The following is a 57,671-nucleotide window of genomic DNA, read 5'->3' on the forward strand; positions in this document are numbered from 1 at the left end:
CGAATGGTTCAATCTTGGCGTCAAGCCGCGCGATGGAAACACCGGCTTCGGCCAGCTCAAGGCCGATCTTGTTTTGCCACAGGGACGTCTTGGACCTGCCTTCATCGCTTACCCCAATTTCAAAATTTATCTCGAGTGGAATAAGTCGTTTATCTACACGACCTCGGCGGCATATTTTGCAACGCGCCTCTCTGGCGCGCCCCCTTACCTTAAGGGAACCCCGGAGCAAGGCCTGACCATCGAACAGATGAAAGACCTACAGACGAAACTCGACAAGCTCGGACACAATGTCGGTGAGATCGACGGCATTTTGGGCTCCGGCACGCGAGTTGCCATTCAAGAGCAGCAAAAGCGTCTCGGAATGCCGGCCGATGGCTGGGCAACGCCTGCTCTCCTGGAAGCTTTGAGCAAATAGGGCAAGACAATCCGATAAAGCAAAGGCCGGTTCCATGGGAACCGGCCTTTTCCTATTGCCCAGACGATCAGCAAGCGACGCGATTCTTAAGGTCCTTGCACTTATGCCATTCAGGCTGCAGCGCCAGAACGCTCCTCACGCCTCTGCAAGCCAAGATTTTCAAGGACCTTTGAGACAAGCGGGGAGCGGTTCATCGTATAGAAGTGGAACTCGTCGATGCCGCGACGGATAAGATCCTCCACCTGCTCGGCCGCGACTTCCGCTGCGACCTTTGCCCGCTCTTCTGGCTTATCATCATATCCCGCGAAGCGCCGATCAAGGAACGACGGAATGACGGCCCCGCAAGCGCCGGCAAATCGCTTCAACTGGGTCAGGTTCTGGATCGGCATAATTCCAGGAACAATCGGAATTGTGACACCGACTGACCGGACCTTCTCGAGGTAACGCTCGAAATTGTCGTTGTCGAAAAAGAACTGCGTCAAAGCGCGATCGGCGCCGTTGTCGGCCTTGCGCTTCAACATGGCGATATCTGCGTCGACATCCGCGCTTTCGGGATGTTTTTCCGGATAGGCCGAAACAGAAATCTCGAAGTCTCCCAGGCTGCGCAGACCTGCCACAAGTTCCGAGGCATTCGCATAGCCGCCTGGGAACGGCGTGTAAGGAGCACCGACGCCGCCAGGTGCATCGCCACGCAAGGCAACGAAATGCTTCACGCCGATACTGCGAAAGCTCTCAACGACGCTATGCGTTTCAGCCTTCGTTGCTCCCACACATGTCAAATGCGACGCAGTCTTCAAAGGCGTATCCGCAATGAAACGGCCAACGGTTGCGAGCGTTGGAGCCTTCGTCGTGCCACCGGCACCATAGGTGACGGAAACAAAGTCAGGATCCCATTCCTGGAGCTTGTCAACCGCAGTCCATAGTTGCGCATCCATATCTTCCGATTTGGGCGGAAAGAATTCGAAGGAGATACCGATTTTGTGACGACCGGACCGGTTAGAAGCCATGTTACACCCTCCCCGCGAGTAAAGTCTGCGGCGCGTCCTCGGATGCCGCTGCTATAAGAAGTCTGGGATCTCTCGCCAGCCATATCGTAACTGTCAGTCCTGGCTCACCCGTGTGGCTCGGATGAAGATCCAGCACCTTTTCCACATCGAGCCCGGCGCGCATCAATGTCTCGCTCAGGAACTGATGCGAAAAACCAAGGCGGACATGGGCATGATCTTCGCGCAGATAATCAAGCGCATGCGGCGCAAGATCGATGATCATCAACCGCCCGCCTGGCCTTAGCATCCGAGCAGCCTCGCGAACCGCAAACTCAGGCTCGTCGAAGAAATGCAGTACCTGGTGAATGGTGACCAGATCAAAATCCTGCCCGTCGAAAGGCAAATTCAAGATGTCGCCATGTCTGACAGAAGCTTTGCTGATCCCGGCGCGATCAAGATTGGCACGCGCCACAGCAAGCATATCTCGGCTAGCATCGACACCGATCGCGCGGCGGTAAAGTGCGGATAACAATTCCAGGATCCGGCCAGTTCCCGTCCCCAGATCAAGCAAGGCATCTATCGACCGGCCACCCAATAGATCGACGATTGCGGCATCGACATTATCGTCGGCAGCGTGCAGCCGCCGCAGTTCGTCCCATTCAGCCGCGTTGCGACTGAAATATGCTTGGGCGCGCTCCGCGCGTTGGCGCTTGACCGCAGCAAGTCGCTCTCCGTCCCGAATCATAATGGAATCGGTCTTAGAGACATGCCGAAGCAGGTCGCGAATGAGAGCCGGAGCCTCGCCTTCCTGACGAAGTCGGAAAAAGGCCCAAGCACCTTCTTGATAGCGATCAATAAGGCCTGCCTCTCCCAGTAATTTGAGATGGCGCGAGATACGCGGCTGCGACTGCCCCAAAATATCCGTGAGATCGGTTACTGTTAGATCGCTGGCCGCAAGAAGCGCAATAAGACGAAGACGCGTAGGCTCACCGCCTGCCTTCATAACGTCCACCGCCGACTGCAACCCTAGCCTCACAATGCCTCGCATCACTTTCCAATCAAGATATAAAGATATCTTTATGTGATGGCAGCAGCCGTGGCAAGGGAGAAATAAGTCTCGGGGCGAAATTTGCGGGTCTTTTTACGACGGCTTTTAAGGCGAAGCGAATTTCGCAAGGTGCAGAAAATAAAAGCCGCGTGCTTTCGAGAAAGAGCACGCGGCGCATTATACGGTTGGGCAATTCGATCCAGGCACGTCCACAATCAGCCTGAAAGCCAAATGACTTTCAGCCTAATTCAAAACCTGCCGGGCGTCAGCGTGTTAGCCGCTTATATGTAACGCGCTTCGGATTGACCGAGTCCGCGCCGAGACGACGGATCTTATCGGCTTCGTAATCGGCAAAGTTGCCCTCGAACCACTCAACATGGCTGTCGCCTTCGAAAGCGAGGATATGTGTTGCAAGCCGGTCCAGGAACATGCGGTCGTGGCTGATGATAACCGCACAACCCGCAAAGTTTTCCAGCGCATCCTCCAAAGCCGAAAGTGTTTCAGTATCGAGGTCGTTGGTCGGTTCGTCGAGCAGGATAACATTTCCGCCTGCCTTCAGCATCTTGGCAAGGTGGACACGGTTTCGCTGGCCGCCTGAAAGCGTACCGACCTTCTGCTGCTGATCACCGCCTTTGAAATTAAAGGCGCCGCAGTAAGCGCGAGAATTGACCTCGTGCTTGCCAAGCTTGATGATGTCGTTACCACCAGAGATTTCCTCCCAAACGGTCTTGTTGCCGTTAAGGGAGTCGCGGCTTTGATCGACATAGCCGAGTTCGACCGTCTCGCCGATACGAACATCGCCGCTATCGGGCTTTTCCTGACCAGTAATCATGCGAAACAGCGTTGTTTTACCGGCACCGTTAGGGCCAATCACACCCACAATCCCACCTGGGGGCAGTTTGAACGTGAGGTTTTGGAACAGTAATCGGTCGCCATAGGACTTCGAGATATTATCTGCTTCGATGACCACCTGCCCAAGACGCTCGCCGACGGGAATAACAATCTGCGCATCGCCAGGGCGACGATCCTCAGCGGCCTGCACCAATTCGTCATAGGCTCGAATACGAGCTTTCGATTTTGCCTGACGGGCCTTCGGACTGGATGCGATCCACTCCTGCTCTCTGGAAAGAGCCTTCTGCCGGCTGGCCTCTTCACGGCCTTCCTGGGCCATGCGCTTCGCCTTGGCCTGGAGATAAGCGGAATAGTTGCCTTCGTAAGGAATGCCGCGTCCCCGATCCAGCTCAAGAATCCAGCCGGTCACGTTGTCGAGGAAGTAGCGATCGTGGGTAACCATCATGACGGCGCCGGGATACTCGCGCAGGTGCTTTTCAAGCCATGCAATAGTCTCAGCATCGAGGTGGTTGGTCGGCTCATCGAGCAGCAGAAGGTCAGGCTGCGACAAAAGCAACCGGCAGAGGGCAACACGACGTTTTTCACCGCCCGAAAGATTGGTTACGTCAGCATCGCCTGGTGGGCAGCGCAACGCATCCATCGCCATCTCAACCTGTGACTCGAGATCCCAAAGATTTTGGCTGTCGATGATATCCTGAAGCTTTGCGCCCTCCTCCGCGGTTTCGTCGGAGTAGTTCATCATCAACTCGTTATAGCGATCAAGGATGGCCTTCTTCGAGGCAACACCTTCCATGACGTTTTCAAGAACAGTCTTGGATTCGTCGAGTTGTGGTTCCTGCGCCAGATAGCCAAGCGTTGCGCCCTCTGCAAGCCAGGCCTCGCCGGTGTATTCCTTATCCAGGCCCGCCATGATCTTGAGGACCGTCGACTTACCCGCGCCGTTCGGACCCAAAATACCGATCTTGGCATCCGGATAGAAGGAAAGGTGGATGTTCTCCAATACCTTCTTATTGCCATAGGCCTTGTTGAGCCCGGCCATATGATAAATGAATTGACGTGCCATGGATACGATCTCCGAGGGAGGAATTCAGCTTTTGCCGCTATGTAGGCGAATTCTCCGCCCGGGGCAACGCCGCCCGGCCCAAGCAGCCATCATTCCTCGCTCACGCCCTCGCGGGCGATGGGCAAGAACGAAAGAACCGTATCACTAAAAGTTTCAGAAACCTGCTGGATCGACAATGCCTTGATCGCAACCGAAACTGGTTCGCCCGGCACCTTGAATGAGATCGCGCAGGCTCTCCTGCCCGCTCGTTGCCGCGGCGGAAAGGCCGATCGTCAGTTCGCTGATCAGACGGCGATCGCCCACCTTTCTGCAGCTCATTTTGACGCGATTGCTGGCGCCCTCACCAAAGCTCTTGTCGAAGGCGGTCTTGATTTGATCGGCAGTCAATGTCTTGCCGATGTTGGCTGCGAAAAGAGCCTGAACCTCGGATTTGTTCAGCTCTCCGATCAGTCGAGCCGAGGTGGTGAAATACTGATCAGCACTTATTCCCGTGCAGCTTCCATGCTTTGTCCATTCATGCCGCTCAAGGCCGGACTGAGTTCCAGGCATCACCTTTGAGAGCGACGCTTTTGTCTCGTCGGAAAGCTGAACACTGGGCAAGGCAGACCAGTCCCCTTTTTTATCGGCAGCCTGATCCGCCGATGTAACGCCGCAATATTGCTGACGCATGGGCCACAAACCATGCAGTGAAAAGTTTACGGTATCAGGCCGATCGGAGGTCTGGCTTCGGCACTCGGCCTTCTTCTGATTGCCTTGGCAGAAAGCGGGCTGCCAACTGGCTGCAAGGATAAAGCTTGTTTTCCCATGTCTCTCTTGTGCGGAGGACTCACCTGCGCCGGAAACGCCGGCAAGAGCCAAAATCAAGGCGCTAAAAACAAACTTCTTCATTCCTCAGACCCCACAGAACAATCCATGAACAAATTAAGCATAGCTTGCCATCTGCAGCAAGTGTTATTGCTTGGCATAGAGGGTGCGGGCTGAATGGTTTCAATCCCATAGAAGAAAAAATGTTAAGGCTGCTGGGTTGAATGCGGCCAGAGGGAGGATAAACATGTTTGACCAAACGCACTGGCTGCAGCGTCCTGAAGGGCGAACCGCTTTCCATTATCTTCCCGCAACAGGCACGGCTCGAGGCATTCTTCTGATTGCTCACGGCTTGGCCGAGCACTCGAAACGATATGCTGCTTTTGCAGATTATATGTCGTCGCGCGGCTATCATGTCTATGCATTTGATCATCGAGGCCATGGCGAAACAAAAGCCCCTGATGCGCCTTTGGGGCAATTTGCCCGCAAGGATGGATTCAAAGTCGTTATTGACGATGTCGCGGCGATGCGAACGCATGCGGCAGAAGCCAATCCATATCTTCCAATCGTTCTTTTCGGACAGTCCATGGGCGGCCTTATCACAATGAACTGCGCCGTCAGCCATCCAGGCCACTATGACGCCATCGCCATCTTCAACTCAAATCTGCGCCTTGGTATTGCAGGAACTGGTGCAAAGGCTCTTCTTTGGATGGAGCGAGCCTTGAAGGGTTCTGACGTTCCAAGCGCACTCCTTCCAAAATTAACCTTTTCGGCATGGGGGCGATCTATCAAAGGACACCGCACTGATTTTGATTGGCTATCGCGCGACGAGTCAGAAGTAGACCGTTATATCTCGGACCCACTTTGCGGCTTCGATGCGTCTGTCTCCATGTGGCTCGATATCGTGGAAATGAGTTCTCGTCCTTTGCGCCAGCAAAGCCTTGCAGCCTTGGCAAAAGATAAGCCGATCTATCTCGTTGGTGGAGGCGCCGATCCAGCCACCGACCATGCCAAGGCAATTACCTCGCTTGCAGATTATCTGCGCGGACGTGGCTTCTCAAAGGTGACCACGCGCATCTATGAAGACATGCGCCATGAAACGTTGAAAGAATTTGGACGCGAAGGCGCAATGGCTGAGTTCGCAGACTGGTGCGACACGAGCTTGAAGTCTTGAAAAGCCCGACGCATACCGCTTCGAACTGCTTTAATCGACCAGACCCATCGTTTTTCCAATAGCGACAGACATATCCATGACACGCTCCGCAAACGCTGCTGGCTCCAGCCAAGTAGGCACCGGCATCATTCTGATGTTGCTTTCGGTGATCCTATCGCCCCTCATCGACATATTTTCAAAACTTGCCGTGGAGACCGTCTCAGCCGGACAAATTACCGCTGGCCGTTTTGTAGTCCAGGCCGCCTGTATGCTGCCTTTCGTGGTGGCCAGGCGTAGACATTTGACCCTGTTTACTCGGCAGACATTCTATCATGCTATCCGCGGCGGGCTGATCGCCATTTCGATGATAAGTTTCGTCACCACGTTAAAGTACATGGCGGTTGCAGATGCCATCGCAATCTTCTTCGTCGAACCGATCTTTTTGACGATCCTCAGCAGTATCTTCCTGAAAGAAACGATTGGGTGGCGCCGCTATACCGCGTGTGCGATCGGCTTTGGTGGGGCGCTCCTCATTATACAGCCAAGTTTCCAGGAGGTCGGAGCGGTCGCCATTCTGCCGGTGATAACTGCGCTCGTCATTGCCATTTATGCGATGATGACGCGTGCGCTGTCCAAGCGCGAAGACCCCTGGATCATGCAGTTTCAGACCGCAATCTGGGGCTTGGCCATTGTTGTCGTCATGCTGTTCATGGCGCGCGACAGCGGAAACGACATTTTGACTACGATCATGCCAGAGGGCAAATCGCTGCTTTATATGGCCGGTGTTGGGGCCATGGCAGCATTGGCCGGTATTCTTGGCGTCTATGCGTACCGGGCCGCACCGGCAGCAACGCTCGCACCCCTGCAGTATTTTGAAATTGTGTCTGCGACAGCTGTCGCGTGGTGGGTATTTGGGGACTTTCCTGACGCTCTGAAATGGGCTGGAATTGCTATTATCATGGCATCAGGATTTTACATCATCTGGCGCGAACGCCGTTTGAACTCCAGGCCCGTTTCAGATGTACCTCAAGCCTCTGCCGCACCATAGCGCCATTGCTGCTCGTCAGTTTTAATAAGACCGGCCGCGCCTTTTGCCGCATTAGAAATGCATTCAACAGAACGCGACTCACGAACATGGAGCTTCAGCCGGTCTCTCTATCTCGTTTCAGCGGAGCGCCGCTTGTTAGTCGAGCGCAGCCGTTACGATGAATTCAACCTTGTATTTGGGAGCTGCGAGCTTCGCTTCGCTAGTCGCCCGTGCCGGCGTATTGGCCGGATCGACCCAGGCTTCCCACGCTGCGTTCATCTCAGCGAAGTAAGCGATGTCAGAGAGATAGATGATGGTCTGCAGAATCTTCGACTTGCTGGAGCCGACTTCAGCAAGAAGTCGGTCGACCTCTGCAAGGGCAGATTTGCACTGATCCGTAACGCTTTCGCCTTCGCCAACCTGACCTGCAAGATAAACAGTGTTGCCATGGACGACGGCACCGCTCATGCGCGGGCCTACATCGATACGCTTGATGGACATTGTACTCTCCTTTTTACAACAAAAGACGCAGCCATCGAGCTGCGTCGTGATGATTTCTAATCGAGTGGTTAGCCGCGAATATGCCGTGTCTTCTCATAGACAGCTGTCGAGCGTGCGCCTGAACGGCAATAACCGAGCATGGGACGAGGAAACTCATCAAGAGCATCCACCATACCTTTCACTGCTTCTTCCGTAACGCCCATCCGACCAACCGGCACATGCGCAGTTTCGATACCAAGCTCTTTGGCTCTGGTGGCAATGTCGGCAAAGGACGTTTGATCCGGGCTTTCATCATCCGGGCGATGGCACACGATCGATTTGAAGCCTAAAGCTTTGATCTCGTCGAGATCGTCAACACTGATCTGGCCAGAGACCGAATATTCATCGTCAATTTGCCTGATATCCATCGTCGCTATCTCCTCATAAGGTGAAGAATGACTACGTTGGCGAGGCAGCAGCGTCAACCGGTAGCGGGAAATTCAGCTGAAGGCGAAGCTCAAACCAAATTGCCGGCTTTCGCCCGGAGCAAGCCAATCAAACTCGCCGGCCGCCTCAAGTTCCCCCCGATCCACCCATCGATGCGACACTGGCTCGATACCGATGACATCGACCGGTGTCTTCTGGTTGCGCCAGATCTGGAGGAACGGCAAAGTCTTGGCAGGAACATGGACGGAGAGCGTGGCGCCCACTGGAGAAGCCAAGGGGCCAAGACGAACTTCATATTGCCCGTCATTTTCCGCTTCGGCAGGCACACAAAAGACGCCGCCTGGCTCCGGCCCAAAGCGCCAGTGAGCCCCACCCTGCTGCAGCATCGCCCCTTCAAGACGGGTCTCACCTCCCAGGAAGCGCCCGCCCACGTTCATGTGGTACATCCAGAAAATCGGCCAAGATTCTGATCCGGTATTGATAATTTCGTCGTGCAAATAAACTTTGCCCGTCGTGTTTTCAATCCGCCAGACCCGGTTCAGTTGCGCGTGGCCTCCTGTGACGGTTTCAATATCAGCCTGCGCGACGCATTCGGCGCCTTGAAGGTTTTTCGTGCTGTAGATGATCCGAGCAGGATGTCCGCTTGCAGAGCCGTGCAAAGGGTACATCTGGTCGTTGCGGTCCCCGCCGATCGGCCAGGGATGACGAATATGATCCGGCCCACAAGAGAATAAAAAGCCCTGAACAGCACGAAAAATTCTTGGATCACCGTCGTCCGGCACACGCTCTCCGGGGGAGATATCGATACCGTTGACGGAGCATGACCCGATATCAAGAAGCGAAGCCTCATCAAGCTCAAGTCTTGGGCCCTTGTCGGCAGCTAACTCAATCATTTCGCCTCCCGAAGAATATGTTGCCACAACCTATGCCGCACAACAGGAACCGTTTCCAAGACTCGAACGTTGAAAACGGCCGCTCACAAAAGTTTTTTTATGATTTCATTCAGCATGACTTTAGAAATCCACACTAGGGTCAAGATTCAGTAATGAGTGTCGGCTTGATCACTACGAGGAAAGCGAATCGTGAACCGCTTACTGAAAACTGGCTTTATGGCAGCCGCAGCCATCGTGACTTGGGCAACCTTTGCTTCTGTTTCGGATGCCCAGCAGGTCTATGGCCAGCAGAGGTCCCCAACGGTCTTCGTGACCCCCGACGGGCGAATGCTCGATTATATTCCGCCAAATGCCGATCTTGTCTATGCAAGAGACCAGCGCGGAAATCGCGTCTTGGTCGATCGCTACGGGAATGTCGTGGCGACCGAGATGCACGATAGGAATTACTATCCGCAGCGCCCTCGTCGCAACGCCGGTTACGGCGATGATCCCTATAATGCGGAAGATGGCTATGGGGATAACCGCTATGGAGACACGCGCTATCGGGAACCCGGTGAGGTGACGGGCGGCATCCCGCAGGATGCGCCGATCGAAAGCGCGCCGCTTGACCAAGCCTATCCGCAGTCTGACGATCAGTACCCGGCGCGACGCAATGGAGACTTTGCCTCCATCGATCCCAATGCCGGCACGCCTTCATCCGAGCGTGGATTGAAGCAGCCGACCGAGCCCGTCATCACCCTCAAGAACAAATCGAAGATGGAAATCGTCGCGCTTCAGGTATTTCTGGATCGCGAGGGCGCTTCGCCGGGCGCGATAGACGGACATATGGGCGCAAATGTCACCAAGGCGATCGGCGCCTATCAACAAATCAGCGGACAGACGCTGGATCCGAACAACTCCGAGGATATTCTGACCCGGCTCGGCATGTCAGGCGGTTTGCCCATCATCAATTACACGATCACGCCGTCGGATGCGGCAGGCCCTTATGTAGCTGAAATTCCCGAAGATTACAGCCAGAAAGCCTCGATGACGTCCCTCGGTTACACCTCCGTCACCGAAATGCTTGCCGAGCGGTTTCATATGGATGAGGGTTTCCTGAAGGAAATCAATCCAGGCGTCGATTTCACGGTTCCGGGCACGATTGTCAAAGTGGTCAATCTCGGCCAACGCAGAAGCGGCGATGTGGCGCGCATTCTTGCCGACAAGGGTAAGAAGCAGATTTTTGCCTATGATAATGGCGGAAACCTCGTTGCTGCCTATCCTGCCTCTATCGGTTCGGCCGACACGCCGTCGCCTTCGGGAACGGTAACGGTTGAAAGGGTCGCCTTCAATCCGGGCTACACCTACAACCCGAAGATCAACTTCAAGCAGGGCGCGAACGATAAGGTCCTCAACATTCCGCCCGGGCCGAATGGTCCTGTCGGCACTGTCTGGATCGCGCTTTCAAAGCCCACCTACGGCATCCACGGGACACCGGAGCCGTCGAAGATAGGCAAAACGCAAAGCCATGGCTGTGTGCGTCTCACCAACTGGGATGCCACCGCACTGGCGAAGATGGTCAAGCCGGGAACCGTCGTGGAATTCATCGATTGATAGCCGAGATGTCCGACGTTGCTAGATCGACGAAGACTAGCTGCGAGGCGGTAAGATTGGAAACACAGCCTCGTTGAACTGGACAATCCTCGATCCCATGAAAAAGGCTCCGATCGCTGTCGGAGCCCTTTCTCATTATACCAAAGCTTTGATCGATTAAGCCGCAGAGAGCAGTGAGCGTCCTTGATTGACCATCGGCATCGGCAAGCGCACTGGAACTTTGCGCATGATCTCTTCGGCGAAACAGAGAGCGTTTTCGCGCGCTTTATCGAGATTGCTGACGCGCGTCGGATCCATTGTATGCAATGTGCCGCCGCAATCGAAAATATCTCGGAAGGCCGATCGCTCAATGATGGCTGTATCGAGAACGGGCACGTTGCGCTGGGCGAGCAGGCCCTTAACGATCAAAAGCGCTCTGGTCGTCACCATTGAATTGACTCGCGTCAAGACAACGGAGTGAGGAATAACGATCTTCGCCTTTTCTTCCAGATATTGCAGCATTTCCAACACGTGGGCTCCACCACGCGCATCCATGGCGCAACCTTGCACCGGGATCAGCACATGATCCGATAGACCGATTGCACTTGCAAGAACGGGGCTGCGGATGCCTGGAAGATCTACGATAAAATAATCCGTATTATGCTTGTTTTCGGCAATATGCTGAGGAAGCGATGTCGTCGTCACGAAGTCGATGACATTAAGGTTAGGAACCGTGCCAGAAATTTCATGCCAGTGAGAAATCCAGTGTTGTGGATCGGCGTCGAGAACTGTGACGCGATAACCCTTGCGGGCGAGCTCAGTCGAGAGAAGAAGCACGGCCGTCGTCTTGCCTGCGCCGCCCTTGGTATTTGCGAAAGTAATAACCGGCATATACGTATCCTGGATGTTGTGAGCTTGCCACCGCTCCTACCCGCACCCCCATCGATCATCGTGCGGTAAAGCCATCCTTTACGAACATGGTTAACAGATCCTAAATATTCGACCCCAAATTAGTGCCCATTCTTTCTACTTTTCCGCGAACCTGAAAGCTTCGCCCCGAAAGTCGTTTCCAACCTTCAGGGCGAAAATCTACTGATAGAGCGACGTCGTCTGCGAGCCGCGTTGTCAGGCGAAACAATCCGCGAAAAGCGCCTTGGTGTTTTCCAGGGTCATCGCAACGGGATTGCCGCCCGCGCTTGGATCTTCAATTGCCATGGCAGAAAGCTCGTCGATGCGGTCAGGCTTTATGTCCATTGCGGCCAGATTATCGGGGATGCCGAGCTCACGCTTGAGGCTCAACACATATTCGTAAAACCCATCAAACCCACCCGAAATTCCGAGATAGGCAGCAGCACGAGCGATTTTCTCTTCAATTGCAGACCGGTTGAACCTTAAGACGGCAGGCATAACGACACCGTTTGTCGTGCCATGATGCGTGTTGTAGACCGCACCGATCGGATGCGACAAGGCATGGATCGCGCCGAGGCCCTTCTGGAACGCGACGGCGCCCATGGCGGCCGCTGTCATCATGTTGGTGCGTGCCTCGATGTCACTGCCATCGGCATAAGCGCGCGGCAGAAATTCCTTCACAAGTCGCATACCCTCAAGCGCGATACCTTGGCTCATTGGATGATAGAACGGCGAAGAATACGCTTCGAGGCAGTGCGCAAACGCATCCATGCCTGTCCCTGCGGTAATGGATTTCGGCATACCGACAGTCAACTCCGGATCCGCAATGACGACGCCGGGCAGAAACTTGGGATGGAAGATAATCTTCTTCACATGCGTGTGCGAATTGGTGATGACGCTGGCACGCCCAACTTCAGACCCGGTACCCGCAGTGGTCGGTACCGCAACGATCGGCGCGATCGCGTCGCTATTGGCTCTTGTCCACCAGTCGCCGATATCTTCGAAGTCCCAGACGGGACGTGTTTGACCAGACATGAATGCAACGCACTTGCCAAGGTCTAGTCCGGAGCCGCCGCCAAAAGCGACGACGCCGTCGTGGCCGCCGCTGCGAAATGCCTTAACGCCTGCGTCCAGATTGACGTCGGTGGGATTTGGATCGACATCTGAGAAGATGGCGCGGCCCAGCCCCGCCTCTTCCAGAATATCGAGCGCCCGCGCGGTGATCGGCATCGAGGCGAGGCCGCGATCCGTGACGAGGAGAGGCTTTTTGATGCCAAGGTTCTTGCAGGCCTCCGCCAGTTCCTTGATGCGCCCTGCCCCGAGCTTGAATGCGTTGGGATAGCTCCAATTGGCGGTGATCGTCATGCCGTTACTTTCTTCAGATGGTAGGATTTTGGTCTGGTCAGGTTCTGGAAGCCGATGATGGACAAGGAGCCGCCACGGCCTGTTTCTTTGACGCCGGTCCAGCATAGAGCGGGATCGAGATAATCCGCACGGTTCATAAAGACTGTCCCCGTTTCGATTTCGCGTCCGAGGCGCGCTGCGCGCTGCGGGTCTTTCGTCCAAAGAGAAACGGTAAGACCATACTTGCTGTCGTTCATCAGCGACAAAGCTTCATCATCGCTTTTCACCTTCATGATGCCGACCGCAGGTCCGAAGGTTTCCTCGCGCATGAAATCCATCGAATGGTCGACATCGACGAGAATTTGCGGCGCGACATAGGCAGTTTGGCCATCATCCGCCGGAAAGAGCTTCGTGTTGACCAATGGCTTGGCGCCCTTTGCAACGGCATCGGCAATTTGCTCGCGCACCACTTTGGCAAAGCGCTGATGTGCCATCGGTCCAAGGCTTGTTTCAGTATCCAGCGGATTGCCGAGTTTGTAGTTCGACACCCAGGCGACTGACTTTTCAACGAAAGAATCGAAGAGGCTCTCATGAACGTAGATGCGCTCGATACCGCAGCAGCACTGGCCGGAATTGAACGTCGCCCCGTCCATGAGGGTGTCGACTGCCGCGTCAAGGTCGGCATCTTCCATGACATAGCCGGGATCCTTGCCGCCGAGCTCGAGTCCCAAACCAGTGAAAGTTCCTGCCGCGGCCCGTTCGACAGCGCGTCCGCCTGCAACCGAACCGGTGAAATTGATGAAGTCGAAACTGCCGCTCGCTATAAGGCTCTCGGCCGTGGAATGATCCAGGAATATATTCTGAAAGACGTCTTGCGGAACGCCGGCTTCAACGAAGGCCTGCACCAGCCGCTCACCCACCAAAAGCGTCTGTGCGGCATGTTTGAGAATGATGGTGTTACCGGCCATCAGAGCGGGCGCGATCGTGTTGATCGCCGTCATGTAGGGATAGTTCCATGGCGCAATGACGAACACAACGCCATGAGCTTCCCGCTCGATCCGCCGCTCGAAGCGCTCGCTCTCTTCGACAACCAACGGCGCTAACGCCTCGGCAGCGATGGAGGCGACGTAGTTCGAACGCTCGTTGAAGCCACGATACTCGCCGCCGTATTTGATAGGTCTGCCCATTTGCCAGGCAAGCTCAGGTACGACCACATCCGACATCTCGTTGAGCCGCGCAACGCCCGCAAGCACGAGCTTCACTCGTTCATCGAGAGGACGCCTTGCCCAGTGCTTCTGTGAAGCTTTCGCGCGCGCAACAGCCTGATGCGCAGCCTCGAGTGTCAGCGCAGGTCTTTCGGCATAAAGAGAGCCGTCGACCGGTGAAATACATTCAATCATCGTCATCTTCATTCTCCTACGCGGCCGCCTGCGTTGTCCGCCGATGCCCTTTGAACCGCCGAATAGCCGCCAATCTATGACAGTGCGATACCTGCATTTTCGATCTTTTCAAGACGCCTGCTTGAAGAGACGCCTTCGGAACGACGGCAGAAGGCCAAACTGTGCCTTGGTCAGGCCCTTTCGAAACCGCGTGCAACTTCCCAGTCCGTGACGCGGCGATCATATTCTTCCTGTTCCCATTCCGCTGCCCGAACATAATGGTCGATCACATCATCTCCAAATGCAGCACGCAGCATCTTAGAGCGCTCGAGCGTGGTGGTCGCAGCACGCAATGTACGTGGAATTTCCCGGAGCCGGCGCGCACCGTAAGCGTCTCCGACAAAAGGATCTTCCAAAGAGAGCTTTTTCTCGATTCCATCGATCCCTGCCGCAATCAGCGCAGCACAGGCAAGATAAGGATTGAGGTCGGCACCGCCGATGCGGCACTCGATACGAACCGCTTTACTGTCTTCGCCGCAAAGTCGAAAGCCAGCCGTTCGATTGTCTTTCGACCAGATTGCCTTTGTGGGAGCGAAAGTTCCAGCGGCAAATCGTTTGTAGGAATTGATATAAGGAGCCAGGAAATAGGTGATTTCCGACGCATGCGCCAGGAGACCTGCCGTATATTGCTCCATGAGCTGAGACATCCCGTACCGTCCCTGCTTGTCATAAAACAAAGGGGTCTTGCCGTCCGCGCTCCACAGGGATTGGTGGATATGCGATGAGCTGCCCGCCGCGGTATAGTTCCACTTTGCCAGGAAGGTGATGGCCTTGCCTTTAGCCCAGGCAATCTCCTTGCAGCCGTTTTTGATGATGGAATGGCGGTCAGCCATTGTCATGGCATCGCCATAGCGGACATTGATCTCTTCCTGACCGGCGGAGGCCTCTCCCTTAGAGTTTTCGACGGGTATCCCAGCTCCCTGGAGCCCGGTGCGAATAGCCCGCATGACCTCCTCTTCCTTGGTCGTCTGAAATATGTGGTAATCTTCGTTATAAGCGCTGACGAGCTTCAGGTTGCGATAGCCGCTGGCATGGGCGCTTTCATAAGTCTGGTCGAAAAGAAAGAATTCGAGCTCGGATGCCATGAAGGCCCGCAGGCCCATCGCCTCAAGCCGCGCCACCTGTTTCTTCAAGATTGCGCGAGGCGAATGAGGCACTTCCTCATGCGTATGGTGGTCGAGCAGATCGCACAGCACAAGCGCAGTGCCTTCAAGCCAGGGAATACGCCGCAGCGTGGAAAGATCCGGCTTCATGGTATAGTCGCCGTAACCTTTTTCCCAGCTCGCCGATTTGTATCCGGAGACTGTCTCCATTTCCATATCGGTTGCCACAACATAGTTGCAGCAATGCGTTTCTCTGTAAGCGCTCTCCAGGAAATATTCCGCCTGGAAGCGCTTGCCCATGAGACGCCCTTGCATATCCACCTGACATGCAAGAACGGTGTCGATGCGCCCTTCGGCAACATCCTGCTTAAGCGCTTCAAGCGTGTAGCTGGTCGTCATGATCCCTATCCGATAACTGTCGATGTTTGGTCTACGCGATTAAATCGGGAGGCGCCTGTTCAGACGCCTCCCTTGAGAAGCTCATCTTTCGCCGATCGCAGCTTCCGCAGCAGCGATCTCGGCCTTACGGCGAGCAACTTCCTCACCAATCGGCGGCCCTTTAAACCTGCGGTTCTCAAAGGCGACCCAAACAATGCCGGTCAAGATGAGGAAGCCGACCGTGATATAGAGTGCCCACTGGTTCGGAGGCTGAACCCCAATCACGAAGATGACGATCATCGACAAGATCACCAAGCCCGCAACGACCCGATATAATCCTGCACCCATGTCCCATGGCCCCATCTTCGGCCATTTCGCCGTGCCGATCGCGCTGATGCCAAGAGCAATTGGAATAGCGAAGGAAAGAAACAAGAAGATGACCGTGCAGGACACGACGATCGTGTAGGCTGAAGACCCGGCGATGGTGACGAGAGACGCACCCCACACGAAAAGCACGGAGGCTACCGAGCCCACCCAGATCGCGATGGAAGGCGTTCGGTAACGGCGGCTGACGCTTGCCAGAAGCTTTGATGCCGGCAGCCCGCCGTCGCGCGAAAAGGCAAAGATCATGCGTGAGACCGACGTTACCGTCGCCAGTCCGCAGAGGAACTGCGAAACAAAGATCGCAACGTAAAGAAGCTTGACGATGAATGGATTGCCCACGCTGTCGAGCGTCCAGAAGAACACGTTCCAGCCCTGCTTAGCCGCATCATCCATGTTCGGAATGGCAAGCACAAAGGCAACCAGCATCAGATAGCCGAAAAACGCCGACCATATCACGGAGGAGACCATTCCACGCGGCACCGAATGGGCTGCCTTGACGGTTTCCTCAGAGGTATGGGCCGAGGCATCATAACCGGTAATCGTGTAGATCGGCAGAAGAAGCCCGAGCGCAAAGATATACCACATGTCCTCCGTATGCGGCCAAACAGGGGCATCTCCCTGCGGCAGACCGGAGTAATTGGTAAAGGTCCAGAGCCTGCTGATTTCCCAAGATGATGCACCGAAGAGGCACACAAGTGTCAAAGCAATAGCGGTAGCGAAGATAAGGTAGCCGGAAAAGTCCGTCAGCTTTGCCGTAAGTTTGATCCCGAGATGATTGATCAGAGCCTGAACAGCAGTAATCATTGCGACGAAGATGATCTGGTTGGCAAAGCCCGCCGAGGTGGTGGTGTCAACGTTGATGCCGAACCAGCCGGCAATCGACCCGGAGAAGAACCCCCAGGTGCCGGCATTGATGGCACCCAACACCGTCACCAGGCCGAGAAGGTTGAACCATGCGGTCAGCCAGCCGGTGAAGCGATTGCCGAGAATTGACCCCCAATGATAAAGGCCGCCAGCGGTTGGATAAGCCGAAGCGATCTGGGCCATGCCAAGCGCGAACACGCCGGAAATGAGGCAGCCGAGCGGCCAACCGATCCCAATGGCCGCGCCACCTGCCCCAGCCGTTGCTTGTGCAAGAGAGTTGATCCCGCCTGACAGAATGCAGATGATGGAAAAGGAAATGGCAAAGTTCGAAAACGAACTCATTCGCCTTTCAAGTTCCTGGGCGTAGCCCATGGAATGCAAAACCTGCAAATCCTGATGTTTGTCATTCTCCGTATAATCCGACATGACGTTCCCCTGATTAACGGCCGGCTGCCTCATTGCAGCCGAACCACGCCACCGCGCCCGCTATTGTTATTGTGCAGACTCTCGCAGTTAGCTGTTCCCTGGTCCTATTTCCCTCAGGTCTCCAAACTTTGTTCGATAAGAGCCCCGAGATAGCCGGTTACGACCTTTTGGCCGGCTTCATCTTGAAGAAGGTCGTTTCTGACCTCGATCATTACATTGCGCAGCCCCTGCGCGATCCCATGCAAAATGAGAGAATGGGTGACCCCATCTTCTGGTCCATAAGGCTCGTTTCGTTCCGTGCGAAAGCCTGCCACACCCTCTGCAGCATGCAACATCGCATCGGCAAAACGACTATCCGTATCGTGCAGAATACCGATCTCGACCGCCCGCTGCCGCCCGTAGTAGACGGGGGTAAAGCTATGAATAGTGACGATGACAGTTTCGCGCTTCCTTGCTTTGCGCAAGGCGATCTCGCGACTGACGGCGGCATGAAAGGGAATGTAAAGCGCCTCCGTCCGGGCTATGCGTTCACTCTCCGCTATATTTTCATTGCCTGGAATGTCATAGATTTCGCTGCGCGCAGGCATGGCGCCTGCAGCATCCGGCGGCCTGTTGCAATCGTAGATGAGCCGGGAATAGGTCTGATGAATGAGGGTCGCATCGAGGGCAACCGAAAGACCGCGCGCAACGGCAAGAGCACCCGGATCCCAAGCAATATGACTGGCAAGCGCCTCCCTCGAAAGGCCCAGGTCGCCAAAGCCTCTTGGCAAGCGAGGCGAGGCATGTTCGCAGATCAAAAGGACGGCGCTGCGTGCGCTGGGGCGTTCAACGCAAACGCAATCCTGCGCCGCTTCACGTAGGCCTTCTGCCTCAGCCACCAAGACGTCCCCCATCGCAACATCTCAATAAAGATTTAAGAAAAGAATTCTTCAGACTAGCCGCCCTGTCAAGCGGAAGCTGAAATTATCTTTTCACATAGGCGATTGACAGAGCTCGGTTCTGCGTTGTTAATTCTTCATTAGAAGATGGCGTTAGACCATCTGGGGAGCAATCGTGTGACCGCTGCGTCGAAAACAGTTTCGGACGTTATCCATGCGCATTTTGCCGCGCTGACGCGCGCCGAGAAACAGTTGGCGGAAAGCCTTCTGGAGAACTACCCGATGTCCGGTCTCGGCAGCATAACGACGGTTGCTGAAAATGCCGGCGTATCGACCCCGACCGTCGCGCGCATGGTTCAAAAGCTGGGTTACAAAGGCTATCCGGATTTCCAAGCTCACCTGCATCACGAAGTCGAAGCGACAATCTCGAACCCGATTGCCAAGCATGATCGCTGGGCCCAAAACGCCCCTGGAACACACATTCTCAACCGTTTTGCAGACGCCATCATCGGCAATCTGAGACAGAGCCTGGCCGACCTTCCGACCGCGACATTCGACGAAGTTGCAGCACTTCTTTCAGATCACAAACGCGGAATCTACTTCGTCGGCGGCCGGATCACGGGCGCAATCGCGGAATACTTCTTCACACATATGCAGGTGATCAGGCCCAACACGACGTTGATGCCGCCTTATTCAAGCGCCTGGCCGCAATATTTGCTGAACATGAATGCCGGCGATGTCTTGGTGATTTTCGATATCCGCCGCTACGAACAGGAAATCGTCAGCCTTGCCTCCGCCGCCAGTCGGCGCAAGGCAAACATTATCCTGTTCACGGACCAATGGGCGTCGCCTGCAGCACGCCATGCGAAACATAGTTTTCGCGTTCAAATCGAAGCTCCGTCGGCTTGGGACTCTTCAGTTGTCACACTCTTCATCGTCGAGGCTCTGATCGAAGCCGTGCAAAGCGCGACATGGGACAACACCCGCGAACGTATGAAAACTCTCGAAGGTCTGTTCGAGCAAACGCAGCTCTTTCGCAAGATCGGCTGAAGAAAGGAGAATTGAAACGGCAACGAGATAGGAGATGTACATGCCGATACAAGTAAAATTAAGTCGTTCTTATAGAGCTGAGCCGACAAGCAAGAAACCGTCACGCAACCTTCATAGAAGGCCAGTACAGCGCTGCTGGAAATAAACCCCAAGGAGAAATTAAGTGATCTCGAAGCTTTCCCGATTGCTCGCGCTTTCGACCGCAATTGCCGTATCTTCGTCGGCTATTGCTGCTGCTGAACCGAGCGCCGACCTGATCGCTGCCGCCAAAAAGGAAGGCACGCTCACGACCATTGCTCTGCCGCATGACTGGTGCGGATATGGCGACGTTATTGCTGGCTTTAAGGCGAAGTACGGCCTCAAGGTCAACGAGCTGAACCCCGACGCCGGCTCTGGCGACGAAATTGAAGCCATCAAGGCCAACAAGGGCAACACCGGCGACCAGGCACCCGATGTCATCGACGTTGGCCTTTCCTTTGGTCCTACCGCCAAGAAAGACGGCCTGATCCAGCCTTATAAGGTCTCGACCTGGGATTCGATCCCGGACACCGCCAAGGATGCTGAAGGCTATTGGTATGGCGATTATTACGGCGTCCTGTCTTTCGTTGTAAACAAGGACATCATCAAGGACGCGCCGAAGGACTGGGCTGACTTGAAGAAGTCGGACTTTGCAAATGCCGTTGCACTCGCCGGCGATCCGCGCGCCTCCAACCAGGCTGTGCAGGCCGTCTACGCCGCTGGCGTTGCTGCCGGTGAAAAGGATGCAACCAAGATCGGCGATGCAGGTCTGAAATACTTCGCTGAACTCAACAAGGCCGGCAACCTTGTTCCTGTTATCGGTAAGTCTGCGTCCCTCGCGCAGGGTGCAACGCCAATCGTCGTCGCTTGGGACTATAACGGCCTCAGCTGGCGCGACACGCTGAAGGGCAATCCGCCGGTCGACGTCGTCGTTCCTGCCTCGGGCGTACTGGCTGGTGTCTATGTCCAGGCAATTTCAGCCTTCGCTCCGCATCCGAATGCCGCGAAGCTTTGGATGGAATATCTTTATTCCGACGAAGGTCAGCTCGGCTGGCTCAAGGGCTACTGCCACCCGATCCGCTTCAACGATCTGTCGAAGAACGGGAAGATCCCTCAGGACTTGCTTGCCAAGATGCCGCCCGCTGCAGCCTATGAAAAGGCTGTGTTCCCGACGCTCGAAGAGCAGGATGCAGGCAAGGCCGAGATCACCAAGAACTGGGACACCGTCGTCGGCGCCAACGTGAAGTAATCACAACTGTCCTCCCGCTTCCGAGCGGGAGGACATTGCCGGCTTATCGTTGGGTGGCCAAAAGAGCGAAATACTCTTTAAAATCGCCCACAGGCAAAGCCGCGCAAGAACTTATGAGACGTATACGTAGGAAATTGAAAGGAAGCTTCAGCGCATGGCGAGCATTTCTACAACGGCGCGACCTCCTTCAATGGCCATCAGTGGAAAACGCTTCATCGATTGGCTGGGCGTGCTTCCATTTATGTTATTTGCGGCTCTCTTCCTCATCATTCCGACGCTGTATTTGATCGTTGGCGCCTTCTTGACGCCCGATGGCAGGTTCACATTGCAGAATATCGTCGATCTTTTCACCCCGACCATCCTGTCTGCCTACTGGATATCGATCCGTGTCTCGGTTGCCTCCGCACTCGGCGGCGCCTTGATCGGCTTCTTTCTGGCCTGGGCCGTTGTGTTGGGTGGCCTGCCGCCCTGGGTGCGCTCGACCCTGATGACTTTTTCGGGGGTTGCGTCCAATTTCGCTGGCGTGCCACTTGCCTTCGCCTTCATCGCAACGCTGGGCCGAACAGGCCTCGTAACGATATTTTTGCGCGAGTGGTTTGGCTTCAACCTCTACTCGACAGGCTTCAATCTCTTGTCCTTCTTCGGGCTCACCATAACCTACATGTATTTCCAGATTCCGCTGATGGTGCTCATCCTGACGCCCGCCCTGGACGGCATCAAAAAAGAGTGGCGCGAGGCAGCATCGATCCTTGGCGCGAGCAACGCACAATACTGGCGCATGGTCGCCTTCCCGATTCTTTGGCCGAGCCTGCTTGGAACGACCTTGCTGTTGTTTGCCAACGCATTTGGCGCCATTGCTACCGCCTATGCATTGACGGGCAGTTCGCTCAACATCGTCCCAATTCTACTTTACGCGCAGATCCGCGGCGATGTGCTTCACAACGCCAATCTGGGTTACGCCCTCGCACTCGGCATGATTGTGATCACTGGCCTTTCGAACTTCCTCTACTTGGTGCTGCGCATGCGCGCTGAAAGGTGGCAGAAATGAAGGGGTCGAGAATTGGGGCGTGGCTGGCCGTTCTTATCGGGGCCACTTATTTCGTGGTTCCGCTCATTGGTACGTTTGAATTTTCCATGCGTATGCGGCGCAACGCCTATAGCTTCGACGCATATGCTTCGGTGTTTTCGGAAGAGCAGTTCAGATCCACGTTTAGTTATTCCATGCTTATGGCTCTGCTGACGATTATCTTCGGCATGCTGCTTGTCGTTCCAACAGCCTACTGGGTGCGTTTGCGGCTGCCACAGATACGGCCATTGGTCGAATTCATTACCCTCCTTCCGCTGGTCATACCCGCGATCGTCATCGTCTTCGGCTATCTGAGAATGTACAACTCCTCGTCATGGCTGCCCCTGACAGGTTCCTCCACCGGGACAAACGTTCTCCTGGTGATTTCCTACATCACGCTGTCCCTGCCTTACATGTATCGCGCCGTCGACACAGCTATGCGCGCCATTGATGTTCGAACGCTGACCGAAGCGGCCGAGAGCTTGGGCGCCGGTTGGCCCACCATCCTCTTCCGCTGCATTTTCCCGAACGTCATGAGCGGCGTTCTATCCGGTGCGTTCATCACGCTTGCGATCGTCATGGGCGAATTTACGATGGCTGCACTTTTGAACCGGCCGGCTTTTGGGCCTTATCTTCAGCTTGTCGGTGCGAACCGCGCCTATGAACCCTCAGCTCTTGCGGTCATCGCTTTCGCAATCACTTGGCTCTCGATGGGGCTTTTGAACCTTATAACCCGTATCAGCCGCCTTGCGCCGGCCAAAGCATAATCAGGATAATCAAGCCATGGCCTTTCTCGAACTTCTTGGCATCAAGAAATCCTTCGGCGCCACGCAAGTCGTCCATGACTTCAACATGCGGATTGAAAAGGGAGAGTTCGTTTCGTTTCTCGGCCCTTCAGGCTGCGGCAAGACAACCATCCTTCGCATGATTGCCGGCTTTGAGACACCAAGCGACGGGTCGATCCTGATTGGTGGCAAAGAGCAGGCGAACCTGAAACCTAACAAACGGAACATCGGCATGGTGTTTCAGGCCTACGCGTTGTTTCCGAACATGACTGTTGCAGAGAACGTTGCGTTTGGCCTCAAGGTTGCCGGTGCGTCAAAAGCCGATACCGATGCCCGGGTGAAGGAAATGTTATCCCTCATCCGTCTCGACCATCTGGCGGAGCGATATCCCTACCAAATGTCGGGCGGCCAGCAGCAGCGTGTTGCGCTTGCCCGGGCACTTGCCCCGAAACCGCAAGTCCTACTGCTCGACGAGCCTCTGTCAGCTCTCGACGCGAAAATCCGTGTTTCGCTACGTGAGGAAATCAGGGCAATCCAGCGTAAACTCGGCATCACCACCGTTTTCGTCACACATGACCAGGAAGAGGCTTTGTCGATCTCCGATCGCATCGTGGTGATGAATGCAGGCCGCGCCGATCAGATCGGCACGCCTTCCGAGATTTATAATGCGCCGGCAACACGCTTTGTCGCATCCTTCGTCGGAACACTGAACATGATCGAAGCCGTCGTCGACGATCCGGCTCAAAACAAAGTTAGGATCGGCGATCAGCGCGTTACGCTGGCTCAGTCTCTGGCGCCCTTTAAGGCGAACGATCCGATATCCCTCGCATTGCGCCCTGAAGCGGGATCACTGTCCGAGACTGCGCGGAGCGATGCCGCCTTGCATGGGACAGTGACATCCGCGCATTTCCTTGGCTCCGTCATCCGTACGCGGATGGACGTTGGAGGAAATGTCATATCTTTCGACATGTTCAACAGCCCTGGCGTTGCACCGCCGGCTGTCGGCGATGACGTCACGCTGCGCTTCATGGCGTCGGACCTGCTGGTCATCAGGGATTGATGATGGTCCGCAAGCCACTAAACGACAATGGACGTATGGTACTCCGGCAGTTCCGGCACTTCGCAGCGTAAATTCGGTGACCATTATTAGAAAGCGCTTGAAGTCGTGCTGGTGATGCTGCACCAGATTCTAGGAGTACATCGGAGCGAACATACGAAGCTTGTTCGGATCTTCCGATAATCGGTCGTGAGAATAAGTGTGGTCTTCCTTCATCCCTGCGAAGGGACCGCGCTCCTTGTTTGTTTGGAAAAGTAGCAGCATGTCACCAGTTTCGGCACCGACGGCGGCTCCGCGCCGTCTTACATCGCAGGATTTTCGCACATTGGGCCTTTCGGCTCTGGGTGGCGCGTTGGAGTTCTACGATTTCATTATCTTCGTGTTCTTCGCCACCGTCATTGGAAAACTCTTTTTCCCGCCTGATATTCCGGATTGGACGGCAACCATTCAAACCTTCGGCGTCTTCGCTGCGGGGTACCTGATCAGGCCATTGGGCGGCCTCGTTCTCGCGCATTTTGGTGACCGTTTTGGGCGCAAGCGCGTCTTTGCCTTTTCGATTATGTTGATGGCACTGTCGACACTCGGCATGGCGGCTTTGCCGACCTATGCGTCGATCGGCGTTGCGGCCCCTGTCCTGCTGATCGTTCTGCGTCTCCTTCAAGGGATCGCCATCGGCGGCGAAGTTCCAGGTGCATGGACTTTTGTGGCTGAACACGTCCCGTTCAGAAAAGTCGGGTTTGCCTGCGGCTTCCTCTGCTCTGGACTGACGCTCGGCATCCTTCTCGGATCAGGTATCGCTGCCGCGATTAACACCGTCTTTTCCCCTGAAGAAGTTGCGGGCTATGCATGGCGTCTACCGTTCCTGCTTGGCGGCGTATTCGGGCTGATTGCCGTCTTCCTGAGACGTTGGCTGCAGGAAACGCCGATCTTCATGGAGATGAAGCAAAGCCGTTCGCTGATCACGGAAGTGCCTCTCGTAAGCGTACTGCGCGATCACGTTCGCGGTGTCATCGTTTCAATGGTGATGACCTGGATCCTGTCGGCGGGCATTGTGGTGACCACCCTGATGACCGCAACGTTCCTGCAGAAGCTCTATGGTTATTCTGCACAGCAATCGCTCGCGGCCACCAGTTTCGGTACCCTGTTTCTGATTTTCGGAACGGCTGCGGCCGGCGCAATTGTCGACAAGGTTGGCTCAGGGCGCTTCTTCACGGTTTCCAGCATTTTCTTTGCCGTGGCGACGTTCGCTTTTTACACTTATGCCGCAACGTCGATGACCGTTCTTCTGGTTCTTTACGCCATTATGGGCTTGTCGGTCGGCCTGGTCGGCGCAGTCCCTTATGTGATGGTGCGCGCTTTTCCGGCTCGTGTTCGCTTTTCAGGACTTTCGTTCGCCTATAACGTTTCTTACGCGATATTTGGCGGCCTGACGCCCTTCGTCGTGAGCTCAATGCTCCCTATCAACCCGATGGCGCACGCCTACTACCTTCTCTTCATTGCCGCTTTGACGTTCGGTGTCGGCATCTATCTGATGCTGCATGGAGACAGTGTCGAGGCAGAAGTCGGGATCGAAGAACTGACGAACAGGCTCTCGACAGCAAAATAGCGATCCTCGGAAATGACAAGGCTGAGGACTAAAGCCTAAGCCTTGTTATCTATCCTCGCTTATCAAGCCGTTTCGGCTTTCGCCATCGGACCCATTGTGGTTTGAATGAAGCATCGAGCGCTCGATTCAGCCGGCGACATATTCCACGAGCCTGTGGTCAAGACCCGCCAATTCCTCATCAATAATCAGGCTGATCAGGTTCCAATCGCCACCTGCCAGACCTGCTCCGATCTTCGGATAACCAATTTTCGCATTTGGATATTCCTTGGCGAGCGAACGCATAATCCTACGAACGGCATCGTAATCGACCTTCACGCCGCGTCCGCGCCAGTCAAATTGGGTATATGCATTGATGATCGTGAAGCGCGCATCTCCGCGCTCCACGAGGGCGCTGCTGTACGATCCCAATTTTTCACGACTGCCCTTCTCCGTTGCCTGATCGGCAGCATAGGCCTCGGGAAAATGCTGCTTGATAGACAGAGCGATCCCTTTGCCCATCGTACAAAAGCAATTGCATCCGTGCAGAATAAGATCGAATTGGCCGGCGAGCGCAAGCTTGAGCAGATCGCCTTGCACTATCTCCACGACGGCTCTCCTACATGGTTCGTAACGAGCGGGATTCGTTTCGGGGCTACCGCCTTGATCCTTAGGCGGCGTCCTCAATAGCGGCCGCAGGTTTGGATGGCACATAGTTCAGCACCGGCCCAAGCCAACGCTCGACCTCTATGATGGGCATGCCCTTGCGGGCTGCGTAGTCCTCGACCTGGTCTCGCTCTACCTTGGCCACACCGAAGTAATAAGAATCCGGATGGCCGATATAAAGACCTGAAACGGACGATCCGGGCCACATCGCGTAGCTTTCCGTCAGGCTCACACCGGTGGCCTGCTCGGCGTCAAGAAGACGGAATAACGTCACTTTTTCCGTGTGATCAGGCTGTGCAGGATAACCGGGAGCTGGACGAATTCCCGCATATCCCTCGCCGATCAGGTCTTCGTTTGAAAGGGCTTCGTCTTTCGCATAGCCCCAGAATTCCTTACGCACCCGCTGATGCATACGCTCGGCAAAAGCTTCGGCAAAACGATCTGCCAACGCCTTGACCAGAATTGATGAATAGTCGTCATTGGCGCGCTCGAAACGCTCGGCGATTGCCACTTCCTCGATGCCTGCCGTTACAACGAAACCGCCCACGTAATCCGCAAGGCCGCTCTCGAGTGGAGCGACAAAATCGGAAAGGGCGACGTTCGGTCGGCCATCGCGTTTCGAAAGCTGTTGCCTCAGTGTGAAGAAAGTCGCCAATTCGCCCTGGCGACTATCATCGGCAAACAGCTTGATGTCGTCGCCGACAGATGCTGCCGGCCAGAAGCCGATGACGGCTCTCGGGCGAAACCATTTTTCTGCAATGATCTTGCCAAGCATTGCCTGTGCATCGTTCCAAAGCTGACGGGCCGCCTCGCCCTGCTTCTCATCGTCGAGAATGGCAGGATAACGGCCCCGCAGTTCCCAGGTCTGGAAGAATGGCGTCCAGTCGATGTAATCGACAAGCTCCTCCAAAGAATAGTCGTCGAAGACGCGCGTACCGAGGAAGTTCGGTTTCGTCGGCTTGTAGCTCGACCAGTCGATCTTTACCGCGTTTTCCCGTGCGCGCTGCAAAGGAAGGCGAACCTTTTCCGCCTCGCTCCGCGCATGCGCCTCGGCGACCTTGGCATATTCAGTGCGAATGCCGGCAATGTAGTTCTGACGCGAGTCCGGTGAAAGCAGCGAGGAAACTACGCTGACTGCGCGGCTCGCATCGGTCACATAGACGGCTTGGCCTTTGTTATAGCCGGGATGGATCTTCACGGCCGTATGGACACGGCTTGTCGTTGCGCCTCCGATCAGAAGCGGAATGTCAAAGCCTTGCCGCTCCATTTCCGAGGCAACATGGACCATTTCATCGAGAGATGGCGTAATGAGGCCCGACAAGCCGATCACATCGACCTTCTCGGCAACGGCTGTTTCGAGGATCTTCGTCGCCGGCACCATGACGCCAAGATCGATGATCTCGTAGTTGTTGCAGGCGAGCACGACGCCAACGATATTCTTGCCGATATCGTGCACGTCGCCCTTGACGGTCGCCATCAGGATCTTGCCCGCGGACTGGCGTCCCTCACCGCCATTGAGGCGCTTTTCTTCTTCCATGTAGGGAAGAAGAACGGCAACAGCCTGCTTCATGACACGCGCGGACTTCACGACCTGCGGCAGAAACATCTTACCGGAACCGAAGAGGTCACCGACAACATTCATGCCGGCCATCAACGGTCCTTCGATGACGTCAAGTGGACGCGCAGCCTTCTGTCTCGCCTCCTCGGTATCGGCATCGATGTATTCGGTGATGCCGTTCACCAATGCATGTTCCAGACGCTTTTCAACCGTCCATTCACGCCAGGTGAGATCTTGGGTTTTCGCTTCCTTCCCGCCCTGCCCACGATACCGTTCCGCCACCTCTAGGAGACGCTCGGTCGCGTCGGGGCTACGGTTCAAGACGACGTCTTCGCAAGCCTCCTTCAGGTCGGGATCGATCTGATCATAAACCGCAAGCTGGCCGGCATTGACGATGCCCATGTCCATGCCCGCCTGAATGGCGTGGTAGAGGAACACGGCATGCATTGCTTCGCGGACCGGTTCATTGCCGCGGAACGAGAAGGACAGGTTCGATACCCCGCCCGAGATATGAACAAGCGGCATTTCCTGGCGTATGGTCCGGGCGGCCTCGATAAAGTCGACGCCATAATTGTTATGCTCTTCGATACCCGTTGCCACCGCAAATACGTTCGGGTCGAAGATGATATCTTCCGGTGCAATGCCAGCCTCTTCCGTCAGCAGCTTGTAAGCACGCCGGCAAATCTCGACCTTGCGCTCATAGCTGTCGGCCTGCCCTGTTTCGTCGAAAGCCATCACGACGACGGCTGCGCCATAGTTGCGCAGAAGACGCGCCTGCTTCAGGAAGCTTTCTTCACCTTCCTTGAGCGAGATCGAATTGACGATGGGCTTGCCTTGAACGCACTTCAGACCTGCCTCGATGATCTGGAACTTGGATGAGTCGATCATCACAGGCACACGGGCAATATCGGGCTCCGCGGCAATAAGGTTCAGAAACTCGACCATGGCCTTTTCGGAATCGATCAGGCCTTCATCCATGTTGATGTCGATAATCTGCGCGCCGTTTTCAACTTGATCGCGCGCAACATCAAGCGCGGCATTGTAGTCAGCATTGGTAACCAGCTTACGAAACCGCGCAGAGCCGGTCACATTGGTGCGCTCGCCGACATTGACGAACGGAATGTCCTTCGTGAGCTCGAAGGGCTCGAGCCCCGAGAGCGACATGAAGGGACGATGTTCCACCGGCTTACGCGGTTGATAAGGCGCAACAGCTTCGGCGATTGCCTTGATGTGCTCTGGGGTCGAGCCGCAGCAACCGCCGACGACATTCACGAGCCCGTCTTTGGCAAAGCCCTCCACCTGAGCAGCCATCATATCGGGCGTCTCGTCATATTGGCCGAACTCGTTCGGCAAACCAGCATTCGGATAAGCGCAGATGAAGGTGTCGGAAACGCCCGACAGCTCCTGCAAATGCGGTCGCATTGCATTGGCACCGAGCGCGCAGTTCAGGCCGATGGTGAAAGGCTCGGCATGACGAACCGAGTTCCAGAACGCCGTCGGCGTCTGGCCGGACAGCGTGCGGCCCGACAGATCGGTGATCGTTCCCGAAATCATAACCGGCAGATGAATGCCCTTGGCGGCAAAGCGCTCTTCGCAGGCAAAGATCGCCGCTTTCGCGTTCAACGTATCGAAGATCGTTTCGATCAGAATGATATCAGCGCCGCCATCAATCAATCCGTCGATCTGCTCGGCATAAGCAAGCCGCAAATCATCAAAACTGACGGCACGATAGCCCGGATTATTGACATCGGGGGAAATCGACGCGGTACGGTTGGTTGGACCGATGGCGCCCGCAACGAAACGGCGGCGCCCATCCTCCCGCTCAGCGCGAAGGGCAGCGCGTCGAACGACCGCCGCACCCTCCTTGTTGAGGTCGTAGACCTCGCTTTCCATCTGGTAATCGGCCTGGGCGATGCGCGTCGACGAAAACGTGTTCGTTTCCAGAATGTCCGCACCGGCTTTGGCGTATTTGTAGTGGATTTCCTCAAGAGCATCAGGCTGGGTGAGAATCAAAAGGTCGTTGTTTCCCTTTTGATGGCAAGCGCAGCCGATAAACCTCGAACCACGAAAATCGTCTTCATCGAGACCGAGCTGCTGGATCTGCGTTCCCATCGCGCCATCCAGGATGAGGATACGTTCGCTAGCAGCTTTCTTCAGCGCTTCGAAAATGCCGCGATCGCCGCGCTTGTCGCTGTCGGAACCAAAAAGATTGTCAAACACGCGCGCACTCCTCGTTCGATATATCGCCCTAGATCACATAAAGATATCTTTATGTCAACATATAGCGGCGTCCCACAATGTCCGCACCTTGCCGGGTGACAGAGCTTTTTCCTCTCTATATAGCGATTTGGTAAGCACAGTCTGTATGAAACGGGAGGCACTATGACATCTGCAACGCTCGGCCCCTGGACCAGCCGAACCTACCATCGCCAATGGCTGCTGAAGCAGGCCGATGGCCTTTTCGATTTCTTCCAGAACAACTCGGTCAATCCGAAGGGCGGGTTCTTCGATCTCGATGACAGTGGTAAACCGCTTGATACCGAAGGACAGGTTCGTCCCGTTCACATTGCGGCGCGCGACGTACACTGCTTTTCGATTGGCACTTTGGTTGGACGCCCCGGTGCTGCCGATCTTGTCGATCATGGCATGCAATATATCTGGAACCATCATCGCGATCAAAAAAATGGGGGCTATTTCTGGTCGTTGAACAATGACGGGCCCGTTGACTCGACCAAGCAGGGATACGGCCACGCCTTCGTTCTCCTGGCCGGCTCATCGGCCAAGACCATTGGTCACCCACTGGCCGATGCCATGATTGCTGATGTCACGGACGTGCTGGAAAAGCATTTCTGGGAAGCCGAACACGGCGCAATCGCAGAAGAGTTTCAGGCCGACTGGTCGCCGATCGATGGTGGAAGTTACCGCGGCCAGAATTCCAACATGCACCTGACGGAAGCGTTGATGGCTGCCTATGAGGCGACGGGAGACAGCGACTATCTTGATAAGGCCGTTAGCATCACCGATTTGATCATCCGGCGCTCGGCCGGCTCCGTCGGCTGGCGCGTTGCCGAACACTTCAATGCCTCATGGCAGCTGGACAAAAATTATCGTGGCAACGAAATGTTTCGCCCATCTGGTACGACGCCAGGCCACGCGCTGGAATGGACACGGCTTGTCCTTCAATTGTGGTCGCTCTCCGGTCGACGTCACGACTGGATGCCCGATGCGGCCAAGAACCTGTTCAAGGAGGCCATGTCACTGGGGTGGGACAAGCAAAAGGGAGGCTTCTTCTATACACTCGACTGGGAAAACCGCCCAGCCCGTCGCGAAAAGCTTTGGTGGCCGGCTTGCGAAGCGGCTGCGGCAGCCCATTATCTGAACGAGCATTTCCCAAGCGATTTCTATGAGGAGAGCTACCGCAAGATCTGGAATGCAATCGATCGCTTCTTCATCGATCACGAAAACGGCGGATGGCACGAGGAACTGACTGAGGACCTGAAGCCGTCGCATTCGATCTTCCCAGGTAAGGGCGACATTTACCACGCTCTGCAAGCCTGCCTCATTCCGCTGTTCCCTGCGACAGCAAGCCTGACGAAAGTCGTTACAGAAGCTAGTGGAAAGCTCTGAGACCTACGCAGTGTTGCGCTCGAAAATGCTGTTCGGGCGCAACATGCCTTCCTTGAAAAGCGGCTCGGCTGGACCAATGCGGAGCCCGCCGATCTTTACGGAAGGCGGAGGTGCTCAAGGTCCTTGGCGAGGATCAGGCATAAAGCCTCGACAACAAGGTTATGATCGTCTCGCTGCGGAAGACCTGACACAGTGACGGCGCCGACACAGCCTGTGCCGCGCACGAAAATCGGAAAACTACCGCCATGAGAAGCATAATCGACATCGGATAGACCATTGTCTGCGACTGTCTTACCCTTGCTTTTCAGTTCCAGACCAACCGCATAACTGCTTTTGAAATATCGAAGAGCGACATTGCGTTTGCGCCTGATCCACTGCGCATTGTCGGGCGTCGAACCCGGTAGCGCAGCATAAAATACCGGCATTGACGCCAGTGTCACATCAATCGCGACACCTAACTCGCGTTCGCTCGCCATTTCCTGAAGCAGCTTACCAAGCTGCCAGCCGGTCGCCAGATCGAAACTGTCGAAAACAAGGGCATTTTCCTGCTCTGCGATCCTGGCGATATCCTCGTCCATCCTCATCCGCTCCTTTAGCTATTTGCGATTCTTTTACAGCATCTCAGGCAAAAGTGGTCAGCTTTTGCAACTGGATATGCAAAGGCAGAGGCAACACTCAGGGAAAGTCATCGAAAGGCGTCGATGTCGGATGATACCGGAGCCTGCGGAATAGAAAGGCGCTTTCTTGAGCCATGGTCGCTGAAGCAGTTAAGCCGTGGATCATCGCCTCACAAACGCATGCCGACAGGTTTGACCAATCATCTCGACGTTAAAGGCCTTGCCCGCGATCAGACGCTTTACGTCGGGGCGAAATTAGCAAGCGCTCCCTTATAAACTTTCGGCAAAGGTGCCGCATAAGAGCCGCGTTTGCTCGTTGTCAGACCCATCGACACCAGTGCCTCCGCCTGCTTGACGGCAGCAACGACACCATCAATTACGGGCACGCCATACTCGGTCTGCAGCGCGCGCGCCAGATCGGTCATTCCTGCACAGCCAAGCACGATCGCTTCAGCTCCGTCTTGGTCCAGCGCCTTTTCAATTTCAGCCTTCAAACGCGGCAGGGCGCCGCCAGCAGGGTCGTCCAGTTCAAGAACAGGGATGTCGGAAGCTCGCACCTTGGCGCGTGCTCCCATACCATAGCGACGCACAAGATTTTCAAGAAGAATACGCGAGCGCTCGAGCGTGGTGACGACGGTAAACCTCTGCGCAAGGAAACCCGCCGTCGCAATCGCCGACTCGCAAAGACCAAGCACGGGCACCGTGCAGAAGCTGCGGGCGGCTTCAAGTCCAGTATCGTCAAAACATGCGATCACGGCAGCATCATAGCCCTCTGCCTGCCGTGACTTCAGTTCGGCAATCAGACCAGGGATAGCAAAGGCGCCATCGTAATACCCCTCGATCGACACTGGTCCGGTTGATGCCGTTGCCGCGACAATTTCAGTCCCAGCGCCGGCAACCGTTCGAGCTGCCAGGGCCGCCTTTTCTGTCATCGAGGCCGTTGTATTAGGATTGACGAGAAGAATACGCATGAGATCAGCTTGCTTTCGCCTGGCGCCGCCGCAAAGCCGACATAAAGCCCAGAGCAGCGAGAATGATGGTGAAGGAGAAGACCGTCGTAACCGTACCAAGCGCATAAAGCACCGGTGTCGTGACATTGGTCGTCATGCCGTAAATCTCAAGCGGAAGCGTATTGTAGCTGCCCGATGTCATCAACGTTCTGGCGAACTCGTCATAAGAGAGCGTGAAACCAAAGAGCCCGACACCAACAAGGCTGGGCGCGATCATCGGCAAGACGACGTAGCAGAAAGTTTGCCAGGAAGACGCACCGAGATCGCGCGCGGCCTCTTCATACGAAGGCGAAAACCGATTGAAGACGGCGAACATGATCAGCACGCCAAATGGCAGCGTCCAGGTCAGATGAGCACCGAAAGCAGACGAATACCAATTCGGCTGAATACCGATCTGCTGAAAGACGACACCGATGCCGAGTGAAATAATGATCGAAGGTACGACGAGGCTTGCGACGGTCGCGTAAAATAAAGCGGTGGCACCGATAAAGCGGCGGCGAAAGGCAAGTCCAGCCAGCAGCGATACGACAACCGTTACGACCATCACCATCAGGCCAAGAAAGAAAGACCGCTGGAAAGAGGCGCCGAAATCGCCAACCGCCTGCTTTTCGAAAAGATTGAAAAACCAGTGCAGCGATACCCCGTTCAGCGGGAATGTCAGCCCTCCATCCGGCCCCTGAAAGGACAGGATGAGAACGGCGGACAGGGGTCCGTAAAGGAACAGAACGAAGACCGCAAAGAAGATGGAAAGAACGTAAAACTCCGCCGTGCGCTTGTCATGATGCATCTTACAACTCCTTACGGATGTCGACGACCCGCAGGATGGCAGAGACCATCAGGAGAACGACGACCAGAAGGACAACGGCATTGGCGGCGGCAGCCGGATATTGCAGCAGCGACATCTGATTTTTCATCATGAGAGCGACGGAAGCGCTCTGCCCTCCGGACATCACCTGCACCGTCGAAAAATCTGCCATGACGAGCGTGACGACAAAGATAGTCCCGATTGCCATTCCAGGCTTTGCCAGCGGAAGAACGACATTCCACAAAATCTGCCAGCCCGACGCGCCGGCATCCCGCGCCGCTTCGAACAGCGAGCGATCAATGCGCATCAGCGTGTTGAAGATCGGTGTCACCATAAAGAGGGTGTAAAGATGCACCATGGCGAGCACGACAGCAAAATCCGAATAAAGAAGCCACTCGACCGGTTTTGGCACGATCCCAAGATCGACGAGAGCCTGGTTCACAAGACCGTTGCGCCCGAGGACCGGAATCCAGGAAATCATTCTGATGATATTCGACGTCATGAAGGGGACGGTGCAGACGAGGAAGAGGATCATCTGCATCGAGGTTCTACGAACATGGAATGCGAGAAAATAAGCCACCCAGAAGCCGATGAAGAGGGTCAGCATCCAGACGATGGCGGTAAACTTCAAAGTATTGAGATAAGTTTTCCATGTCACCCACGAGCCAAGTGACTCCGTGTAGTTCATGGTCAGAAATGCCGGGTAGATTCCAGCAAAGTCGTAATCCCAGAAACTGACGACGGCAATCATCAGGATCGGCAGCACGAAGAAGAAACCGATGATGAGGATGAGCGGAGCCGATTGAAGATAGGACACCAGCCCTGGCGGCAAGCGAAACGCAGGCTTTTCCGGCTTTTGCGCTTTCTCCACCTTGGGCGGCGGCACAATGATCGTCATATTCCTTCGGCTCCTGCAGATCTCGTCGGTCGAGGCGGTTTTCCTCCGTCGCCGGAGGAAGACCGATGTTATGATCACGCCGCGATGAATTCGTTCCAGCGGCGAACCATGTAGCGGTCCTCGTCCATGACCGAGTTCCAGCATGCCACGTGGCCCATGCGCTCGTCGAACGAGCCCCCGTCGCGCACGGCGCCTGCCTTTTCCATCACCTTGCCTTCCGGCGAAAGGATGTCGCCCTGGGCCGGCTTGCCTTCGATCCAATAGCCCCATTCATCCGCGCTCATGAAGTTTTTGGCAGTTTCCATGCAAGCCGAATAATAGCCCTGGCGATTGAGATAACCGCCAACCCAACCGGACGTATACCAGTTGATATACTCATAAGCCGCATCAAGCTGCGCGCCCTTCAGGTGAGCGGCAAGACCAAGGCCGCCGCCCCAGGCACGATAGCCTTCCTTCAATGGCTGGTATTTGCAGGCAATGCCCTTTGAGCGCACGGCGGCAACGGCCGGCGACCACATCGACTGGATGACAACCTCGCCGGACGCCATCAGGTTGACGGACTCGTCGAAGCTCTTCCAGAAGGCACGGAATTGACCGTCCTGCTTTGCCTTGATCAGGAACTCGATCGTCTTGTCGATTTCGGCCTTGGTCATATTGCCCTTATCGGCATATTTGATCTTGCCCATGGCTTCCATGATCATCGCGGCGTCCATGATGCCGATCGACGGAATATTGAGGATCGATGTCTTTCCCTTGAAGGCCGGATCCATGATATCGGCCCAGGTGGTGATTTCGCGACCAACCAGGTCGGGGCGAATGCCAAGCGTATCGGCATTGTAGATCGTCGGCATCATGGTGAGCCACTGGGTCGGCTCCTTGGCAAACGTCTTCGCGCCGGGCTTATCGACAAAGCCCACCGTATGAGGAGCGGTGCCTTGTGCGATCGTGCTGTCGGGCTTCAACTTGCCGGTGATGAAGAGCGGCACGATCTTGTCGTAATATTTCAGCTTCTTGACATCCATCGGCTGCAAGACGCCGGCCGGATAGACCTTTTTGGCAATCCAGTATTCCACATCTGCGATATCGTAGCTGTTCGGCTGCGTTACCGCACGCTGGGCGGCGGCATCAGAGTCGGTCGCCGTCATTTCCAGCGTAATGCCAAGATCCTGTTTGCACTTCTCGGCGATCGCGTTGATGTTGGAAACACCCGTGCCGAACTGCCTCAACGTGATGTTGGATTGCGCCCAGATGGTGGGAAAGCCGGTGATCAGTCCGGAGCCAGCCGCAGCGCCAACAGCTGCAGCGCCGGTCTTCAACAGCGAGCGGCGCGAAATACCCTTTGCGCCCTTGGCTTTAGATCGCTTCTCATCAGTCATGTTTTCGTTCCCCTTGTTGAGATGGCAAATTATGCAGAAAGACGGCCTAAGAGGATGACATCCTCCAGAGCCCAGCTCAGCGGCACCGCTTCGCCGATATTGACAGGCATGGCGAAATAGTCGGCGTCGCTTACAATGATGGTAAAGTCGTCGCTGCCAGCGCCGGCGACGGTGATCTTGACCGAGGCCCCGCGATACTCGACGTTCGAAACAACGCCATTGAAGCCAAGCGTCTTGTCGGTAGCGCCGCGCAGAATGACGCGGTCCGTGCGAATACCGATATCGACGGGCTCACCAACCTCACGTCCTTCGCCCTTGACGACAAAGGTTTGGCCTTCGGGAACTTCCATGGTGATAAGCCCATCGGACACTGACACGATGCGGCCGGACAAAACATTATGGTCGCCCATGAAACGCGCAACAAAGGCCGTTGCTGGGCGCTCAAATACTACTCTCGGCGGTGCCGCCTGCTCGATCCGCCCGTCGTTCATGACGACGACCAGATCGGCGAGCGCCATAGCCTCCTCCTGGCTGTGGGTGACGTGGACGAAGGTGATGCCGAGAAGCTTTTGGAGGCGCTTCAGCTCAGCCCGCATTCGGATCTTCAAGAATGGATCGAGTGCCGACAAAGGTTCGTCGAGCAGAAGCGCCTCAGGATCTGTTATGAGAGCCCTCGCAAGGGCGACGCGCTGCTGCTGACCGCCGGAAAGCTGTGCAGGACGTCGTCCCGCATAAGCATCCATCTGCATGAGCTTCAGCATCTCAAGCGCTTTGGCATGGCGCTCTTGCTTTTCCACGCCCTTCATCTTGAGGCTGAACGCGACATTATCGATGAGGTCGAGATGCGGGAAAAGCGCGTAGGACTGAAACATCATCGCCGTGCCGCGCTTGGCCGGCGGAAAGTCAGTGACCACCGTATTGCCGAGCCTGATGTCGCCGGACGAAATGCTTTCGTGGCCAGCAATCATTCTCAAGGTCGAAGTCTTGCCGCATCCGGAAGGCCCGAGCAGGCAGCAATAAGAGCCGGCCGGAATTTTCAGACTGATGGACTGCACCGCCGTTGTCGTGCCGTAAATTTTCGAAACGGATGCAATATCGATCTCTGCCGCCTTCGACATCATGTCTCCCCTGTTACGGTTAAGCCGATGCATCTTGCATGCCATGTCGATTTGAAGCGGATAAACCGATGAAAATTTTGGTATTTTACCAAGTGCACAAAAAATACGCTGAGATCCGAGCATGAAAATATTGCCTTATAAATAGGCTTTTGTGCACATGCAGTGCAGATGATTGTATTCGATTTGTGCTCACATTCGAATGCGATTCTGGGTTCCTTTTTCGCATGAAGCAGCTATGCTTTTGAAATGCGGGAACGATGACATGAACGATCGAGAAGCGATTTTATCACCCTATGGCGAGGGAGACGGCGGCACACAACATATTCGTGAGGCCATCCGAACTGCAATCGTCGAGCGGCGATTGTCTCCAGGCACAAAATTGTCTGAAAGTGATGTTGGCAGCCTCTTCAATGTCAGCCGGACATTGGCACGGGCAGCACTTCAGGCACTTTCATACGAAGGTCTCGTCAGGGTGGAGCGTAACAGGGGGGCGTTTGTTGCCTATCCGTCGCCGGAGGAAGCGCGCCAGATTTTCGCCGCTCGACAACTGGTTGAACCAGGCATTCTAAGGCAGGCGGCCGGCAACATCACGAGCGACGACATTAGCCGCCTGAAACAGCTTCTCGCTGATGAGGGCAAGTTGATGAACGAGCGAGGTCAGACGGCCCGTCGTGCGGAGATCAAGGCCTCAGGCGACTTTCATCTGGAAATTTCCGCATTGTCGCAAAATCTTGTTCTTCACCGCTTCATGGAGGAACTGATTGCCCGCTCCTCACTGGTGATCGCGCTTTACGGGCGCTCCACTGCGTCAAGCTGCGGCCACAATGAGCACGAACATATTCTTGAGTGTCTTGCAAAGAACAATATTGATGCAGCATGCCAGACGATGCTGCATCATATCGAGCATATTGAAGCCGATCTCGATCTTCGCGAACGCCGTGGCGTCAGCCTGAAGGAAGCGTTCGAACTTTAGCGACGACGGCGTCCATGCCTGATTTTCTCGTTACAGCTTCTACTTCAAAACCGAGGCGGAATTAGGCAATTCCGCTGGCGCCTGTCCGATCGCGGTCAAGATCGTTTCTACATCCACGGGCTCGTAAGAGCGCAAGATTGGCTCCCCGTCGTAACCAAGGAGGATGACGGCGAACCGCCCATGCTCAGGCCCTTGTAGTTTGTCTCGGATCTCATCGGCATCGAGATCGGCGGAGGCATCGAACAGGGGAAACACACCGCCGCCCGCAACACGAAAAACCTCGATGTCCTCGTGAATAAGCTGCATCTGGAAATTCTTGAGAAACGCATCCTGACGCGCGGCGCGATCATCTTCGGCATCGACAAAGATCAGCAGTGTATGCTTCCTGCCAATCAGAGGCGCAAGACATTTTGGCCGCTCTTGTGCGGGGCGTTCGCCGCCGAGAATCTCATGGACGATGGACTTCAGCATGGCTGGTCTCCTTCCTCCAGATCGAACGTATCGCGACAAAAGACGTTCCACTGCCCGTTGAAACTGGATAGCGGTTGTTGCTTCCAGAAGGCGCGACCATTATAAAAAATATTTCGCCCCATGGCGGGGCGAAACATCATCAGGCAATATATGAATTTAAATTAGCTTCGAGAACGGCGCTCGATTGTTTTGCTCGCGACAGCAACCGGATCTGCAACCCCGTTTGCAAGCAAACGCTTCCTAACAAGCACGCTCATCACACGAGCGGCGGTCGAAAAGCTCATCTGGTCCAGCGGTCCCTCGCCTTCCCAGGGTTTCGTCAGTCTTTCAGTCACTGCCTCAACAATATTCTTCGGGACAATGTCCGTGCAGTGCCGCATTGCCTCAAAGACTTCGCGAATGGGGACAATCCGACCTTCGAACATTACGATCGGTTCCGTTACTTCATTGTCATCCCATTCTTCGTAGGCATAAAGAGCCTCACGGAAGAGCTGCTGAAGGGTAAACGGGGCATGGCCGTTATGGAGCGGCGGCAAGGCGTTCGTCATGTCTGTCTCCTCTCACAGGATGTAGCCTTTTATTCCCGTTATCGGTCAGCCGAACGCGGGTGAGGCAGCGCATCTACCCTCTGCGGACCGAAACACGATCAATGTTATAGTGTAATAAATCCGTGATCAAAGACTTTTTGCGCCGAAGCACACCTTGCGCAGCGCGCGATTGTCCTAAGGTGCTGATCTTTAAGCGATCAGCGCCTCATATTTTTCGGTCTGGCTCTGGTATTAATACTAATCTTGAATGGCAAAAACCATCTGCACATTCACGTTATAGGTGTTTTCGCCATTTTGCACTGGCACGCCGGCATCGGCTTCCTTCATCATGGTTGCGCGCATCATAGGCGCAGGCGCAGGTGGCATCGCAATCGAATTTTGCTCGCGGATCTCGATCGGCTTACCAAGAATCACCTGAGCTGCATCAGCCAAGACCTTGGCCTTTTGCATGGCATTGGCCACGGCCTTGCGGCGCGCTTCCTCCATTGCGCTGTCTGTATTGTCGTTGATGAATTGAATTTGGCCGCCCTGATTGATCCCGAGCATCACAGCCTGATCAAGGACGCCACCAAGTTTCGACAGATCGCGCAAGCGAACGGAAACTGAATTCGAAACCTGATAGCCGACGAGTTGTGGTGGCTTGTTCTCATTGTTCTGGTTTTGCGGATAAACATATTGCGGCTGCACGGAAAAACCCGATGTCTGAAGATCCTTGTCCGCCACGCCCGCCTTCTTCAAGCCATCGATCACCGCGGCCATCGCTTTGTTATTTTCATCGAGAGCAGCCTTGGCTGTCTTGTCATTCTTGACGACAGAAAAATCGAGAAGTGCTGTATCCGGCGCCATCGTAGCGCGTCCTTCAGCGGTGACCACGATTGTGGGCTTCTGCACCCCCTCCTCCGCTGCCAAAGCTGGCAAACTTGATGATGCTGCGAAGATGGCAACGGGCAGGCTGAGCGCGAAGGCACGGACGATCGACATCGGCAAGAACTTCCTTGATTTGTTTCCCACGCTTTTGTCGCGTGTGATTGTGAAGCCAATGCGGCAATGCCTTGTGATAAGTCATAAATTACGTTAGAGGCTTTCGCGCCGGGGAGCCATTGCTCCGGCAACCGCGCAACGCGCAGGGCCTGTAGCTCAATGGTTAGAGCCGGCGGCTCATAACCGCTTGGTTGGGGGTTCGAGTCCCTCCGGGCCCACCATCATTATCATTATCTCCTTGTCTTTTCAGGTTAATTTCTGCCTGTTCGTCCCACCTTTTCGGAGGCGGTTGTAGCGCGGCGCGCGGTTTTGCAATTTTTTCACTTGGTTTTGCAATTTTGAGAAATAGTTCAAAGGCCATTTGAAGGCTCTTCTAGAAGCGCGGGCTTGAACGGCCGGCCGCGTCGTGGCTGAACGAATGAACCTCTATCAGTACGATAACGACCTTTAGAGACGAAAATACCCTCGCTGCAGGACAGCGAGGGTACCCATCATTTGTTTCTTCGGCCCTTCCGCCGTTCGATCTCCTGGCACATCCAGATCCCAACGTGATAGCGTTCGCACTAACTCTCCAGTGAGGCGCTTAGATATGAAACCGAAGAACATTCGAGAAGCAGCCGCTCGATCGCTTTGCCGTTTTGACGGCCATCCCGAAAATATTTCATTCGAAGGCAAGCCGATGTGGAAATCTTACCTTCCTCAGGCGGACGCTGTTCTTGCAGCCGTCATGCCTGAGGAGTTGGAAAAGGTTCGCTCCGAAGAACTGTAGCCCCATCATTTACTTCTGGGAAGCCTTTGCCGTCGCCTCGGTTTCGATCTCGCGACGGTAGGCATTGGTAAAGCGCTGGAACCACCATTCGGCGTCTTGCAGCTTAATATCGACACTCCGCAGAGCATCAATCATGTCGGCTTGTACTTTGCGCCTCCAGACGTAAGCGGCATTCGCTATCTCCTGCTATTCCGAGGGCTGAGGGTCTGTCATCTTGACTTCCTTTCGAGTCCAATGGTTTCGAGCCGATCGCACCCCATCATTTGATGCTAGGGCGGTGGGGTTACTTGACGCCGCAAGCCATGCGTCGTCTATTGCGGCAGCACCTGCCAATCTAGGATGATCCATGATGAACAAGGCTCTCCCGCCAATTGTGGCTTATTGCAACAATCGATCACCAGCAGAGACGCAGAAAGTCTCAACCACAATCGCATCGTTACTGAAGAGTGACGTTCGCACCGAGCAAGCGCCAGGGTTGGCCGGTCCCAACGATTTCGTACAGGTCATGCTCGACGCGGCCAAGTGGTGGCCCCTTGCCATACTCGTAAAGCCATTCTTTGAAGGTTTCCTGGGCTCTGCCGGTGAAGATGCATGGAAAGCACTAAAAGGATTGGTACGCAAAACTCCACAGAGTACCGACGCGTCTGGTGAGGACCTGACAACGCTCTACGTATCACTCAACAACATTGTTCAGAACGGCGAGACTGTCAGTCTTGGTTTCCCGACATTCGACGATGAAGACTATTACAGGCAAAATGGACGATCCGGATTTGCAATTGAATTCTCTGAGCCATTTTCGCCGGAGGAGTTCGGACGTGCAATTGTTGTGCTAAGCCGCGTGGTTCCCGATCTGGAAAGAGCGATCAGCGGGGAATTCACCTCCGAAGAGCCTCCTTTGTCGCTTGGTGATCAAGCGAAGGTTCTTCTCGAGGCGAAGGACAACCACGGGTCCAACTCTGACATGAGTTCACCGATCCACATCTCGAAATCAGATGGGTCGATATACGTACGTACACACAACTTGAGAGTTTTGCTTTACACCGGTCAGGGTGAACGTATCTGGCCACCCGAGGACATCGCGTCGTAATGCTGGAAATCGCGGTAGGTTAACAGCCCCAACGTCAATCACCGTGGCGCTGTCTAAAGCAATTCTCGCAGATGATGCTTGATGCCAAGATTTGGTATCAATCCTGCCGAGTGCCCAATGCGATAAAGATCGCGGGAGCTACCGAAAGCCACCAACCACGATAGCGCACTTAATAGCAGCGCAATGATCAAGATCTGAACCCTCATACGAGTCAAATGCCCTTACATCTTGGCCACACTAGGGCGTTCGGTTAAGCCAGTCTCTCATAAGGCGCCGCGTATTGACCGCCCAAATATGACGGCTATCGTGCCAGTTCTGCGCAGCAGAATAGAGTAGAGTAGAGTAGAGTAGAGTAGAGTTCTGACTTTAGGAAAACCAAATGCTCCACAAGTGTTTCAAGCTGTTGCCGCTGATCGTTCTGATGGTGCTCGGCACATTTCAGGCTGCGAGTGCAGCCCAATCATACTGCGACGATATCCAGACATTGGTCACAACCACACCAGTGATTGAGCAAGGCCCTGCGAAGCTTAAACAAGCTAGGCAACAGCAGAGGGTTCAGTTAGCCAACCCAAAACTTTTGGTTGTGGGTGACTCGATTGCATTTCGTTGGGGGCCAACGCTACGTCGAGATTTTCCTACTATCTCAGCTCAGAACTTTGGCGTTGGAGCCGACAAAACCCAGGAGACATTGTGGCGCTTAACAAACCTCAGACCTGCAGTAGACCCTAAAGTAGCGATCATCATTATCGGAACCAATAATATCACCGATAATGGCGCAGCTCCTTGTGGAGTAGCCGCCGGTATTATCGCAGTCGCGAAGCAAGTTCGCGAGAATTGGCCCACCACGCGTATAGTTATCGTCCCTATTTTGCCTCGCGGCCCAAGTTTTGCTTATCGCAAAGACGCTATAGCTGAAACAAACAAGATCGTTTCTGACAACTTCGCCCAGGATTCTTCTATTGCAATAGCTGCTCAAGACGAAGCTAGCTTGACTTGCAGTTGGAGCTCGTCAAAATGTGTCAACTTCGATGACGATATGCTCCACCCTAGCAGTCAAGGATATGTGGTTCTTGCCGAAAGCGTAAAGCAAGCCGCAATTCGGCGCTTCGGAATGAACCCATTCGAATAGAGAATTATGGACAATAATATAGCGAAGACGCCAAAAGAATTTTTCCTGTGTCTTGAAGGCATAAGAGGAATTGCCGCAATTGTCGTTGCTACACGGCACATCGACTACTTCAATCCAGTCAAGACACCGATGAGCTTTCTTGCGGTAGATTTGTTTTTTGTTCTCAGTGGGTTCGTTATTGCCTACAACTACGAGAGCAAACTTCGATCCGGGGCGACTTCTTTTGCATCATTCATCTTCAGCCGACTTGTGAGGATTTACCCTCTATATATCCTGGGATCCTCGATTGGACTGACGTGTATTTTACTTCAAAATTCGAGCAATCTTGCGGGTCTTTCAAAAGACTTCGGCCTTGCGTTGTTCTTTCTCCCCGACTTGGCAAAGCTTCCAATTTATCCCTTCAATCATCCAGCATGGTCACTGTTCTCGGAATTGGCCTTTAGCTTTATCTATGCTGGTCTTTTGGTTCAACGGCGGTCGGCGATCATTGCCGTCACCGCACTTATTAGCTTTGTGGGGTTTAGCTACGCCGTGGTCAGTAACGGGAGCGCCGACGTTGGCTATCAGCCTTCCTTTTTCCTGTTTGGTCTTTTGCGAATAAGCTGCTCATTCTCGATAGGCGTGCTGATCTTCCGTCATCGCCATTACCTTGAAGCTAAGCTGAGAATGCCTCGCATCGGGGCAGGAACAGGCACGCTGCTGATTTACTGCGTGACTTTTATCGCTTTAGCCTTACCGCTGCCGCGTCGCCTGGTCGGATTGACAATCGCGTATGACTTGTTTGTCGTTGCCGTCGTGTTTCCAATTCTGGTCGTGCTTGCACTTCAATGTAAGCCGATCGGCAAGGCTGGGAGCGTCTCAAAGCTTCTTGGAAAGATTTCCTTTCCCCTCTACGCCGTCCATGCGCCTCTGGTAATCGTCTGCGACCTAGTGTTCGGTAGCGAAGCACTGATGAAGCTTGCCCCGGCATCCGGCTTTCTTATGTTGCTGGCATTTATCGGAATTTCCATTGCCCTTGAAAAATACTTCGATGCTCCGATTCAACGGAGAAGGCGGCGCAAGCTTATTGCGCCGCTACCACCTGAAACCGTCATCAGTTCAGCTTAATCCATCCGGCAGTTCCCGTACCTCTGTAGATATAGAGACCCGCGCCAGTTCCACTAATGACGTTCACGCCGGTATAGGCTGGTGTCGCAGCCCAATAGACCTGATCGCCATCCTGTGGGGTAAGGACAGTCGTAGCGGCGAGCGAAGCTCGCCCACTCCGGCGAAGGCGAGCAGTTCCCGACGATACTAGCGTTATTGCGCTTGCACCTGCCCCCGACACACGAACATCTTCAAGCGAAAGCAAGGCGGACCCTGTCACCACTCTGGCAATGTTGTTTGGCGTGTCCAGCACACCTCCGTTAAATAATACGTCTGCGTTGAAGGCACCGTTCACATAGACAGGGTGCGTACATGACAAGACGTTGCAATCTCGGAAAGTAAGCGTGACGGCGTTGCCGGAAGAGACAGCAGAGTTGATCTGCACCAATTCCTTTACACCGTTGAAGTAGCCGTTGGAGACCACCCCATTAACGATTTGAGCGGTCGACGATGTAAGAACGATGCCCTGTCCATCACTGCCACCAGCAGGGCCAACAATCCGCACGCCATCAGATCGAAGAAACTTAATAACGCCATTCACAATAAGCCATGCGCTCGGCAACTGATAGCCTGGGGCCGTGGTTATCCGGTCAAGCGTCAGATCGTCAATGACGGAAGCTTGTCCGGTCGTATACTGGCCGTGAACCATAGACGCAATCTGAGCCGTGGACGTGTTCTTATTGATCTTGAGGCCGTCGACAACGATCCGTTCAGCAACGGTCTTGTTAGCCCAGTTGACGAACATCTGAGGCGTTGCAGTGCCGTTATTCGGCGTCCATTGGCAATCTCGGAAAATCAAATCGTTAACCGAGAGAGCAGTAAAGCCGATGACAGCGGAAACCGGATAGCGGCATGTGCCCTGCGAGCAATCAAAGTGCACATTCTCGACAACGAAATTCCGCACCGTCAGATCGTTTTGACCGTCTGCACCTCCCGCGCCATTTTGCTTCTTGAACAGGAGCCCTTCGGGACCGAGCGTGATTATCTGGCCATTTGAAATCTTAACGTTCTCGACCAAACCAGCGCCCGAATACTCTCCAGCTACAAGCTGATCAGCATCCATAATGACCATGATGTTGTTCGCGCCGAGGCTGCTTTTCGTGCCGTCAACCACAAAGCCGTCAACGGTAACGTCATGGATATTGCCGACGCCTGTACCGGTTTGAGTGGTACGTGTACCAGCTAGGAAGACGAGGAAGTAACCTGCGCGAGCCGATAGATTTGAACCATAATAGGCGCAGTTCTTGATTCTGACATCGGAGATATCGCCTACCGTGGGCGAGCTGCGGTGCCAGTCCCAGGCATTAAGCGCAATGAATGCGTCAGCGCTGGTCCCGACACAATGGTCAATCAGGATGTTGTACGATGTCCCATTAATGTGCAGGAAGTCTCGGTTCGTGTCGCACGTCAGATCCCGGAAAACCGCATTTGAGCCGATAAACTGAATGCAGAAGCCATTGCAGTTTATGAAACGGCAATTCGTCATCTTAAAGCCGGCGACGCCGATGAAGTTCGTGTCGCCTTGAATGCCTGCCAAAGGATTAGAAGGATCGGAGGTCACTAGCGACGAGTTGTTGTTAGCGTAGTTACCGTCCCAGATGCCGCCCCTGATCTCAATGTTCACGTCTACGTTCGTAGCCATGTTTTCATTGTGAGCCATTGAGTGGTTGCCGACCGCGTTATTCACCTTCTGCAGCGTGATGCCGCTAGCAATCTCAAAAATGGTATTGCTTGAAAAGATGAGTGGGGAATTGATGACGTAAGTGCCGGCATCGCCAAGGACGATGACATGAGCGCCGCCCGCCGTCTTTGCTGCGGTCAACCCAGCCTGAATAGCAGCGGTCGCTGCGGATGCATTTGCCTGACCAGACATTGCGCTTGTCAGGACCACAAACTGCCATTCGTTTGATATAGCAATCAGGCTGTTCAGCTTTTGGCGGACTGACAAGCCGGTGTCCGAATTAGAGATTAGAGCAAGCGTCATCGGTGTTAGTCCTTCCACTGGGCGGTGTCATCCCACACGCCTGCGTCGTTCCAAATATTAGCTGCGAGAATCCAGAGGCTCGGCAGCACACCCCCACCGCCCTGTGTGACGGCGCGGCCGAACGTCCGGCCCAGTTTGTTTGTGATCTTCAGCGCTGTCATTCGACGCTCCAGGCTGAAAAGTGCTTGCCGTCCCGGTTGGCGCTCCAGACCAGTTTGACCGACTGAAGCTTGACCGGCAGGTGGATGAAGGCCTCGGACCCGAGCTTCACCGATGCGACCGATTCATAAGGAGCCGCCGCGTCGGCCCGGCCGAACAGTTCCACGACCGCTGTCGATCCTTCATCCGTGTGGACCTGGATCAGCGTGTCGGCCGCCGGCGACCAAGCGGCAGTCTCACCGCTCTCGGCCGTTAGATTGTTGATGCGTACCGTCATCGTTTAAACCCCCTGTGAAAGAACCATTGCGGCATCGATCTCGGCCGTCGTCGTGATGGTTCCGGCCTTGATGGCGTCGTAGACTTCCTTTTCCTTGGCGAAGGACGCCTGGACGTGCTGCGCTACGGCCGCGCCGATCGCGGTCAGCTGCGCCGAGGTGAGGCTCACGAACCCGTCCTTCGTCTTGAACTCGACGGTCAGGTCCGGATCTTCCTTGGCATAGGCAAAAGCACCCGTGATCATGGACTGGCTTTGCCGATCGGTTTCGATCCGCATCCCCTGCAGCGTGATGCCGCCCGTTTCGAGCTGGTAGCGCTTGGCCGCGAGGTAGGCGAAGAGATCGACGGCTTCAGGTGTTGGCGTCCAGGTCGCAACGACGCTCGCCACAGACTGCGGGATCTCCGGCCAGTCGGTCACCGTCTCCATAAGGGCGTCTTCTGCCTTGCTGAGCTGCGCCTCGATCGCAAGGCGCTCTTCGTCCGGCAGCCCCTTGATGAGCATGATGGCCGTCCCAAGCCAGAAATCCTGGGCGTTCCACATTTGCTGACGGCCGAGCCAGATCGCGACGGCCGGCATCCAGCGTTCCGACCTGTTCTCCTTGCGAGCCGACAAGAGGGCGTCGACCATGGCCTCGTACATGCTGTCGATGCGATACATCAGATTTCCTTTCGATCGCGGTTGAGGTCCGGCCAAAGGGCATCGTCCTCGATGTCCAGCGCTTCGCCTGATTTGATAAGGTCTTTGAGGGTGCGGGCAGCGAGATACATCTCACTGGCGAAGGTCATGGCAGCGTCGCCAAAGGCGATTATGGTCTGCGGCAGCATGGCGACCTTCGCATTGTCGGCCGCGATCCAGACCATCGACCCGCTGCCGGCGACGGTGTCGTTCATGCGAGCCGCCATGCCGACCGCAAAGCCGATATTGGCGCGGCTGCGATCGTCGGCCTGAAACCGCTTGCCATCGAAGACAAAGCCATAGGCCAGCCGCCGATCCCGTTCCTTTGCGATCTCTTCGATCGGATCTTTCCTGACGACGTTAACCCGCATGGATGACGATCCCTTTCGGCAGGTAAGGCACGGGCGGCTCGATATAGAAGTGATAGTCGTCGGCCGTGTCGGCCGAGAACTCGATCCTGTCGTGGCCTCGCTCCCAGGAGCCGCCAAAATGGATATCGGTTCCTTCCGGCAAAGGGATCGTGATGAGCGTGTTGAGGCCAACGCTGTAGGCGTCCTCGATCTCCATGGCCTGCAGGGGCAGCAAAAGGCCGTCCCTGACGTAGGAGGTCGAGGGAACGTTGAAGGGATCGGCTGGAGGCTGGCGAAGCTTCAGGATCTCGCCGTCGCCATGGCTTTCTGGCTCGAAGCCGAAGGGATAGCTGGAGATCTGCTTTATCCGACCTGTCTGCGGATCATAGAGAACGTACCAGTTGAGGATCTGCGTTTCGAACATGCCTTACCTCTTCAGGACCGTTGCGATGAGTGTGGGGATCGTGATGGTCGAAATGCCGGAGACGGAGGCCACCACGAGCGAATAGGTGAACGATCCTGCGCCAGGAGCATCGACGAGGAAGTACGAGCCCGAAAAGAGCTGATTGCTCGGCGTATTTCCTGTCACGATCGGCAAGTTTCTGATGGTCCCGCCGTTGCGTTGGATCGCCAAAGTCACAAGAGCATTGCCACCTGCAGAAGACGGTTGCGCCGCCGCCTGGATGATGACAGCCGCGCCATAGGGGTTATTGACCCCGATCGAGACGAGCGTGCCCGAAATACCGTTCCCACCGACCCCGAAAAAGACGTCGGAAACCGCGCCGCCCTGGATATTGCCGGTGCCGACCGTCAAGGTGCCGATATAGGCCTGGGAAATATTGACGTTGCCGAGGTTAGCTGAGATCGCATCGAGCGAATTCACCGACATCTTTCCGGCCGTGATCGAGCCGTCAACGATGAGTTCAGCGCCGGAGGCCCGGCGCATGACGGGGCGACCCCAGAAGGTATTTTCGTTCGTGTTAGCGCTCTCGCGCTGGAGCTGCTGCCGGCAGAAGCGCGCGCCGGCTGGCGCTTGGACCCGGCCCTGCAGTCTCACCCATTGGTTCTTTGCGTCGGTGTAGCCGCAATGCGAGGCACTGAGCCAGTTGCCATTAACGTCGAGCCAAGCGATGTAGTTGACGGCGCGGGCTCCCGCTTGGTTATAGACGTAGACGTCGGCGAAGAACCAATCGCCCTCCATGATAGGAACGGCCTGCCGCATATAAACAGCGCCGCCGTCGTGCTGCGTTATCCACCCGAGATTGTTGTCAATATAGTAGTTGCGATACCACTCGACGTTCCAGCCGCCCAGATTGCCGTTGCCATAGCCGTTGTCGGACATGTTGGAAAAGTCGGTCAGCAGCAACGACTTTGCTGTGATGGCATCGGCAGCCATCTGTGCGGCACTGATCGTATTAGCAGCGATCTTATCGCCCGTAATCGTCGAGCCCTGGATGTTGACACCGGTAATGGTGCCGGCCGCTACCTTGTCGCCCGTGATGGTTCCCGCAGCGATCTCATATGCGGTTAAAGCGCCGGCGACGATACGGTCGGCCGTGACGGATCGAGCGACAATCTCACCTCCCTGGATAAAGGTGTTGCCTTCCTCGCTCCAAGGCGTCGGTTGCGTCTGGTTGGCGTTGGCCTCGCCAAAATAAAGGTTCTTCAGCCACAGATAGCTGTCATTGTAGCCAGAGACGTTCGCCGTGTCTCCATGGCGGAAGAACGGGAAGCAGCGGACTGTGCCTGCTGGCGCCAGGAACTTCGCCCACGCCCTTCGATAATTCGAGAGCTGCTGTGCAGGATTGCCGTTGATGTTCGCATCGAACGGAACGCTTAGATACTGTATGACAGCGTCGTTCGTATCCAGAAAGCAAATCCACAGCTCTATCTGGCGGCATCTGTGTCCGTAGTAATAGCAGGAGAGCTCGTAGTATTTGCCAGCCTCAGCTGCGTATGTGAGTGGCGTGCCGTAACCGTTGTACTGGCGGATGCCGTAGACTTGCCCCCCGCCCCAGGCTGTTGACTTTCGTATCTCATAGACGCGCTTGCCAGCCGCGTAGTTGTCAGTCCGAATACCGACTGTCCAGTTGTTGCCGTCCTGATACTCACGGCCCCAGTACAGGCCGTCCATCTCGAAGGCTGAGTTCTTGAAGATATTTCCGCCCGAGCCAACCGCCAGCTTGTCGGTTGTAATCGCGCCGGCAGCCAGCTTCGATGCGACGACAGCCCCGGCTGCCAGTTGGTCAACGCCAATCGCTCCGGCCTGGACGCTGGCAGCAGTGACGGAGTTTACGGCAAGCTTGTTCGCAATTATGGCACCGTCAACGATGAGGTTTGCGCCGGCTTTGCGCAGAACGGATGGTGCCCCACAAGCGAAGTTGCCGTCAGTGTTGTCCCGCCAGACATAGACGACGTAGCGAGCCGCAGCGGCGTTCGAGGGGGCCTGAACATCGGCCCCGAACTTCTGTAGCCCAGAGATCGTGTTCCCTGCCGTTGCATCAAGGATCGTCCCAAACGTATTCAGGTTGTTTCCTTGCGCGTCATACCAGTCGAGGCGCGCCCAGATGCCAACCTTTGTCCCGCTGGTTCTGATGAACTGGAAGCCGCAGCGATACTGCTGGTCAGGGACGACAGGGAAGAATTGGCTTAGCAGGGCCGTTTTATAGCCAGTGCCCCCTGTGTATGTCCAATTCAGTTCGCCCTGAGAATCAAAACCTCTCGTCGAGTTGGGATTGAGAACTCCCCCGTCCGAACCCCACGATTTAGGATCCTGCAGCTTGTTGTCCGGGACTTGGTTCTCCCAGTCCACAAGGGTCAGCATACGAGCCGTGATCGCCTTGGCTGCGATCACGTCACCGTAAACGGCACCCACCGCGATCTTGTCGTTGGTGACGGCAAAGGAAGCCAGCTTCTGCGCCGTAACAGCCGCGTCAGCGAGCTTGTTGGCGGTCACCGATCCATCCGGCAGGCTGAAGGAAGGCGAATTCCATTGCCCGTTGCTGTAGGTATAAAGAGCGCCGCCATAGGTCGCAGTATCGCCGTCACTGCCTTGACCGTTCACAGGCGGTGAAGACAAGACCTTCACCGGCTTCAGACCGGCCGCAAACTTGGTCTCTGTGATGATCGAATCGCGCAGTTTAGATGACGTGACGGCAGCATCCGCCATCTTGTCAGCCGTGACGGCCGAATTCGCCAGGAGCTGCTCTGTGACCGCCTGGACCGCAATCTTCGTTGTGGTGACAGCGCCATCGGCAAGCTTTAGCGCCGTAACACCCTCATCCCGGATCTTGGCAGCAATGACGGCACCATCGGCAATCTTGGTCTGGATGATGGCGTTGTCAAAAATGTCGTCGGATGAGATCAGAATGTTCTCGGTCGTGACATCGATCCAGTCCGACGGCTCCGTCTGACGCGTCGAGAACGGCACATATTCGCCGCTGACCTGGAAGGTCGTGAGCGGCAGACACCACGTTCCGGAGAGAAGCCACTGATAGGTGCCGTTCGTGTTGGGCTTTGGATAAGCGTTCTGATCGCTGTCGAAGACGATGGCCTGCGTTGCCTTCAGCCGAACCTTGACATGAACACGCGCAACGTCCTCCAGCTCGGGCGCGCACTTGACCAGAATGGCGGGCCGCCGCTGCGTGCCGGCAGCATCGGAAATGTGGCTCGGCTCGACGGTCCAGCCGGTCATAGGCTGGATCGGCACCACGATCGGCCCGGTTACCCCGGTCGAGGTCGGCAGCTGTTGCGATGGTGTCCAACCATAGTCGGCCGGATCGATCTCAGAGAAGGCAACGGCCTGATTGACGTTCGGCAGGTCATCCATGCCGCCCATAAGAAAGCGCTTGGTGCTGTAGCCGTTGCGCGGCGATGTATAGGAGATGACATCGAGCGGCTCGATGAGAAACGCTTCCGGTGGCATCGTCGCCGTATGTTTGCGGAACCGTCGCGCCTCTTCCAGCGCGGCCGACATGAGACGCTGCACCTGGAGGCCGTACGGCGCATAGGGATATTCCAGCTCGGATAAAAGACGGTTATTTGCGTCCGAGGCCTCATAATCGGCGTTGTAGCGTGCCGGCGCGTCCTTGTTGTTCCAGGCCTCGGCCGGCTCCGGATAGGTCGCCGAGATCCCGTTGATCGTGCTTTCGAGGCCTGGGAACGGATCCTGCTCCTGGCTTTGCGTGATGACGATATCGGCATCCGTGAAGGAATAGACCGGAAGTCCTGGCGCACCGCAGATCGTCTTATAGATCCCGCCGAGCTCCGCCGTGCGGCCACCGCAGGTCTTGTCCAGCTCCTTGATCGCCTCGATCGGCTGATAGTTGGTCAAGATCTCAGCGCCGGCGCGGAACTGCGTTTCGGTACCGCCTTCGGCAAGCGCGATCTGGCGATCGCATTCGTTCATGGCCGCCATCCAGTTCGATGCCGGCAGCTGGAAGGCCGCAAGGTTCTGCCCGCCGTAGAACCACTCGTTCTGGTAAGAGATGCCGCGAAGGATGTTGTACTGGATGACCTTCGGGTTTTCCGAGAATTCCCAGGTGGATGGGTCGTTCCAACGATGCGCACCGCTTCCGCCGCCGCTGCTGTCCTTCCTCACGTCATAGAGCTTGATGCCCTGGACGATGAATTTGATCGACGGTGCTGACGTGAAGAGGTTGCGGTTGAGCCGTGCCGTGACGATCGCATAGGCGACGCCATTGCCGATCATGTCGGCTTTCCACGGCCGATCGCCCGTTGCGAACTGGCTGAACAGGAAATTGTCCGTGACGGTCTGTGTGCCGTCATGGAACTTCACCCAGAGATAGTCTTTGCCGCCATCGCGATACTCGATAACCGGATAGCCCTGCGCCGTCGGCGTGGCGTTCCAGTCGATCGTGCATTGCTTGCCGCTGATCCAGATGATGTTGGAAAGACCGGACACCGGAAGATCGGAAAGAGAGATGACCTGCGTGTGGTAGGCGTTTGGCGTGGATCCGTCTTTGCCCCACGTTCCCACATATTCAAGCGAGCCTGACGTGGCATAAGTTCCGACAATGAAGGAAAGCGGATTGTCACCGCCGACCCGCATCGAGCCCTGCACGCCCGCAGCCTGTGTCTGTTCCTTTTTGGCTTTCGCGCGATCGTAGAGCGACGTGCCGATCTTGATGGCAGCACCGAGGACGAACTGACCAACGACGCCGAGCGAGCCGACCCAACTGACAAGGCCGATCAGACCCGAGACGGGATCCGCATGCGCCGGCGTAATCGCCGTGGTCAGGGAAAGCCAAAGCGTAAGAGCAAGCAGCTTCTTCATGCGGCCGGCACTCTCCAGGCGCGGCTGGCTCTCAAGAGATCGACAATGCCAACGCCAGCCTTATCGGGCTGAACGACAAGAATATGGGCTCCGGAGACGACGCCGAGCGCAATCCCGGTATCGCCGTCCACCTCGATCGCTGCGATATCGCCAAGCTGGGCATGGGACGGATGGACTTCCTCGGAAAAGAGCGTGGCGGCCATATCGGCATGGCTCGACCAGCCGAGCTTTTTAAGGAGCTTCAAACCCCCTTTGAACGTCTTGTAACGACCCCGCAAGCCTTGGGCAGGATCAAAGCCTGTCATGGCCTCGATCGCGCCGGCCGTAAACAGGCCGCAGTCATGCGTGCCATATTGGAAGGGCTGCCGGCGTACCCGCTCGACATAGTCATGAAGACGTTCATACCAGCCGTTGATCCGGACGATGCGGTCCATCAGTTGCCCCTCTTGAAGACTTGCGCCGGAAGCGACTTAACCGTGGACGCCATCGTGCTCTTCTGCTCGCCCCACCAAAACTCCCACTCGGCCGCCGTGCCGGCATAGCGACGGAAGCGATCGCCGGAGCGGCGCTTCTGGCTTTCATCGGACCGCTTGGCAGGATTGATGCGGGTCAGCATGCGGGCGTGAGAGACGACGCTCACCTCGACACCGCCCTGTTCGCCGACGGCCGGCGTCGTGATCGGAGCCTTGTTGATCCAGCCCATGAAGCGCAGCACCGGCGTGCCGATATGCTTGCGGGTATCGAGATCGAGGAACCCGCGGTGGATCTCGACTGGCGCAAGCCGCGTGTCATAGCCGCGAAAGGCTTGCTGCACTTCCGGCGAGACCTGCGAGAGCTTCATCTTGATCGTGCGAATCGCAACTTCGGGAGACCGCTGGATGTTCTCGATCGACAGCCATGATCCCCAGGCGTGATAGGTTCTCGTCTCCAAAGCGCCCGTCTGACCTGAAACGACGGTGACATCGACCGTATCGACGCCGTTCCAGAAGCCGATCGACTCGGAGCTGCCGTCGGTCAGGCTCTTGGCCGTGATCCATACGAAGTTACGCGGGATGACGCCCTGGCGGGACTGAAGGTGTGCTGCAACAGCAATATCGACCGCTCTGACCATCAGGGCACCTGCTGAACCTGGAAGGTCAGGCCTTCCGTCATGAAACCTTTGCCGGTACCTGGATCGAAGGTGCCGGGCACGAGCTTGACCTTGCAGGCCGGCTTGATGAGCGCGATCGGCAGGCCAGCCGTGACGCCTGGACGGAAATGCGGGCGCACTTCGAAGGAAGCCGCAACGCCGTTGCCATCGGCGGCAACCGTCTCGACAATGCGGTAAAAGCCGCGCCGGACGGGATTCGAGCCATAGTCGAAGTGAAAGAAATCGCCCTTGGTCAGGACATAGCCTGCCGGCAGACCGGAGACGGTCAGGCTCTTGTTGTTCGCGCCGATCGCGCCGATCGCCGGCGTCGCTGACCCCAGGAGAACGCCCTTCGGATCTGCAGCCGGATACATGGCGCGCGGGTCATAGAGGTAAAAAGCGTTGATCGCGCCGTCCAAGGTTTCGAAGTCGGCCTGGATGGCGAGCATCGTGCGATGGTCGGCCTTGTCGAGGGTGACGGTGGCCGCGAAATAGGCCTCACCCAAATCGGCCGCCAGAAACTCGCCGGTACCAAGACCAGACAGCTCCTGTTGGTACTTCAGCTCCCACTTGACGGAGGAAATCGGCAGACTGTCGGCGAAAGAGATCGGTTTGGGAATGATGACAGCCATCTGATCAACCTACTGCGAACGGATCGTTTTGAATTTCCTTGACCCGGTCGGGCAGGATGTTGCGCTGGAAGTCGTCGATGGCATTGCGCATCATCGCTTCAGTCATAGCCTGTAAGTTGGCCTGCAGTTCTCGGTCACCTTGACCGCTTACCACCGCATTCATCTGGAAAACGACTGGCAACGGGCTCACGGAGGCCTGCGATCGCGCCGATCGAGCCGCTGGCAACAGCGGAGAGACCGCGACAGCACCGCCCGTGTCATAGCCCCGCAAGCCGAGGCGCATGGCTTCTACGGTTGCCACGCCGCCGTGGCGTGCAACGTCGGCCTGGCTGAACACGACCTCGCCGGCATGAACCACACCGCGCGGCTCATGAATGCCGCCTGGGCCGGTATAACCGCCACTATCGAAGAGCCCGAAAATCTTGCCGCTGGCAGCTTTCGAATACTGGCTGCCGCCGAAAAGGCTGCTGATCCCGCCGAACAAACCGCCCAGGAGACCGCCACCGCTGCCGGATCCGGACGCGGCGTCCTTGATCGAAAAGATGTTGTTGAGGACATTGTTGACGAGGCTGTCGCCAAGCTTCTTCAGAATTGAAATGCCTGAATCGCCGAGCGATTGGAGTATACTCCTACCGCGCTCGATGCCGCCGAAGAACGTATCGACGAAATCACCGGCAATCTCGCGGCTCTGCTTCAGCTGCTCATTCAACCGGATCATGCCGGCAAGATCGCTGTCGAAGTCGATCGGCAGGCCGGCGCTGCGTTGCGTGTTGGCAATCACCTGATCGATTGAGGAACGGCCGAGCTGCTCGCGCTCGAAGATGAGGTCTGCTTTCGCCTTCGCGTTGCCGGCCTCCAAAGCATACTTCTTGAAAGCATCGACCTGTTCATTGATGGCCGCGACCTGTTTCGGCGACAGCGATCGGCCGTGTTCCTGGCTCTTCTGCAGAAGGTCGAGCTTGAAACGGAGCGTATCTGAGGCAACGCCATATTCGCCGGCCGTATCGGCTTCGAGCTTCATCTGATCGACGCGATCGCGTGCGCTTTTGATCAGTTCCTTGTAAGCGTCTGCAGCCGACTGGGCGCTCTTCTGCGCCTTGTCGAATCCTGGGAGGCCTTCCAGCTCGATGAGCGGCCGGCTCGTAGGCTTAGGGACATTGAACCACGAGCCGTCGGAATCCTGAACCTTGGGATCTTGGTTTTCCAGTCGTCGTCCTGCCTGTGTTTGCGCAAGGACAAGACGACGGCGCTTTTCTTCATCGATTACGCCGGACGATGCTTCCGATCGCAAAACCGCCATCGCTTCTTTGCCGGTCTTTGTGATCTGGTCGAACTGAGTAAGAGCAGGAACGCCAATGGCCGCCAGCTCTTTCAAAGCATCTTTCAGGGCGTTGACGCCGTTGATCTGCCCCGATGCTGCCGCGCCAAGCCCGCCAAGCGACTCTTTGAACCTGTCATTTGCGCCCTCGGCAATGTCGATCTCGTCCTTTAGCCTCCTGACCTTGTCGGTCAGCGGGTTCTTGTCGAGCAGTTGCTGGGTTTTTTCCAGGCCAGTGATGCTGTCGGGCAGCTGAACAAACCGGCCGATCTTCGGGTCGCTGAACCCCTGCCGCTCCAGGTCAAGATTTGTTGTGACCTGCTTCGCGAGTTCCTGACGAATTTGCAAATTGAGCGTGGCAAGTTCCGCCTTCTGAGTTTCGATCTCGGCATCCTTGGCCTTGATATCCAACTCCATCAGGTCCCGCTTTGCTCGGTACTCCTTATCAATATTGGCGAGGACAGTTGCCGTTGAAGCATTGCTCGCGAGTCCAGTACCTTTCAGGACTTCAAGGTAACTGCCTTGCAGTTTCGTCAGCTCATCCATCTGCGCAGTGAGGGCGCTGATTGGTTGGGCTTGTTCGGCTAACGCCTTCGTCGTGCTGTCGACCGCAAGCTTCGCCTCGGCCGAATAGGACATAATCAAACGATAGACGCCATAGAGCGCGGTACCGGCGACGATTACGGGACCGAAGGCGCGCGCCACACCGCCCAGGAGACCGGCCGTGTCTCGAAGGGCGGCATTCAGCCCGCCCTGACCGGCATAAAGCTGGATGATCTGCGGGAGCTGTTGCGCGGCGATCATCGTGTAACTGATGCCGCCATAGGCCGACTGACCGATGTCGAAGAGCTGATAGGTCAGATTTTGTCGGCGATACTGCGCTGCATTGTCGTTGGCCGGCTGGACAGACGCGGCTTCGTTCCGCTTCTTGATGGCGTCGGTCGATGCCTGATAGGCCAGCTTTTCCCGCTGCAGCGCCGCCGTCAGATCCTCGGACGACAGTTTTCCGGCCGCGTTGGCTGCCTTCAGCTCATTGACGGTCTGCTTGTACTTTGTGAGCGCTGTATCGAGAGTGCCATAGCCGCTCCGGATCGTGTCGATCGATGTCGTCGTTGCGGTCGCGATCGAAGACAGCGCTGGCGCAACCGCCTCGGCCGCTGTCTTGATCTGGTTGACCGAGCTGACAACTTCCACACCGCCGCTTTTCGCGCCGGCCGGATTGATAGCAACATCGACGGAGAGCTTGAACGTCATCCTCAAGCCTCATTCAGAACAGGAAGCGCAGCAGCTTCCATGAGGCGGAGATCCGCGAAAACATGCGGAGGCGATTGCAGATCGTCGAGGACAAGCTTGCAGGCTGGATAATCCATGCCGAGCCAAATCACGCCACCGAACCCAACGGCCATGCGCCATTGGGTCGAGCAGGATATGAAGGCTTTAAAGCTTTCCCAGGCGTTCGGCATGATGAGGAAATCGGTCTCTGCGGTTTCGGGCTGAGCCGGGATGGTGAGACCCATCCTGGCGAATTGCTGTTTGAGATCGTCGGTGATTGGTGCGGGCTTGCTGCGATCGGGACGGCCGGAGCGAATGCGAGCCCACGCCTCGGCCGCCGCCTTCAGTTTCCCAGGCGGGCCTTGTCCCCGCTGACCGCTTCGGCATAAGCGGCGACTAGTCCATTGCGGACGCGGTCATGGGCATAGACCATGTCAAACGACTTTCGATTGAACGGGATCGGCTTGCCGTTTCCGTCCATAAAGTCGGTCTCGAAACCGCGCAGGACGCTGAACAAAGCATCACGAT

Annotated in this window: 54 protein-coding genes and 1 tRNA gene (2 of these 55 cut by a window edge); 17 read left to right on the top strand and 38 right to left on the bottom strand. The window is 55.7% G+C overall.

All coding sequences use genetic code 11. The annotated features are described in order from the left end of the window. Positions 1-415, top strand: partial view of a lytic murein transglycosylase gene (locus VQ830_RS05220; protein WP_337267006.1) — the end only. The gene continues 836 nt to the left of window position 1, outside the view; only the last 415 of its 1,251 coding nucleotides appear in the window; its start codon lies off the left edge, out of view; it ends in the stop codon at positions 413-415. 110 nt (positions 416-525) lie between these two features. On the opposite strand, the gene metF is transcribed toward VQ830_RS05220, so the two are convergent. The 4 genes from metF to VQ830_RS05240 form a co-directional block, all read right to left on the bottom strand. Next, positions 526-1,422 carry a methylenetetrahydrofolate reductase [NAD(P)H] gene (gene metF, locus VQ830_RS05225; protein WP_337267007.1) on the bottom strand — a complete coding sequence of 299 codons (897 nt, stop codon included), beginning with the start codon at positions 1,420-1,422 and terminating at the stop codon, positions 526-528. 1 nt (position 1,423) lies between these two features. Further along, positions 1,424-2,449: an ArsR/SmtB family transcription factor gene (locus VQ830_RS05230; RefSeq protein WP_337267008.1), complete on the bottom strand. Its 1,026-nt coding sequence runs from the start codon at positions 2,447-2,449 to the stop codon at positions 1,424-1,426. A gap of 265 nt (positions 2,450-2,714) precedes the next feature. Next, entirely contained in the window at positions 2,715-4,364 is a 1,650-nt protein-coding gene (ettA, locus tag VQ830_RS05235; protein ID WP_337267009.1) for an energy-dependent translational throttle protein EttA, read from the bottom strand. Positions 4,365-4,517: 153 nt separating this feature from the next. Further along, complete coding sequence (locus tag VQ830_RS05240; protein ID WP_337267010.1) at positions 4,518-5,252, bottom strand: ribonuclease T2 family protein; 735 nt, start codon at positions 5,250-5,252, stop codon at positions 4,518-4,520. A 163-nt stretch (positions 5,253-5,415) separates the two neighbouring features. Here VQ830_RS05240 and VQ830_RS05245 point away from each other — a divergent pair, with 163 nt between their 5' ends. Together VQ830_RS05245 and VQ830_RS05250 are read left to right on the top strand one after the other, a co-directional pair. Next, positions 5,416-6,342, top strand: a complete 927-nt coding sequence (locus VQ830_RS05245) for an alpha/beta fold hydrolase (protein WP_337267011.1) — start codon at positions 5,416-5,418, stop codon at positions 6,340-6,342. 70 nt (positions 6,343-6,412) lie between these two features. Continuing rightward, complete coding sequence (locus VQ830_RS05250) at positions 6,413-7,369, top strand: DMT family transporter (RefSeq protein ID WP_438617323.1); 957 nt, start codon at positions 6,413-6,415, stop codon at positions 7,367-7,369. A 135-nt stretch (positions 7,370-7,504) separates the two neighbouring features. Here the strand turns inward: VQ830_RS05250 and VQ830_RS05255 are convergent, their stop codons facing one another. The 3 genes from VQ830_RS05255 to VQ830_RS05265 form a co-directional block, all read right to left on the bottom strand. Continuing rightward, positions 7,505-7,849, bottom strand: coding sequence for a RidA family protein (locus VQ830_RS05255; RefSeq protein ID WP_337267013.1), 345 nt, complete (start codon positions 7,847-7,849; stop codon positions 7,505-7,507). Between the two features lie 68 nt (positions 7,850-7,917). Beyond that, entirely contained in the window at positions 7,918-8,256 is a 339-nt protein-coding gene (locus tag VQ830_RS05260) for a protein tyrosine phosphatase family protein (protein ID WP_337267014.1), read from the bottom strand. A 72-nt stretch (positions 8,257-8,328) separates the two neighbouring features. Next, positions 8,329-9,168 (bottom strand): DUF4432 family protein, encoded by an 840-nt coding sequence (locus tag VQ830_RS05265; RefSeq protein WP_337267015.1) that lies wholly within the window; start codon positions 9,166-9,168, stop codon positions 8,329-8,331. A 189-nt stretch (positions 9,169-9,357) separates the two neighbouring features. On the opposite strand from VQ830_RS05265, the gene VQ830_RS05270 reads away from it, so the two are divergent. Further along, positions 9,358-10,761 carry a L,D-transpeptidase family protein gene (locus VQ830_RS05270; RefSeq protein ID WP_337267016.1) on the top strand — a complete coding sequence of 468 codons (1,404 nt, stop codon included), beginning with the start codon at positions 9,358-9,360 and terminating at the stop codon, positions 10,759-10,761. Positions 10,762-10,917: 156 nt separating this feature from the next. Here the strand turns inward: VQ830_RS05270 and VQ830_RS05275 are convergent, their stop codons facing one another. The 6 genes from VQ830_RS05275 to VQ830_RS05300 all read right to left on the bottom strand — a co-directional run bounded on the left by VQ830_RS05275 (position 10,918) and on the right by VQ830_RS05300 (position 18,480). Next, the gene (locus tag VQ830_RS05275; protein WP_337267017.1) at positions 10,918-11,631 is read right to left on the bottom strand and encodes an AAA family ATPase; all 714 of its coding nucleotides are present in this window, start codon (positions 11,629-11,631) and stop codon (positions 10,918-10,920) included. 234 nt (positions 11,632-11,865) lie between these two features. Next, complete coding sequence (locus VQ830_RS05280; RefSeq protein ID WP_337267018.1) at positions 11,866-13,014, bottom strand: iron-containing alcohol dehydrogenase; 1,149 nt, start codon at positions 13,012-13,014, stop codon at positions 11,866-11,868. Continuing rightward, on the bottom strand, positions 13,011-14,399 hold the full coding sequence (locus VQ830_RS05285; RefSeq protein ID WP_337267019.1) for an aldehyde dehydrogenase family protein: 1,389 nt from the start codon (positions 14,397-14,399) through the stop codon (positions 13,011-13,013). Before VQ830_RS05285 ends, VQ830_RS05280 begins: the two co-directional genes overlap by 4 nt. 164 nt (positions 14,400-14,563) lie before the next feature. Continuing rightward, positions 14,564-15,934 carry a glutamine synthetase family protein gene (locus VQ830_RS05290; protein ID WP_337267020.1) on the bottom strand — a complete coding sequence of 457 codons (1,371 nt, stop codon included), beginning with the start codon at positions 15,932-15,934 and terminating at the stop codon, positions 14,564-14,566. 81 nt (positions 15,935-16,015) lie between these two features. Beyond that, on the bottom strand, positions 16,016-17,587 hold the full coding sequence (locus VQ830_RS05295; RefSeq protein ID WP_337267021.1) for an amino acid permease: 1,572 nt from the start codon (positions 17,585-17,587) through the stop codon (positions 16,016-16,018). Between the two features lie 113 nt (positions 17,588-17,700). Continuing rightward, entirely contained in the window at positions 17,701-18,480 is a 780-nt protein-coding gene (locus VQ830_RS05300; RefSeq protein ID WP_337267022.1) for an N-formylglutamate amidohydrolase, read from the bottom strand. Between the two features lie 162 nt (positions 18,481-18,642). Here VQ830_RS05300 and VQ830_RS05305 point away from each other — a divergent pair, with 162 nt between their 5' ends. From VQ830_RS05305 to VQ830_RS05330, 6 genes are all read left to right on the top strand, one after another. Continuing rightward, positions 18,643-19,515, top strand: coding sequence for a MurR/RpiR family transcriptional regulator (locus tag VQ830_RS05305; RefSeq protein WP_337267023.1), 873 nt, complete (start codon positions 18,643-18,645; stop codon positions 19,513-19,515). A 163-nt stretch (positions 19,516-19,678) separates the two neighbouring features. Continuing rightward, positions 19,679-20,782 (top strand): ABC transporter substrate-binding protein, encoded by a 1,104-nt coding sequence (locus tag VQ830_RS05310; RefSeq protein ID WP_337267024.1) that lies wholly within the window; start codon positions 19,679-19,681, stop codon positions 20,780-20,782. A gap of 154 nt (positions 20,783-20,936) precedes the next feature. Beyond that, positions 20,937-21,830 (top strand): ABC transporter permease, encoded by an 894-nt coding sequence (locus tag VQ830_RS05315; protein WP_337267025.1) that lies wholly within the window; start codon positions 20,937-20,939, stop codon positions 21,828-21,830. Continuing rightward, the gene (locus VQ830_RS05320) at positions 21,827-22,615 is read left to right on the top strand and encodes an ABC transporter permease (protein ID WP_337267026.1); all 789 of its coding nucleotides are present in this window, start codon (positions 21,827-21,829) and stop codon (positions 22,613-22,615) included. Before VQ830_RS05315 ends, VQ830_RS05320 begins: the two co-directional genes overlap by 4 nt. 16 nt (positions 22,616-22,631) lie before the next feature. Then, positions 22,632-23,693 carry an ABC transporter ATP-binding protein gene (locus VQ830_RS05325; RefSeq protein ID WP_337267027.1) on the top strand — a complete coding sequence of 354 codons (1,062 nt, stop codon included), beginning with the start codon at positions 22,632-22,634 and terminating at the stop codon, positions 23,691-23,693. Positions 23,694-23,952: 259 nt separating this feature from the next. After that, positions 23,953-25,296, top strand: coding sequence for an MFS transporter (locus VQ830_RS05330; RefSeq protein WP_337267028.1), 1,344 nt, complete (start codon positions 23,953-23,955; stop codon positions 25,294-25,296). Between the two features lie 126 nt (positions 25,297-25,422). Here the strand turns inward: VQ830_RS05330 and VQ830_RS05335 are convergent, their stop codons facing one another. Both VQ830_RS05335 and metH read right to left on the bottom strand, forming a co-directional pair. Beyond that, on the bottom strand, positions 25,423-25,881 hold the full coding sequence (locus VQ830_RS05335) for a macro domain-containing protein (RefSeq protein ID WP_337267029.1): 459 nt from the start codon (positions 25,879-25,881) through the stop codon (positions 25,423-25,425). Positions 25,882-25,942: 61 nt separating this feature from the next. Beyond that, a complete protein-coding gene (gene metH / locus VQ830_RS05340; RefSeq protein ID WP_337267030.1) occupies positions 25,943-29,716 on the bottom strand; it encodes a methionine synthase in 3,774 nt (1,257 codons plus the stop codon). A 162-nt stretch (positions 29,717-29,878) separates the two neighbouring features. Here metH and VQ830_RS05345 point away from each other — a divergent pair, with 162 nt between their 5' ends. Beyond that, positions 29,879-31,123: an AGE family epimerase/isomerase gene (locus tag VQ830_RS05345; RefSeq protein ID WP_337267031.1), complete on the top strand. Its 1,245-nt coding sequence runs from the start codon at positions 29,879-29,881 to the stop codon at positions 31,121-31,123. A 95-nt stretch (positions 31,124-31,218) separates the two neighbouring features. Here VQ830_RS05345 and VQ830_RS05350 read toward each other — a convergent pair whose 3' ends face one another. The 6 genes from VQ830_RS05350 to VQ830_RS05375 form a co-directional block, all read right to left on the bottom strand. After that, positions 31,219-31,707 carry a heme-degrading domain-containing protein gene (locus VQ830_RS05350; RefSeq protein ID WP_337267032.1) on the bottom strand — a complete coding sequence of 163 codons (489 nt, stop codon included), beginning with the start codon at positions 31,705-31,707 and terminating at the stop codon, positions 31,219-31,221. Between the two features lie 272 nt (positions 31,708-31,979). Next, a complete protein-coding gene (locus VQ830_RS05355) occupies positions 31,980-32,711 on the bottom strand; it encodes an aspartate/glutamate racemase family protein (protein WP_337267033.1) in 732 nt (243 codons plus the stop codon). Positions 32,712-32,715: 4 nt separating this feature from the next. After that, a complete protein-coding gene (locus tag VQ830_RS05360; RefSeq protein WP_337267034.1) occupies positions 32,716-33,537 on the bottom strand; it encodes an ABC transporter permease in 822 nt (273 codons plus the stop codon). Between the two features lies 1 nt (position 33,538). After that, positions 33,539-34,426 (bottom strand): ABC transporter permease, encoded by an 888-nt coding sequence (locus tag VQ830_RS05365; protein ID WP_337267134.1) that lies wholly within the window; start codon positions 34,424-34,426, stop codon positions 33,539-33,541. 101 nt (positions 34,427-34,527) lie between these two features. Continuing rightward, complete coding sequence (locus VQ830_RS05370) at positions 34,528-35,829, bottom strand: ABC transporter substrate-binding protein (protein ID WP_337267035.1); 1,302 nt, start codon at positions 35,827-35,829, stop codon at positions 34,528-34,530. A 29-nt stretch (positions 35,830-35,858) separates the two neighbouring features. Next, on the bottom strand, positions 35,859-36,947 hold the full coding sequence (locus VQ830_RS05375; protein ID WP_337267036.1) for an ABC transporter ATP-binding protein: 1,089 nt from the start codon (positions 36,945-36,947) through the stop codon (positions 35,859-35,861). A gap of 262 nt (positions 36,948-37,209) precedes the next feature. On the opposite strand from VQ830_RS05375, the gene VQ830_RS05380 reads away from it, so the two are divergent. Beyond that, positions 37,210-37,920 carry a GntR family transcriptional regulator gene (locus VQ830_RS05380; protein ID WP_337267037.1) on the top strand — a complete coding sequence of 237 codons (711 nt, stop codon included), beginning with the start codon at positions 37,210-37,212 and terminating at the stop codon, positions 37,918-37,920. 39 nt (positions 37,921-37,959) lie between these two features. Here the strand turns inward: VQ830_RS05380 and VQ830_RS05385 are convergent, their stop codons facing one another. From VQ830_RS05385 to VQ830_RS05395, 3 genes are all read right to left on the bottom strand, one after another. After that, positions 37,960-38,391, bottom strand: coding sequence for a DUF4174 domain-containing protein (locus VQ830_RS05385; RefSeq protein WP_337267038.1), 432 nt, complete (start codon positions 38,389-38,391; stop codon positions 37,960-37,962). Between the two features lie 161 nt (positions 38,392-38,552). Next, complete coding sequence (locus VQ830_RS05390; protein WP_337267039.1) at positions 38,553-38,939, bottom strand: BRA0787 family protein; 387 nt, start codon at positions 38,937-38,939, stop codon at positions 38,553-38,555. A gap of 237 nt (positions 38,940-39,176) precedes the next feature. Further along, positions 39,177-39,920 carry an SIMPL domain-containing protein gene (locus tag VQ830_RS05395; RefSeq protein WP_337267040.1) on the bottom strand — a complete coding sequence of 248 codons (744 nt, stop codon included), beginning with the start codon at positions 39,918-39,920 and terminating at the stop codon, positions 39,177-39,179. A gap of 145 nt (positions 39,921-40,065) precedes the next feature. On the opposite strand from VQ830_RS05395, the gene VQ830_RS05400 reads away from it, so the two are divergent. Both VQ830_RS05400 and VQ830_RS05405 read left to right on the top strand, forming a co-directional pair. Beyond that, positions 40,066-40,141: transfer RNA gene (locus tag VQ830_RS05400), tRNA-Ile, on the top strand. 368 nt (positions 40,142-40,509) lie between these two features. Continuing rightward, positions 40,510-40,689: a hypothetical protein gene (locus VQ830_RS05405; RefSeq protein ID WP_337267041.1), complete on the top strand. Its 180-nt coding sequence runs from the start codon at positions 40,510-40,512 to the stop codon at positions 40,687-40,689. A 9-nt stretch (positions 40,690-40,698) separates the two neighbouring features. On the opposite strand, the gene VQ830_RS05410 is transcribed toward VQ830_RS05405, so the two are convergent. Then, on the bottom strand, positions 40,699-40,824 hold the full coding sequence (locus VQ830_RS05410; RefSeq protein WP_337267042.1) for a hypothetical protein: 126 nt from the start codon (positions 40,822-40,824) through the stop codon (positions 40,699-40,701). A 214-nt stretch (positions 40,825-41,038) separates the two neighbouring features. Here VQ830_RS05410 and VQ830_RS05415 point away from each other — a divergent pair, with 214 nt between their 5' ends. The 3 genes from VQ830_RS05415 to VQ830_RS05425 all read left to right on the top strand — a co-directional run bounded on the left by VQ830_RS05415 (position 41,039) and on the right by VQ830_RS05425 (position 44,012). After that, a complete protein-coding gene (locus VQ830_RS05415) occupies positions 41,039-41,776 on the top strand; it encodes a hypothetical protein (RefSeq protein ID WP_337267043.1) in 738 nt (245 codons plus the stop codon). A gap of 379 nt (positions 41,777-42,155) precedes the next feature. Continuing rightward, positions 42,156-42,905, top strand: a complete 750-nt coding sequence (locus tag VQ830_RS05420) for a GDSL-type esterase/lipase family protein (protein ID WP_337267044.1) — start codon at positions 42,156-42,158, stop codon at positions 42,903-42,905. A 6-nt stretch (positions 42,906-42,911) separates the two neighbouring features. Continuing rightward, entirely contained in the window at positions 42,912-44,012 is a 1,101-nt protein-coding gene (locus tag VQ830_RS05425) for an acyltransferase family protein (protein ID WP_337267045.1), read from the top strand. On the opposite strand, the gene VQ830_RS05430 is transcribed toward VQ830_RS05425, so the two are convergent. The 13 genes from VQ830_RS05430 to VQ830_RS05490 form a co-directional block, all read right to left on the bottom strand. Further along, positions 43,999-46,035, bottom strand: coding sequence for a glycoside hydrolase family protein (locus VQ830_RS05430; RefSeq protein WP_337267046.1), 2,037 nt, complete (start codon positions 46,033-46,035; stop codon positions 43,999-44,001). The two genes, VQ830_RS05425 and VQ830_RS05430, sit on opposite strands and share 14 nt — an antisense overlap. Before the next feature lie 5 nt (positions 46,036-46,040). Continuing rightward, the gene (locus VQ830_RS05435) at positions 46,041-46,196 is read right to left on the bottom strand and encodes a hypothetical protein (protein ID WP_337267047.1); all 156 of its coding nucleotides are present in this window, start codon (positions 46,194-46,196) and stop codon (positions 46,041-46,043) included. Further along, on the bottom strand, positions 46,193-46,471 hold the full coding sequence (locus VQ830_RS05440) for a hypothetical protein (protein WP_337267048.1): 279 nt from the start codon (positions 46,469-46,471) through the stop codon (positions 46,193-46,195). Before VQ830_RS05440 ends, VQ830_RS05435 begins: the two co-directional genes overlap by 4 nt. Positions 46,472-46,474: 3 nt before the next feature. Next, entirely contained in the window at positions 46,475-47,128 is a 654-nt protein-coding gene (locus tag VQ830_RS05445; RefSeq protein WP_337267049.1) for a DUF4376 domain-containing protein, read from the bottom strand. Continuing rightward, a complete protein-coding gene (locus VQ830_RS05450; RefSeq protein WP_337267050.1) occupies positions 47,128-47,517 on the bottom strand; it encodes a DUF4376 domain-containing protein in 390 nt (129 codons plus the stop codon). The genes VQ830_RS05445 and VQ830_RS05450 overlap by 1 nt, the downstream gene beginning before the upstream one ends. Then, on the bottom strand, positions 47,507-47,920 hold the full coding sequence (locus VQ830_RS05455) for a hypothetical protein (protein WP_337267051.1): 414 nt from the start codon (positions 47,918-47,920) through the stop codon (positions 47,507-47,509). Before VQ830_RS05455 ends, VQ830_RS05450 begins: the two co-directional genes overlap by 11 nt. A 3-nt stretch (positions 47,921-47,923) precedes the next feature. Next, entirely contained in the window at positions 47,924-52,792 is a 4,869-nt protein-coding gene (locus VQ830_RS05460; protein ID WP_337267052.1) for a phage tail protein, read from the bottom strand. Then, a complete protein-coding gene (locus VQ830_RS05465) occupies positions 52,789-53,226 on the bottom strand; it encodes a DUF6950 family protein (RefSeq protein ID WP_337267053.1) in 438 nt (145 codons plus the stop codon). The genes VQ830_RS05460 and VQ830_RS05465 overlap by 4 nt, the downstream gene beginning before the upstream one ends. Beyond that, positions 53,226-53,903 carry a hypothetical protein gene (locus VQ830_RS05470; RefSeq protein WP_337267054.1) on the bottom strand — a complete coding sequence of 226 codons (678 nt, stop codon included), beginning with the start codon at positions 53,901-53,903 and terminating at the stop codon, positions 53,226-53,228. The genes VQ830_RS05465 and VQ830_RS05470 overlap by 1 nt, the downstream gene beginning before the upstream one ends. Then, positions 53,903-54,553 (bottom strand): hypothetical protein, encoded by a 651-nt coding sequence (locus VQ830_RS05475; RefSeq protein WP_337267055.1) that lies wholly within the window; start codon positions 54,551-54,553, stop codon positions 53,903-53,905. Before VQ830_RS05475 ends, VQ830_RS05470 begins: the two co-directional genes overlap by 1 nt. A gap of 4 nt (positions 54,554-54,557) precedes the next feature. Then, on the bottom strand, positions 54,558-57,125 hold the full coding sequence (locus VQ830_RS05480; RefSeq protein WP_337267056.1) for a hypothetical protein: 2,568 nt from the start codon (positions 57,123-57,125) through the stop codon (positions 54,558-54,560). A gap of 2 nt (positions 57,126-57,127) precedes the next feature. Beyond that, positions 57,128-57,388, bottom strand: coding sequence for a DUF1799 domain-containing protein (locus VQ830_RS05485; RefSeq protein ID WP_337267057.1), 261 nt, complete (start codon positions 57,386-57,388; stop codon positions 57,128-57,130). Positions 57,389-57,486: 98 nt separating this feature from the next. Next, positions 57,487-57,671, bottom strand: the 3' end of a protein-coding gene (locus VQ830_RS05490) for a hypothetical protein (RefSeq protein WP_337267058.1). 280 nt of this gene lie beyond the right edge of the window; the window shows 185 of its 465 coding nt (coding positions 281-465); the start codon falls outside the window, past its right edge; its stop codon occupies positions 57,487-57,489.

The sequence above is a fragment of the Oryzifoliimicrobium ureilyticum genome, from assembly GCF_037199735.1.
GTDB lineage: Bacteria > Pseudomonadota > Alphaproteobacteria > Rhizobiales > Rhizobiaceae > Rhizobium > Rhizobium ureilyticus.

Coding starts and splice junctions, on each gene's coding strand:
- VQ830_RS05485 (WP_337267057.1), bottom strand. CDS start 57,388: ATGGGTCTCACCATCCCGGCTCAGCCCGAAACCGCAGAGACCGATTTC.
- VQ830_RS05290 (WP_337267020.1), bottom strand. CDS start 15,934: ATGACGACCAGCTACACGCTTGAAGCGCTTAAGCAGGATGTTGCCGAA.
- VQ830_RS05300 (WP_337267022.1), bottom strand. CDS start 18,480: ATGGGGGACGTCTTGGTGGCTGAGGCAGAAGGCCTACGTGAAGCGGCG.
- VQ830_RS05465 (WP_337267053.1), bottom strand. CDS start 53,226: ATGGACCGCATCGTCCGGATCAACGGCTGGTATGAACGTCTTCATGAC.
- VQ830_RS05240 (WP_337267010.1), bottom strand. CDS start 5,252: ATGAAGAAGTTTGTTTTTAGCGCCTTGATTTTGGCTCTTGCCGGCGTT.
- VQ830_RS05445 (WP_337267049.1), bottom strand. CDS start 47,128: ATGTATCGCATCGACAGCATGTACGAGGCCATGGTCGACGCCCTCTTG.
- VQ830_RS05475 (WP_337267055.1), bottom strand. CDS start 54,553: ATGGCTGTCATCATTCCCAAACCGATCTCTTTCGCCGACAGTCTGCCG.
- VQ830_RS05460 (WP_337267052.1), bottom strand. CDS start 52,792: ATGAAGAAGCTGCTTGCTCTTACGCTTTGGCTTTCCCTGACCACGGCG.
- VQ830_RS05470 (WP_337267054.1), bottom strand. CDS start 53,903: ATGGTCAGAGCGGTCGATATTGCTGTTGCAGCACACCTTCAGTCCCGC.
- VQ830_RS05275 (WP_337267017.1), bottom strand. CDS start 11,631: ATGCCGGTTATTACTTTCGCAAATACCAAGGGCGGCGCAGGCAAGACG.
- VQ830_RS05295 (WP_337267021.1), bottom strand. CDS start 17,587: ATGTCGGATTATACGGAGAATGACAAACATCAGGATTTGCAGGTTTTG.
- VQ830_RS05280 (WP_337267018.1), bottom strand. CDS start 13,014: ATGACGATCACCGCCAATTGGAGCTATCCCAACGCATTCAAGCTCGGG.
- VQ830_RS05260 (WP_337267014.1), bottom strand. CDS start 8,256: ATGGATATCAGGCAAATTGACGATGAATATTCGGTCTCTGGCCAGATC.
- VQ830_RS05420 (WP_337267044.1), top strand. CDS start 42,156: ATGCTCCACAAGTGTTTCAAGCTGTTGCCGCTGATCGTTCTGATGGTG.
- VQ830_RS05265 (WP_337267015.1), bottom strand. CDS start 9,168: ATGATTGAGTTAGCTGCCGACAAGGGCCCAAGACTTGAGCTTGATGAG.
- VQ830_RS05345 (WP_337267031.1), top strand. CDS start 29,879: ATGACATCTGCAACGCTCGGCCCCTGGACCAGCCGAACCTACCATCGC.
- VQ830_RS05255 (WP_337267013.1), bottom strand. CDS start 7,849: ATGTCCATCAAGCGTATCGATGTAGGCCCGCGCATGAGCGGTGCCGTC.
- VQ830_RS05390 (WP_337267039.1), bottom strand. CDS start 38,939: ATGACGAACGCCTTGCCGCCGCTCCATAACGGCCATGCCCCGTTTACC.
- VQ830_RS05360 (WP_337267034.1), bottom strand. CDS start 33,537: ATGCATCATGACAAGCGCACGGCGGAGTTTTACGTTCTTTCCATCTTC.
- VQ830_RS05435 (WP_337267047.1), bottom strand. CDS start 46,196: ATGACAGCGCTGAAGATCACAAACAAACTGGGCCGGACGTTCGGCCGC.
- VQ830_RS05380 (WP_337267037.1), top strand. CDS start 37,210: ATGAACGATCGAGAAGCGATTTTATCACCCTATGGCGAGGGAGACGGC.
- VQ830_RS05375 (WP_337267036.1), bottom strand. CDS start 36,947: ATGTCGAAGGCGGCAGAGATCGATATTGCATCCGTTTCGAAAATTTAC.
- VQ830_RS05230 (WP_337267008.1), bottom strand. CDS start 2,449: ATGCGAGGCATTGTGAGGCTAGGGTTGCAGTCGGCGGTGGACGTTATG.
- VQ830_RS05395 (WP_337267040.1), bottom strand. CDS start 39,920: ATGTCGATCGTCCGTGCCTTCGCGCTCAGCCTGCCCGTTGCCATCTTC.
- VQ830_RS05455 (WP_337267051.1), bottom strand. CDS start 47,920: ATGTTCGAAACGCAGATCCTCAACTGGTACGTTCTCTATGATCCGCAG.
- VQ830_RS05480 (WP_337267056.1), bottom strand. CDS start 57,125: ATGACGTTCAAGCTCTCCGTCGATGTTGCTATCAATCCGGCCGGCGCG.
- ettA (WP_337267009.1), bottom strand. CDS start 4,364: ATGGCACGTCAATTCATTTATCATATGGCCGGGCTCAACAAGGCCTAT.
- VQ830_RS05385 (WP_337267038.1), bottom strand. CDS start 38,391: ATGCTGAAGTCCATCGTCCATGAGATTCTCGGCGGCGAACGCCCCGCA.
- VQ830_RS05430 (WP_337267046.1), bottom strand. CDS start 46,035: ATGACGCTTGCTCTAATCTCTAATTCGGACACCGGCTTGTCAGTCCGC.
- VQ830_RS05425 (WP_337267045.1), top strand. CDS start 42,912: ATGGACAATAATATAGCGAAGACGCCAAAAGAATTTTTCCTGTGTCTT.
- VQ830_RS05320 (WP_337267026.1), top strand. CDS start 21,827: ATGAAGGGGTCGAGAATTGGGGCGTGGCTGGCCGTTCTTATCGGGGCC.
- VQ830_RS05355 (WP_337267033.1), bottom strand. CDS start 32,711: ATGCGTATTCTTCTCGTCAATCCTAATACAACGGCCTCGATGACAGAA.
- VQ830_RS05405 (WP_337267041.1), top strand. CDS start 40,510: ATGAAACCGAAGAACATTCGAGAAGCAGCCGCTCGATCGCTTTGCCGT.
- VQ830_RS05415 (WP_337267043.1), top strand. CDS start 41,039: ATGAACAAGGCTCTCCCGCCAATTGTGGCTTATTGCAACAATCGATCA.
- metF (WP_337267007.1), bottom strand. CDS start 1,422: ATGGCTTCTAACCGGTCCGGTCGTCACAAAATCGGTATCTCCTTCGAA.
- VQ830_RS05450 (WP_337267050.1), bottom strand. CDS start 47,517: ATGCGGGTTAACGTCGTCAGGAAAGATCCGATCGAAGAGATCGCAAAG.
- VQ830_RS05330 (WP_337267028.1), top strand. CDS start 23,953: ATGTCACCAGTTTCGGCACCGACGGCGGCTCCGCGCCGTCTTACATCG.
- VQ830_RS05440 (WP_337267048.1), bottom strand. CDS start 46,471: ATGACGGTACGCATCAACAATCTAACGGCCGAGAGCGGTGAGACTGCC.
- VQ830_RS05370 (WP_337267035.1), bottom strand. CDS start 35,829: ATGACTGATGAGAAGCGATCTAAAGCCAAGGGCGCAAAGGGTATTTCG.
- VQ830_RS05315 (WP_337267025.1), top strand. CDS start 20,937: ATGGCGAGCATTTCTACAACGGCGCGACCTCCTTCAATGGCCATCAGT.
- VQ830_RS05245 (WP_337267011.1), top strand. CDS start 5,416: ATGTTTGACCAAACGCACTGGCTGCAGCGTCCTGAAGGGCGAACCGCT.
- VQ830_RS05350 (WP_337267032.1), bottom strand. CDS start 31,707: ATGAGGATGGACGAGGATATCGCCAGGATCGCAGAGCAGGAAAATGCC.
- VQ830_RS05325 (WP_337267027.1), top strand. CDS start 22,632: ATGGCCTTTCTCGAACTTCTTGGCATCAAGAAATCCTTCGGCGCCACG.
- VQ830_RS05410 (WP_337267042.1), bottom strand. CDS start 40,824: ATGATTGATGCTCTGCGGAGTGTCGATATTAAGCTGCAAGACGCCGAA.
- VQ830_RS05285 (WP_337267019.1), bottom strand. CDS start 14,399: ATGACGATGATTGAATGTATTTCACCGGTCGACGGCTCTCTTTATGCC.